Source organism: Streptomyces sp. NPDC017056 (assembly GCF_044332485.1).
In the GTDB taxonomy this organism is placed as follows: Bacteria; Actinomycetota; Actinomycetes; order Streptomycetales; family Streptomycetaceae; genus Streptomyces.
Genome location: NZ_JBIRPD010000027.1, coordinates 1 through 56,212, shown reverse-complemented (window position 1 = coordinate 56,212; position 56,212 = coordinate 1). Strand labels below are relative to the sequence as shown.

Genomic DNA, 56,212 nt, shown 5'->3' with positions numbered 1-56,212 from the left:
CTTCTCCGGGTCCTTCGCGTTGTTCTGCGGTATCCCGGTACGCAGCGCCTCGGTGAGCGACTGCCAGGCCGGATACCACTCGTCGTTCGCGAACTCGAAGAAGTGGCCCATATAGCTCTCCGGCCGCGCCCGGTCCAAGTGCCGGGCGCTCACCGGGGTGTTGCGGTAGACGCCGTTCTCCCGCTCCAGCAGCCCCAGGGCCACCAGCGCGTCGAGGAAGTCCGCGCTGCCCCGCCCGTGCAGCCCCAACCGGGCGACGAGCCGGTCCCGGGGAGCCGGGCCGTGCGCCGCCAGCTCGGTGAACAGCCCGAGCTCGACCGCGGAGAAGAGCGCCTTCGACGCCCAGAAGCCCATGCCCAGCCTGATCAGCCGCTCCAACGCGGCCTCGTCGGGGACGGCCGGGCCCGTACCCGCGCCCGCTGGTTCCTTGCCGTCACCGTATGGGGTGAAATCCTGCACCGATCCCATCGCGCGCCCTCCTGTGGCGAATCCCCGGGCCGGCCGGGCGGCCGGGCCCGCTCATGCGGTCGTGGCGGTGAACAGCGCCATACAACCGCGCACTTCCAGGTCGAAGTCGGCGAAGGTCCGGCCGAGCACCTTCGCCAGGTCGCCGAGGCTGTCGGCGGAGTTGTGGAAGATCCCGCGCTCGTTGAGCCGGCGCATCCGCCGCCGCGCGTACGGAGTGCGCGGCACTCCGGCCCCCAGCACGGTCGAGCCCACGACCGTCCCGCCGGGCCGTGCGGCGGCCGCCGCGTTCTCCAGCACGGCCCGCTTGGCGGTCAGGTCGCCGGGCACACAGTGCAGTACGAGATTGACCGCCACCGAGTCGAACGCACCGGCCGGCACCCCGGCCCGGTCCAGCGGTTCGAGCGCGTCGGCCCGCACGGTGCGCGGCGCGTACCTGGCCAGCCGCTCCGAGGCGAACTCCAGGGTGTACGGGTTGAGGTCCAGGAGCGTGAGGTCCGGCCGTTCGACCGGGAACCGCGCGCGGTCCGGGCACTCGCCGGAACCCACGCCGATCTCCAGGTGCGCCGCGCCGAGCGCGGCCTCGTACCGGCGCAGGATCTCGTCGTGGTGGCAGCGCCACACCCACCGGGTATTGAGGTGCAGGATCGTGTCGTACTTCCTGAGCGCCTTCCGCGTGTACATGGCCGCGCCGTCGGCGACCTCGGACGGCGTGGCGCCGGAAGCGGACACGGGCGCTCTCGGCGCCGCGGCGGGCTCGGATGCCTGGGTGGTCATGGATTTCCCTTCGACGGACGGAACGGGCCATGCGGGCGCAACGGCGGGCGGCCGGGGCCGGCGGGCCGGATGTCTGGATCAACAGGGAACGGCGTGTCCGGATCAATGGGGAACGGCGTGTCTGGGTCAACAGGGAACGGCGTGTCCGGATCAGCGGGGAACGGCGTGCACCGCGGAGAAGCCGCCGGACCCGGGAATCGCGTCGACCGCGATCACCTCGAATCCGCCCTCGGCCAGGAGCGCCCGGTACTCCGCGCCCGTCCGCTCCCGCCCGCCCAGGTTCACCAGCATCGTCAGGTCGTTGAGATGGGAGGGCACGCCCTGCCCCCCGGCCGCCGTGTCGGGCAGGACCTGCGCCACGATCAACAGGCGCCCGCGCGCGGCGATGGCCTCCCGGCAGCGGGCCAGGATGCGCACGCACCGTGGCGCGTCCCAGTCGTGCAGGATGTTCTTCAATACATACAGGTCGCCGCCTTCCGGGACACCGGCGAAAAAGTCGCCGGTCCGCACCGTGGCCCGGTCCGCGACCCCGGCCGCGCGCAGCGTCGCCCCGGCCGCGGCCACACCGTCCGCCGTGTCGAACACCACGCCCCGCAGGCCCGGATAGGCCCGCAGGACACCGGCCAGCAGCGTGCCGTCGCCGCCACCGACGTCCACCACCGTGCGGTACGGCGCGAAGTCGACGTGTCCGACGAGCGCGGGCACGACGGTCCGGCTGGCCTGCCCCATCGCGTCGTTGAACTCCGCGTGGGCGGCGCCGTCCCCGCGCAGATGGTCGAAGAGGTCCGCGCCCATGAAGTGCCCGAACGCGGTCTGCCCGGTGCGCACGCTGTGCACCATGCCCCGTGCCCCCTGCCACAGGGTCTCGTCACCGAACACCTTCGCCGCCGACCGGAAGGACCCCGGCACATCCGAGCGCAGCAGCTCGCCGACCTCGGTCAGCGCGAAACGGTCCGCGCTCTCCTCGGCCACCAGCCCCAGCGCGCCCAGGGCCCGCAGCAGCCGCCGCGTGGCGTCCGGGTGCGTGCCGGCCTGCTCCGCCACGTCCGTACTGTCCAGGGCGCCGGCCGCCAGGCAGTCGGCGATACCGAGGGTGGCGGCCGCGGTCACCGCGGCGGAGACCGTGCACCCCCACACCATGCCCATCAGGACCTCAGCGGGCGAGGCGCCCGCGCCGCCGACCGCCGGTCCACCGGTTCGTTCGCCCGCGTCCACCACTGCCGCTCCCCTCGACGTGACCTCGACCCGAAGCTACTGGCCGGGGTGTGGCGCCCGTACCCCCTACCGGCGTGCGCACCCCCTGAGTTGGCCCTGCCGCCCCCTACGCCCGGCAGCACGGCCCGGACGTCAGAACTCGGTGGGCAACTCGTCCCGCGTGCGGATCGACAGCTTGCGGTACACCTTCGTCAGGTGCTGCTCGACCGTGCTGCCGGTGATGTAGAGCCGCTGCGCGATCTCCCGGTTGGTGTAGCCGTCGGCGGCCAGGGACGCCACCCGCCGCTCGCCGGGGGTCAGCGCCCCGACGCCCGGGTGGTCGGCCACCGGCACCGCGTCCTTCGGCCGTACGCCGGGCAGCAGCGCCTCGGCCAGCGGCCCGGCCCCGCACGCCCTGGCCGACTGCAGCGCCTTGCGCGCCAGCACCCACGCCCGGCGGTGCTCGCGCAGTTCGGATTCCGCGCGGCTCAGATCGGCCAGCGCGTACGCGGCCTCCAGCCGGTCGCCGCACGCCTGGAGGACCTCCGCCGCCTCCTGGAGCATCGTCCTGCGCTGCCGTACGGGACTGGTCGCGGCGAGCAGCCGCAACGCCGCACCCCTGGCCCGCGAACCGTCCGTGCCCAGCCGCGTCATCTGGTCGTTGACCAGCCGCCGAGCGCGCTCGGGACGGCCCTTGTCGAGCCAGGCCCGCGCGGCACCGAGCCGCCACGGGAACAGGCCCGGCGCGTCGATGCCCCACTCGCGCATCAGATCGCCGCAGAACCGGAAGTCCGTCAGCGCCGCGTCCGGGCGGCCGGTGGCCAGGGCGTGCCCACCCCGCGCGTACAGGTAGTGCAGGCCGTACCGGGACCGGAACATCGCGTCCGGCACCGGCCGGGCGAGGTGCTCCGCAGCGGCGGGGAAGTCGCCCATGCCGGTGTACGCCGTCACCAGGCAGCTCAGCGGCAGGCCCACGGCCACACCCCAGCCGGCCTGCGGGATCAGCTTCAGCGCCTCCTGGGCCCGTTCGGCGGCGGCCGGCAGATCGCCCTGGCGCAGTGCCGCCTCGGCCGCCGCCCAGCTCAGCAGCGCCAGCCACGTACGTCCCTGACTGTCACCGCTGGAGTCCAGCAACCGTTCGCTCCACCGGCCCGCGCGCTCCGCCCGGTCCGCGTAGAGCAGGGCCTCCAGCGCCAGGACTGCGACCCGGAAGACCTCCTGGTTGCGCCGGGCGGGATACACCGTCTCCAGCAGCTGGTCCGCGGCGGCCACGGCCGCGTCATGGCGCCCCGGTTTCAGTACGTCGTGCAGGGCCCCCATCGCCCGCAACGGCCGGTCCATCCGGCCGAGCAGCGGCGCGCCGTCCCGCCCGCCGCCCGCCGGCGGCTGCTGCACCGTACGCAGCAGCGCCGGATAGACGGAGGCGGCCCACAGGTGCGTGAACCGGTGCTCCGCGGCCTCGGCCGGAGTACGCGCCCCGTCCTCCGGACCGCTCCGCAACCGGCTGATCAGCCGCTCCGCCGTGTCCGGCGAACCGTGCCACACCAGTTGTTTGACCAGCATGAGCAGCGCCTCGTCGGAAACAGCGGCGCGATCCGCCCGGTCGACCCGGTCGACCAGATCGCGGAGCTGGCGCTGCGACTGCTCCGGATCCCGGCACCACTCCACCTGCACCTTCTTGATGCGCACCAGCGTCTGCCGGGCGCCGTCGCCGTCCGGCAGCGACTGCGCACGGCACAGGCACCTGACCGCCAGCTCGATGTCGTCGTCGGCCATGGCCGCCTCGGCGGCGGCTTCCAGCACCGGGGCTGCCCACGCCGCGCCGGACGGCTGCCCGCAGCGCAGCAGGTGCTGTGCCACCTCGGCCGGCCGGGCGCCCTGATGATGCAACAGTTCCGCGATGCGCAGACGCAGGTCGCGGTGCCGGTCGTAGGGGAGCGAGGCCAGGACGGCGGAGCGGGCGGCCGGATGACGGAAGCGCAGCCCCTCCACCAGGCCGCTCGCGCGCAGGGCGGCGACGGCTTGCCCGACGGACTCCGCGGTCATACGGGTGACCTCGCCGACCAGCTCCGCCGCGGCCGGCTCGTCGAACAGTGCCAGAACCCGCGCGACCTCCGCGGCGCCCGGACCACACCGGTCCACGCAGGTCAGCACCGCGTCACCGAAGCGGGTACCGGCCTCGCCACCCGAGACGGCCTCCGCGACCGTGCCGCCCGCACCCCCGAAGTCCGGGTGGCACACGACATCGTCGAGCAGCGCGTGGACCAGCAGCGGACTGCCGCCGGTCACCGCCGATAATCGCGGGGCCAGCCGCTGCGCCTCGGCAGCGCCGACCCGGCGGGCGGCCAGGGCCCGTACGCCGTCCTCGGACAACGGGGCCGTGCGCAGCCGGGTGAAGCGCCGGTGCGGGAGCAGGACGGAGTGTACGGACGGCACGCCCGGTACGGACTGCTCCGGCTCGGCGACCACCAGCATGACCGGCGCCCGTTCCAGCCTGCGCACGGCATACCGCAGGCAGTCGAGCGAGGCCCGGTCCCCGTGGTGCACGTCGTCGATCACCAGGACCACCGGTTCGGTCCGGGCGAGCCGCGCCACCGTACGGTGCACCTCGCGGGCGGCGTCGACAGCGGCGCCGTCGGCCCCCCGCGGCCGCGGCCCGGCGGTGCCGCCCATGAGCCGCAGCCCCGGCAGCAACTGGTGCACCAGCCCGTACGGCAGGCGGCACTCGGCGGGGGAACCCGCCGCGGCGAGTACCAGCGCACCGGCCGCTGCGGCCTCTTCGGCGAAGGCCCGCAGCAAGGCGGACCGGCCGGTCGCGGTGGGCCCGCTCACGAGCACGGCGTGGCCGTGCCGCGGGGACAGCGTGCCGAACAGGTTCCGCAATGCGGTGAGCGCGGAATCCCGCTCCACCAGTTCCCGGGCCGTACCCTCCGCGTTCCCCCGTACACACACAGCTTCTCCGGTCAGCACGTTCCCCATCCTCCCCCGCCGCGCAAGCGGTCGGCGTGTCACGGCTGTCGGACCGAAGGGAGTGCCGCACCCATGCGGCTGCGCCCCCTGAGGTGCCGGGCCTTCCCCGGTCACCCGCCCGGACAACCGAAGAAATCTCCGGTTTCTTCCACTACCACGTTGTGTGACTTATCGAGCCAAGGCGTCACAGTCGTTGCGGATGGTGAAGCGATGGATCTCCGCCGGTGCGAGCGAGGTGGCCCGCCGGAGTGCTGGACGAACGAAGGCACGCCCGAGGCTCCATGGCGCGTGTGCCGACCACGCTCTTCTCAGTGGCATGCCGTCTCCCCGTGTCCTGCGTCGTCGGGCGCCGCGCCGTGGAGTACGTGGCTCACGTACGAACGGTTCACCGCTTGCCCTCGTACTGACGGGGCCGACGATGAACTGGTAGCCCCCGGTGGGGCGTGGCACACGGCGCACCGGGCCGGCGGCGATCCGGTCGATCGGGGGCAGTCGAGCCGGTCGCCGACTGCGGAGTCAGTCCTCGGCGCGTTGGGTCACCGGTGCGTCGGTGCGGTCGCCGGGGAACTCGTACCACCGGCGCCGCAGGCAGACGAAGCGTACGTCGGCGCAGACCAGTCGCATGAACCCGGTGATGGTCTCGGTCAGCCGCTCCTGAGCACCGGGCTGGGCGAGCCGGCCGTCCTCGGTGAAGCTCTCGTGTGCGCGGGACAGGCTGAACATGTCGGGGTAGACCCGTGTGCCCAGGTGCTCCAGCGGGACGCGCAGTGCCCACAGGCCGCGGTTGCCGCCGACCAGCGAGGGCGAGGACGACAGGAGCAGTGCGTGTTTGGTCTTGAACGGCTGCGGGCGTACGCGGGACACCCAGTCGATGGCGTTCTTCAACGGCCCGGGGACCGAGGCGTTGTATTCGGGGGAGGAGATGACGAAGGCGTCGCACCGCCCGATCCGCTCGGCCAGGGCCAGCGCCCCCGCCGGCAGTCCTTCGGCCTCCTCCAGGTCACCGTCGTACAGCGGCATGTCGAACTCCCGCATCCTGGCCAGGTCGACCTGGGCACCGCCGACGGCGATCACGTCCGCCGCCAAGGAGGCCAACCGCGCGTTGGTGGAGCCGGCGCGCAGCGCCGCGCCGAACACCAGAACCCGGATGGCAGTGGGATCAGCGTCTGTATCCATGGCGCGGCCCCTTCCGCCGGACGGCTGTTCCAGCAGCCAGTGTTTCCCAGCGCGCTCCGGCAGGCCAGACCTCGCACCGCGCGTCGAAGCGGGCCGGAGTACTCACGGGGTCATCGCGGGCCGGTCGTGGTGCCGTGGATCTTGTCGAGGAGGGGTACGGCGTCGGGGTGGCCCATGGCGGCGAGGATGTCCAGGGCCTGCCGCCACCTGGCGTCGGCCGCTCGCCGGTCGCCCAGGGCGTGGTGGGTGTCGCCGATGTGGTCGAGGGTGTCGGCTTCGAGGTAGCGGTCCTTGATGTCCTGGTAGATCGCCAGGGCGTTGTGGTAGCAGGCGAGGGCGTCCTCGTACTGGGCGAGGTGGTGGTGGGCGTAGCCGAGGCTGTCCCAGGCCGCGGCCTCGCCGTTGGGGTCGCCGGCCCGCTGGTGGACGGCGAGTGCCTGGCGGCACTGGATCAGGGCTTCTCCGAACTGGCCGAGGAGGATGTGGGTCCAGCCGGTCTCGTTGAGCACGTTGGCCCGCCCGCTGTCGTTGCCGGTCGACTCGTACAGGCCCAGTGCCTGGCCGTAGTGGTCGAGGGCCTGGTGGTGGCGGGCTTGGCTGTTGGCCATGAAGGCGAGGCTGCGGTGGGTGCGGGCCTGCCCGTCCCGGCGGCCCAGGGCGGTGAAGATCTCCAAGGCGCGAAGGAGGTGGGCCTGGGCGTCGTCGTCCTGGTGAAGCCGGTGATGGGCGAATCCGAGGGCCCGGTGGGCATGGGCCTGCCCGAGCCGGTCGGGTAGGCGCTCTGCCGCGTCCAGAGCGGTGCGCTGGATGGTGAGTTGCTCCTGGCGGAGCCCTCGCCGGTCGAGTAAGAGATCCAAGGCGAGCGCCAGTTGCCAGGCGTAAGCGGGGAAGCCGGTGGCCGCGGCCTGTTCGACGGCGCAGAGGAGCACGGGAAGCCGGGTGGTGAGCCAGGAAGCAGCGTGTTCTTGGGTGGTGAGGTGTTCGGGAGCAGTGTGTGGCGGAGACGGAGGTGGCGGTACGTGTTCGGTGCGGTGGGGGAGGAGCAGTTGAACCGCGGCCCGGGTGGTGCGCAAGTAGTGGTCGAGCACCCGGTGGCGTGCCGCACGGCGGATGTCGTCGGGGTCGTCGGCCCGGGCGCGCTCGGTGGCGTAGGTGCGCAGAAGGTCGTGGAAGGTGAAGCGGCCGGGGGCCTCCTCGGTCAGGAGGTGGAGGCGTGTGAGCGCGGCGAGCAGCGGACGCGTCTCCACGGCCGGGAGGCCGGCCAGGCTCGCCGCTGCGGGCAGTGAGAGGTCGGGGCCGGGGTGCAGTGCCAGGAGCCGGAACAGGCGGGCCGCCGGGGGATCGAGGGCCTGGTAGGACCAGGAGAAGACGGTACGTACATCGGCGCCGGGGTCGCTGCCGGCGAAGGCGTCGAGGCTCCCCGCACTGTCCCGGAGTTCCGTGGCGATGGCGGCGAGCGGGAAGCCGGGGCGGGTGGCGGCGCGGGCGGCCACGACCGCCAGAGCCAGTGGCAGGCGGCCGCACAGTTCGATGATGGTGTCGACGGCCGACGGCTCGGCGGCCATGCGGTCGGCTCCGAGCCGGCGGACGAGGGCTTCGCGAGCATCGGCCTTGCTCATCAGGCCGAGGGGGAGCGGCCGGGCGCCGTCGGCGACGATGAGGCCGTCCAGCCGGCTGCGACTGGTGACGATCACCAGGCAGCCGGGGGTACCGGGCAGCAGGGGGCGGGCGTGCGCGGAATCGCGTACGTTGTCGAGCAGGACCAGCATCCGCCTGCCCGACAACAGGCTGCGGTACAACGCCGCTTGCGCATCAACACCGGCAGGGATGCCTGTCGGAGGGACGCCGAGAGCGTGCAGGAAGGCGCGCAGCGCCTCCCCGGGGCTCGTCACCGACCCGGCGGGGTCGAAGCCCCGTAGGTTGGCGTACAGCTGTCCGTCGGGGAAGTGGTGGGCGACCTGATGGGCCCAGTGGACAGCCAAGGTGGTTTTGCCGATCCCGGCCATTCCGCCGATTGCGCTGATCACCAGAGCGGGCGGGGACTCGTGCATGCCTGGTTCGCCTGCCGGCACTGCGAGCAGCTCGCGGGTACGGGTCAGCTCGGCCCGCCGGCCCGTGAAAAACGGTAGGTCGGAAGGTAGTTGAGCGGGACGTACGCCGGAGCGGAGGCCCGGCGTCCGGGGCACCGGGGGTGGAGTGGCGGGGGAGACGGGGAGGATGGGGGAGGCGGGTGAGCCTTGCCGCAGCATCTGCTCATGGACGGCACGCACTTCCCGCCCGGGATCGATACCCAGCTCCTCCTTCAACCGGGACCGTAAAGCCCGATGCGCCTCCAGAGCCTCCGCCTGGCGGCCGGTGGCGGCGAGCGCGCGCATCAGCCGGGCCTGCAACGCCTCGTCCAGGGGATACCGGTCCGCCGCCTGCCGCAGCACGGGCACGGCCTGCTCCGGATCACCGCACTCCCAGGTGGCCTCGGCGGCTTCTTTCACGGCCGCCGGATACTCCTGGTCCACCCCGAGGAAGGCGGGGTGCGCCCGGATGCCCTCCGGGACACCGGCGGCAACCGGACCCTGCCACAGTTCCAGCGCCTGGAGAAACAGCTCCACGGACCTGCCCGGCGAACCGGCCGCGGCAGCCCGCCGGGCCTGGCCCGCCAGCTGTCGGAACCGCAGCAGATCCAGTGCTCCCGCATCGACATCCACCCGGTACCCGCCGGCACCGCGCACCAGGATGCCGCCCGCAACTCCGGCCGGGCCACCTTCCCCGAGCAAGCGGCGTATCGAGCCGACATGGCGATGCACCACATTCGCCGCGCTCTTCGGCGGGGCAGGCCCCCACAGCACGTCCACCATTTCGCTCAGGCTCACCGGCTGCCCCGCCCGTACCAGTAAGAGCGCCAGCAACGCCCGCTGTTTGGGCGGACCCAGCGTCAACTCGATGCCGTCCCGCCACACACGCACCGGACCCAGGACCGTCAACCGCACAGCTCCCTATTTTAGGTCGGCGGCATGCGCGCATGCCGCCGAGGGCGCTGTCGATCGTGCGTCACTCTTTCGTCACCGATCCGGCATCACCGTCGGCCTACGCTGGCGCCACCTGGAACAAGCGACCGCAGCTTGAGGAAACGGACCATGATGACGTGCGCACCAGCCGTGCCGGGCGACGCTGCACCGGTCAGCGACCGACGATTACCGATGGACGAGGACGAGGGCTTTCTCCGCGCCGTCTACGAACAGCACGGCGCGGTCCTCCTGCGCTTCGGCGCGCGGCTGCTGGCGGGCGACTTGCACCGCGCAGAGGACGTCGTACAAGAGGCGGTCATCCGTGCCTGGAAACACGCCGCCGAACTCGACCCCACCACCGGGGCGATCCGCTCGTGGCTCTTCGCCGTCATCCGCAACCTGGTGATCGACGGTGACCGGGCCCGGCGGACGCGCCCACCGGAGGTCCCCGACCTGGACGTCGCATTGCCGCCCACGCCCGACGGGGTCGACCAGGTGCTCACGGCCCAAGTCGTGGTGGAAGCCATGGCGAGCCTCAGCCGAGTGCACCGCGAGGTACTGCTGCACCTGCACTTCATGGGCCGCAGCGTGCCGCAGACGGCAAAGGCGGTGGGCATACCAGGCGGCACCGTCAAGTCCCGGGCGCACTACGCGATGCGGGCGCTGCGCCGGGCCCTGGAAGAGCGGGGCGTCCTGGCGGCCTGAAGCTCCGGCTCAGACCGCCGCGCAGTGGCGATGCGGCGGTGCTGCGAGGGCGGGGACATGTGGGCACCGGCCTGCGGGACCATCACCCGCGTACCCGCGCACCCGCGCACCCGCGGCACCGCACGCCTCGCGAGCACCGTACGCCTCGCGAGCGCCGCTCCGGACACGGAGGACGACGAGGCGGTCCGCGCACATCTGCGCCGGACACTGGCCTCCTACTGCCACCCGGTGGGAACCTGCCGGATGGGCGAGGGCCCGCTCTCGGCCGTCGGCCCCGACCTTCGCGTCCACGGGATCGAGGGGCTGCGGATCACGGACGCGTCGGTCTTCCCGTCCATTCCGTCGCTGTACACCATCGCCACCGTGTACGCCGCGGCCGAGCGCGCCGCTGACCCGCTGCGCACCCGCCACTAGAGGCAGAGCTCAGGGAGGAAGCCGACATGAGTGTGCTCTCCACCAGACTCACCGAGAGGTTCGCCGTCCCGTACCCGTTCGTCTGTGCCGGGATGGCCTTCGCGGGCGGTACGTCCGAGCTGGCGGTGGCCGTCTCCGACGCGGGCGGCATCGGCGCGGTGGGCGCCGGACTCATGCCTCCGGACACGCTCCGGCAGGTCATCCACCAGATCCGGAAGGGCGTGGGCAGCGCCCCGTTCCACATCAACCTCATCACGTACTTCGACAACACCGAGCACGTCCGCGTCTGTGCCGAGGAGCGGGTGCCGATCGTCTCCTTCCACTGGGGCCACCCGCCGGCCGACCAGCTCAAGCAATTGCGCGAGGCGGGAGTGTCGGTATGGGAGCAGGTCGGCTCTGCCGACGCGGCCAGGCAGGCGGTCGACGAGGGTGTGGAGGTCGTCGTCGCCCAGGGCTGGGAGGCCGGCGGGCACAACTACGGAGGGCTCCCCACCATGGTCGGCGTGCCTGCCGTCGTGGACGCCGTGGCCGACCGCGCCCTCGTCCTCGCCGCAGGCGGGATCACCGACGGACGCCAGGTCGCCGCGGCGCTGTGCCTGGGCGCCGACGGCGTGTGGGTGGGGACGCGTCTGGTCGCTTCACGCGAGGCGCAGGTCCACCCCGAACACCACCGCCGACTGATCGCCTCACGGGGTGAGGACACGGTACGCAGCGGGATCTTCGGCCCCGAGTGGCCGGATTTCAACCCGATGCGGGTGCAGCGTGACCGCGTGGTGGCCGAGTGGAACCACCGGCTGGACGAGGTGCCGGCCGACCGCGACTCGCTGGAACAGGTCGGCACCACGGTCTTCCAGGGCGAACGGACCGTGCTGCGCAAGTTCAACGTGTTGCCGCCGGTGCCGGGGACGGAGGCCGACTGGGAGGAGATGCCCTGGCTGATGGGGCAGGGCGTCGGGCTTGTCCACGACATCAGGCCCGCCGGAGACATCGTCCGGGAGGTCATGAGCGAGGCCGAACGCGTCCTGACGACCCGACGACAGCGGCAGCCCTGAGCGGCTCACGGGACGAACGCGCCAGGACGACTCCGCCTCCCCGGTTCCCCGCTCGCTCCCCGGCATCTCACAAGAACGGCCGGTCGCCCGCCCAGGACCGGTCGGAACATTACCCGTTCCGGAAGGTCATCATGAGTTCCCAGGGCAAGAAGGTCGCCGTCATCACGGGCGCGTCGCAAGGCATCGGCGCCGAACTGGTGGCTGCCTACCGCAAGCTCGGCCGCCTCGTCGTGGCCACCTCGCGCACCGTCGCCGCCTCCGCTGACCCGGAACTCGTCACCGTTCAGGGTGACATCTCCGACCCCGCGACAGCCGAGCGGGTCATCGGTACGGCAGCGGAGCGGTTCGGCCGCATCGACACCCTGGTCAACAACGCGGGAACCTTCCTCGCCAAGCCCTTCACCGACTACACCCGGGACGAGTTCGCTACGGTGCTCGGCGTGAACGTGACCGGCTTCTTCCACCTCACCCAACTGGCCGTCGAGCGCATGCTCACCCAGGGCACCGGCCACATCGTCACCATCACCTCCAGCCTGGTCGACCACGCCGACTCCCACGTCCCCTCCGTACTGACCTCGTTGACCAAGGGCGGCCTGCAATCCGCCACCAAGTCGCTGGCCGTCGAGTACGCCGGGCGCGGTATCCGGGCCAACGCCGTGTCGCCGGGCATCATCAAGACCCCTATGAACCCCGAGGAGACGCACGAGGCCCTCAGCGCCCTGATTCCGGCCGGCCGCCTGGGCGAGGTGAGCGACATCGTGGGCGCGGTGCTCTACCTGGAGAACGCCCCGTACGTCACCGGCGAGATCCTCCACGTCGACGGCGGCCAGAGCGCCGGCCACTGACCTCGTTTCCTGCCCCCGCTGCGCATCGCTCATGTCGCGGACGCAACGGGGGCAGCGCTCCGATAAACGGCCGGTCTGCTGGTTCCGTATGATCGATGCCCTGCACAAGGACAGGTGCGCTCGTCGTCATCGAGGTGGCTGCATGGCGTGTCCGACCGTCTCGCGGACTGCCGGCGCCTGCCGGGTCGTCTCCGAACTCGCGTTCTGTGGTGCGCCGGTGGGGGCCACTCGCTTCAGTAGCAGGAGTACGAACACGATCAACGCGGCGGACAGGGCGCTGCTGACGATCGCGGCGGCGTGCAGCCCGGAGGTGAATGCAGTGCGCACGGCAGCGGCCATCGACTGGCCCAGTTCTCCGGGAAGGCGCTCAGTGACGGAGAGGCCGCCGCCGAGGTTGCCGGCCGCCTGCGATACGGCGTCCGCGGGCGCGTCCGCCGGGGCGCCGGCATGCACCTGGCGTCGGTACACCGACGCCATCAGACTGCCGGTGGCAGCGATGCCGAAGGCGAGGCCGAGTTCGTAGGCGGTCTGCCCGACCGAGCTGGCCTGGCCGTTCTTGCCAGGCGGGGCGGCTGCGGAGGCTATGCCGGTGCCGAGAACGGTGATCGGGGCCAGCCCGACCACCATGGCGGTTGCCGCGCCGATCGCCGGCACTGCCCCGGAGCCGTCGGCCGGGAGTATAGCCATCACGGCAAACGCCGTACCCGCCAGGGCCGCACCCGCGGCGATCACGAGTGCGGGGCGGATACGTCGCGTCAGTACGGGGGTGAGTTGTGAGCCCACGGCCAGCCCGGCGGCGGGGACAACCATGAGCAGACCGGCCTTGAGGGGCGAGGCACCGGTGACGATCTGGAGGTATTGCGGCAGCAGGTACTCCACACCGTTCATCGCGGCCAGCCCGAGGAACATCAGCACCAGGGCGGCGGTGAACGTGCGGTCGCCGAAGAGCCGTACGTCCAACAGCGGCGCTGCGACGCGACGCTGGCGTCGGAGGAAAGTCACGCCGAAGGCCAGCCCTGCGGCCAACGCCGCGAACACCCGCGGCACGGGGCCGTGCTCGCCCAGGCTCTTGATCGCGTAGACCAGTGGCAGCACGGTGAGCAGGAGCAAGGGGGCACCGATCCAGTCGAGCCGCCGGGTCTCGGCGTTCACCTGCCGGGGCACCAGCACCGGAGCGACGACCAGGACGAGTGCCATGACCGGAACGGCAGCCAGAAACACCGAGCCCCACCAGAAGTGCTCCAGCAAGACGCCGCTGGCGACCGGCCCGACAGCAATACCGCTCGACAGGGCCGTCACCCACAGGGCGATGGCCCGCGCCCGCGCGGCCGGATCGGTGAACATGTGGCTGATCAGCGACAGCGTCGCCGGGAGGATGGCTGCTCCGGCCGCTCCGAGTACCGCCCTGGCGGCGATCAGCACTCCGGGCCCGGGGGCGTAGGCGGCTGTCACCGAGGCGAGTACGAAGGCGCAGATGCCGGACAGCAGGAGCCTGCGCTGTCCGTAGCGGTCGCCGAGATTTCCGGACAGGACCAGCAGGGACGCGACAGCGAAGCCGTACACGTCGTTGATCCACAGCAGTTGGGTGCTGGACGGTCCGAGATCGGCCGCCAGTTCGGGCGTCGCCAGCCACAGGACACCCAGGTCAACAGTCATCAGCAGGGTCGGCACGAGGAGAACGGCCAGACCGGCCCACGACCGGCGGCCAGGGCCGGACATCGGCGGCCGGCGGGCAGGGCTAGGCATCGGCGGCCTCCGCCAGGCGCCGGGCGTACGAGGCGAAGCCGGCGGGCTCACGGCCGAGTACGCGCCGTACGCCGTCGGACAGCGCGGCACCGCGGCCGTGCCGGATATGGGCGAACAGCGTCGAAGTGATCTCGATGTGGTCATCGGGCAACCCGGCCGCCGCCATCTCGACGCGGTACCGCTCGTCACTGATCGGAGTGAAGCGGATAGTCCGGCCGCTCGCCCGTGCGATCTCGGCGGTGGCCTCGCCCCATGTCAACGCCTTCGGGCCGGACAACTCGTAGATCCTTCCGGCATGGCCGTCACCGGTCAGCGCGGCGACGGCCACCTCCGCGATGTCCTCGACATCGATGAACGGCTCGCGCCCCGTTCCGGTGGGCAGGCGCAGTTCTCCTTCGGCGATCGCGGCGCCGATGACCTCGTCCTCGCTGAAGTTCTGGTCGAACCACGACGGCCGCAGGATCGTCCACGCCGCTGCGGCGTGCCGCACCGCGTCCTCGACGGCGAGTCCGGCCCGGCCGTCCATCTCGGCCCAAGCCCTTGCCGACAGCAGGACCAGCCGTTCGACGCCGTACCGGGTGGCGAGTTCGGTGAAGGCGCGAACCTCGGCAGGGGCGTCGGCCGTCTGGGAGTCGACCAGGTAGGCGGCACGAACCCCGGCCAGGGCCGGCTCCCAGGTCGTCTGGTCCGCCCAGTCGAACCGCACCGGTCCCAAGCGGGAAGCGACCCGCACCGACGCGCCGTTCCGTTCGAGCCGGGCGGCCACGCGCCGGCCTGTCTTGCCTGTCCCGCCCGTGACCAGGATCGGAGATGGGGTGGTTAGTGAAGTAGACACGTTGCTCAGCCAACCGGTGAATGGCTGGACGGGCGATAATCGTCTGTCTGCAATCGATGCGTGTACGTCTACGATGTCCGGCATGGGAGATGCCCTGTCGAGCCTGCTGCGCGACGTCCGCCCCGCCGGAGCGTTGTTCGGCCCGTCGCTGCTCAGCCCGCCGTGGTCGTTGCGGTTCGCCGAGGAGACACAGCTGACGCTGCTGACCATGCTCAGCGGCCAGGCATGGGCGACCCCCGACGGCGGCGCCGCCGCACCGCTGCACACCGGGGACGTCGTACTTGTACGCGGCCCCGCGCCCTTCACCGTCGCCGACGCCCCGACCACAGCGCCCCGGGCCGTGGTGAGATCGCCGGGCGCCTGCACCGCGCCCGACGGGCGCGCACTCGCCGCCGGGCTGCCGATGTGCCGGCCCGGCAATTCCCCGGGTGAGTCCGCCGTACTCCTCAAGGTCTCTTACGAGGTGGCCGGTCAGAGTGGGCGCCGCCTGCTCGACGCACTGCCCGGCCTTGCCCGCATCCCCGCGCTCCCCGGCGGCTGCCCCACCCTGGAGATGATCTCCGCCGAGGTCCGCGGAGACGTCCCCGGGCGGGACGTCATCCTCGACCGGTTGCTCGATCTGCTCCTCGTCTCCAGTCTGCGCGAATGGTTCAAGCTGCCCACCACCGATGCTCCCGCGTGGTACCTGGCGCAGGCCGACCCGGTGGTCGGGCAGGCTCTGCGGTCTCTTCACGACGATCCCGCGTACCCCTGGACCGTCGCCCGGTTGGCAGAGCAGAGCGGGGTCTCGCGGGCCGCTTTCGCCCAACGCTTCAACCACCTCGTCGGCAGCCCGCCGATGGCCTACCTCACCGAGTGGCGCATCTGCAGGGCCGCCGACCTGCTGACGAACAGCGATGCCACGGTGGCCGCCGTGGCCCGCCAAGTCGGGTACTCCAGTTCCTACGCTCTCAGCGCCGCCTTCAAGCGCACGCTCGGCATCCGCCCGACCGAACACCGCGACCGATCTCGCGAACAAGCCACCGCCTGAATTCTCCGCAGAGCCCCAGAACCTGTACGCCCTCCCTCCGGTCTCGTCGGCATGGCGAGCCGGAAAGACCCAGGGGGGCTTCGGTGTGCTGGTCAGGCCGGCGCGCAGCCGCCAGGTGCCGATGCCCTCCTGACCTGCGGCCAGTCCCGGGCTTTTGGGTGGTCTAGGGCAGAGCTGTTTTCACAGGTCAGGTCGTTCCGGTCCGAGTGCGTCGACGCTGTTGGTGAGTTGCGTGTGAGTTGCGTGTGAGTTGCGTGTGAGAGCAGTGAGAGGCGAGGGGCTCCCGTCGGCTGGTTCCAGTGGGGGTTCCTGCGTTCGGGGTGCGCCTGATTCGAGGGGTTCGGCACGACCTTGCTGCGCTTCGGTACACCGTGAGGCCAACCGCCTCATCCAGGGCTGGCGCGGTGAAGGTGCGAATCAGGCAGTTTCCGGTGGTGCAGGCAGAGCCGCGCGGTGTGTCGGCGAGGGTGAGGACGACGGTGACGTGCTGGCCGTCGGCGGGGTGGGGGCCGTGGGGCCATGGACATCACCCCGCGGACGCATTGGTTATCACTGTAGAGCCACGTCGACGTTGCGGGCCCGCCGTCGTCCACGTAACCGCCGAACTCGTTGCCCGCGACCGTGGTGATGACGCCCTTGGTGTCCACCTTGCGGACCCGATGATTGGTCTGCTCAGCGATGTAACCGAGAGGCATGCAAACAGCGCAGCACCGTCGAGCGGTGCATCAACCGCTTGAAGCCGTGGCGCGGGATCGCCACCCGCTACGAGAAGACCGCGACCACCTACCTGGCCGGGCCCCACACCGTGGTCATCTTCCTCCGGTCAGCCCGATGTTCCGAACACAAACTGCCTAGTCACCGTGCTTCACCGTGCTCCTCGTGCAGCACTCTGCGACGTTCCTGTTCGCGCTTGGAGTAGGCGGCTGCCCGGACCACCTCGTCGCTCTCCAAGCCTGATCCAAGGGCGCCGCCCACGGTGGCGAGCGAAGCGACGAACCAGGTCAACGTCCAGTACTCCGTGGCGTGCAGCGAGGTTCGTGTCATGGAAGCGAACACTTGGCCGTTGAGGATGAACAGCGCCCACACCAAGTTGATGGCCATCAGACCCGCGTAGCAGACGAGCACCCCGATTCCCACGGTCACGACGGTCGAGGCGTTGTAGAGAGCCGCCCGCTGCCTCGCCTCCGGCGAGCTCTCCGGTGATCGGTGCCACAGGTTCGCGTCCACGATCAGCCAGCCGATCATGATTGCGACAGACCCGACCGTGGCGATCACGAGGCGTGGCGTGCTCAGGTACGCGGCCAGGCTCCAGACCGTGGAGTTCACAGTGGCGACTGCTCCCGTGGCGAGTGTGGCCGCCAGGGCTTTCGACAAGCCCGGCACCAACCGCCAAGGCCGGTTGGCGCGGACCATACCGGCGAGCACCCGCACGTAACCGCGCGGCCCGCTGACGACGTACCGAACATCGCCGGTCTCCTCCTCACCGGATTGGTCCGGATGAACAGGCGCGAGACGATTGCCGAAGGGCCCCCGAAGCGGGTGACTTCGCGGAGGTCCTTCCGCCCCAGTGGTGTGCGGCTCCGCCAAGCCGAGCACGGCCTCTTCAACGGCCCGCCGGGCCCTCGCCTGCAGCCGCAGGCCCCCCAGCGAAGGAAGAGAGAGCAGCGCCAAGCCGTGTTCAAGATTCAGGTTCACAGCGAGCTTGCGCCTGTGTGAGTGCACCGGAAGGTCGGTGAGGGCCACGACGATGTCCCAGTTCTCCGCACTCCCACGGTCCATGATCCGGCGCATCAAGGTGGGCAGGTCCTCGGTCCCGGAGGTGAAGGGCTCACTGACCACCTCGACGTCGAACCGTCGTCCCTGGCCTGACTTGTCGGCGAGCCGGTCAGGAAGTGTCCGTGCCATGCGCTGAGCGATCTCCGTCGGCGCGTCCGGGTCCGCGAGGAGCGCCACGACCGTAACGCCCAGCGACGGTACCGGCATTGCTGGACCCTTCTCGTCGGCTGTTCCTATGATCGCGAGTGCCCACAGGATGCCCCGCGTGGCGGCGTCGGCGCCATGTGACACGCTGGCCGCCCCCGCCGACCGGTGCAGGCGGTACGGCCAGATCTCCTCGTTCTGCCAGTACAGGGCCTGCTCTCACCACCAAGGTCACGATCACGTGTGTCATCGCGAACCCCCGCTCCGGTAACGCTCCCGCCTGCACCGCATGCCGCGTCACCGACCACCCGTCCGGTGTCCGCGATCGGGTGGAGTTGGCGCTCCGTGGCGACGATCCCTTGACCGGAGTGAGCACTCACTCCGATACTTGCCTCCATGACGACCACACCCCGTCGGCGAAGAGCACCGGCGATGGACCCCGACAGCCGTCGGCAAATGATCGTTCGTGCTGCGCTTCCCCTCGTGATCGAGCACGGCAGCGCGGTGACGACACGCCAGGTCGCTCGGGCCGCGGGCATCGGGGAGGGCACGATCTTCCGCGCCTTCGCGGACAAGGAGGAACTCCTGGACGCGTGCGTGGCCGAGGCGTTCAGTCCGGCCCACGCCCTCGACGAACTCGCCCTGGTGTCTATGGACGAGCCGCTTGCCGACCGGCTGACCGAGGCTGCCTCGGCACTCCATGCCCACCTGGACCGGGTCGGCGCGGTTGTCGGGGCGCTTCATGCGACGGGCGGGCGGGGACGAAGTGGCCGCCCCGGCAGCGCAGGGGCCCCACCTGATCGTGCGGCCGGTTTCCTGCCCGTTCGGGAGGCGCTGGCCGAACTCTTCGAGCCTGAGCGGGAGTCGCTGCGGTTGCCTCCCGAGCAGGCAGCATTGATCTTCCTGGGTCTCCTGTTCGTCGGGGCCGGCAGGCCGCCAACTGGAGGCGAGCCGGCGGATCCAGCGCCGCAAGTGGAAGTGCGCGACCTCGTCGACGTCTTCCTGCACGGCGTCGTGTCCCAGCCAGTTGAGATCTGAGAGGCAGAGTATGTCCATCACGCTGAACCACACCATCGTTCCAGCCATCGACAACGAGGCAGCAGCGCGCTTCTTCACCTCCGTCATGGGACTGGACTATCGAGGTGCAGACCGGCATTTCGCGCCGGTGCAAGTCAACGATTCCCTGACGCTGGACTTCATGTCCGTCGATAATCCGGTCGGCCACCACCTGGCCTTCGACGTGGACCCCTCGTCCTTCGATGAGATCCTCGCGCGGCTGAACTCCACCGGGGTGCCCTATGGCAACGATCCCAGCGAGCCCGACAACGGCCGGATCGACCACCCGTTGTGCGCTCGCGGCCTGTACTTCACCGATGACGCCGGAAACCTCTACGAGGTCATGTCCCCCAGGTAGCCGCCATCCGGCTTTGCCGGCAGTAATGGCCGGCGCGGGCTCGGGCTTGATGGCGGCGCCGCCAGGCGGACCAGCGGAGCCGGTGGGCCGGCCCGTGACCGGGTCGGACAGCGGCACTGATGAACAGGTGCTGGATCTCGTTGCAGGTCAGCGGGCTCATGTCGTCCGGTGCGGGGCGGTGTGCGTATTCGTAGGCGCGGACGACGGCAAGGAAGGCGTGGGCCAGCATGGCGAGGGTGACCCAGCGGGCCCAGGAGGAACAGCGGCGGACCTGGTGCTCGTCCAGCCCGGCCAGCCCCTTCTCGCTTTGGAGGGCCCTCTTCTTGAAAGATCTCCTCTACCCGCCATCTAAGACGTTGTCCTACGTGGTGAGGTGGAGTAGTCGTTTGTAGCAGCACAGGGCGGCTGCCAGCCCGAGGAGGGCCAGGTAGTTGGAGGGCTGGCGTTCGTAGCGGGGGCTGAGGCGGCGGTAGCTGGTCAGCCATGACAAGGTGCGCTCGATCACCCACCTGCGACGTCCCAGTCGTTCGCTGGGTTCGATGCCCTTGTGTGCGACACACGGACGCCGATGTGTTTGCCCCAGAGCCATCGCCGCAGGGTGGGAGCGTCGTATGCCTTGTCCGCGTGGAGGCGTTGGGGCTTGAAGTAGCGGCCGCGGTGCGGGTCGTGTTGCGTTTGGGGTCCCGCCACCATCGGTTTCAGTCCGTCGCTGTCGTGGATGTTCGCCGCGGAGATCCCGACGACCAGGGGCAGTGCGTTCGCCCCCCTTTTTGGCGCGGACGTGGGCGGTGTCGAGCACGACACGGGTGACGTCGACGAGGTCGGCGTCATCGGTGCGGTGCAGTACGGCCTCGTGCAGACGGCCCAGACACCGGCTCTGGACCAGGTCAGGAAACGGCGGTGAGCGGTCGGCTTCGAGATCCCGAAACACGGCGGGAACTGCCGCCAGGCACATCCGCTGACCAGCACATAGGTGATCGCGGCGAACAGCGTCTCATCAGGCGTGTCCGGCGTCCCGCCGCCCTGCGGCCGCACCCTCGACGGCGGGAGCAACGGCTTCGCGATCTCCCACAGCCCGCCCGGAACGATCCAACTCCACGCCCCTGCCTCATGCTGACGTCCTACTTCGCCTCACCACATAGGACAACGTCTAAGTAGGTGTGTTGAGGTTTTCCCGTCTCTACCGTGGCGGTGGGGGAGGCGACTTTGATGGGCTCATTGCCCGGGGAGTTGGAGGCCCGGGAGGCGTCTGCCCGGGTGCGGGTGGAGGAGCTTGAGTCGCAGATGGCGGAGTTGACTGCGCGGTGGCGGCCGAGCTGGAGACGTAGTTGTGGCTGTGGCTGCGGGTGATGTGGGAGACGGTGGCCGAGGTGGGCGTGGAGATGTCCGGTTCGGGTGGGGGCGGTCGCCGAGTGGCCGGTGGAGCCGTCGTCCGGTGCCCAGCCGGTGCGGGTGGTCAGGGTCACGGGCTGCAGCATGAGCGAAGACTTGCTCGACGACATGCTCCGCATCGTGATGGGTCCGCACCGGACAGCCACTTGCCCCGGGCGATGGGGCCTGGCCCGGCCGCAGGGGGCCTACGGGCGCTGGACCGTCGGTGGTCGGTGGTCGGTGGTCGGTGGTCGGTGTCGGTGGTCGGTGGCGGTGGCCCACAGGGGTTTCGGCCGGCGTGAGTCGGCCGTGGTCAGCCCGCTGTGGCCGGCTCGGTGCTCTCCTCCCGGCTGCCGGGTGTGACCTTGCATTCCAGTTGGCCGTCCCGCACGTCGCAGGTAACGGTGTCGCCGGGGCCCACCTGGCCGTCCAGCAGCATGTTGGACAGCCGGTTGTCGAGCTCCGTCTGAATGGTGCGGCGCAACGGCCTGGCACCGAACTCCGGCTGGTAGCCCTGCTCCGCGAGCCATTCCTTGGCGCCCTCGGTCACCTGGAGACCGACCTGCTGCGCGTGCAGCCTGCGGCGACTGCGCTCCAGCAGCAGGTCGACGATCCGCACGAGGTTTTCCCGGGTGAGCGCGTGGAAGACGACCACCTCATCGATGCGGTTGAGGAATTCGGGGCGGAAATGGCTGCGCAGCTCGGCCATCAGGTCGTCGCGGATCTCGTCCACGGCGCCGTGGTGGTTCAGGATGAGCTGCGAGGCGAGGTTGCTGGTCATGATGACGACCGTGTGGCGGAAGTCGACCGTACGGCCCTGCGCGTCGGTCAGCCGACCGTCGTCGAGGACCTGGAGCAGCAGGTTGAAGACGTCCGGGTGCGCCTTCTCCACCTCGTCGAACAGCAGCACGCTGTACGGCTTGCGACGGACCGCCTCGGTGAGCTGCCCGGCTTCGTCGTAGCCAACGTACCCGGGAGGCGAGCCGACGAGGCGGGAGACGGTGTGGCGCTCCTGGAACTCGCTCATGTCGAAGCGGATCAGCCGGTCCTCCTGGCCGAAGAGGATCTCGGCGATGGCCTTGGCGAGTTCGGTCTTGCCAACACCGGTGGGCCCGAGGAAGAGGAAGCTGCCGGTGGGACGGTCGGGGTCGCCCATCCCCGCGCGGCCCCGCCGCACGGCCTGCGCCACCGCGGTGACCGCCTCGTCCTGGCCGACCACCCGCGCGTGCAGGGTCTCCTCCAACCGGATCAGGCGCTCGCGCTCGGTGGCCGTCAGCTGGGCGACCGGGATGCCGGTGCGCCGGGAGACGACTTCGGCGATGTCCTCCTCGGTGACCTCCGCCACGGGTGTCCGCTCGCCGTCCAGGCCCGAAAGTCTCTCCTGAGTCTCGTCGATCTGTCTCTTGAGCCCGGCGGCCCGGTCGTAGTCCTCGTTGTGGACGGCCTCGTCCTTCTCCCGGTTCAGCCGGGTCAGTTCGTCCTGGGCCTCGTCCGCTTCGGGGCTGTCGTTGCCGCCGCGGAGCGCCACCCGGGCCCCGGCCTGGTCCAGCAGGTCGATGGCCTTGTCGGGCAGGAACCGGTCGGTGATGTAGCGGTCGGAGAGGACCGCCGCGCTCTCCAACGCCGCGTCGGTGAAGCGCACCCCGTGATGGGCCTCGTAGGAGTCGCGCAGGCCCTGAAGAATCTCTACGGTCTCCTCGACCGTGGGCTCCGGCACGATCACCGGCTGGAAACGGCGTTCCAGCGCGGCGTCCTTCTCGATGTTCTTGCGGTACTCCTCCAGCGTCGTGGCGCCGACCAGACTGAGATCGCCGCGCGCCAGGGCGGGTTTGAGGATGTTCCCCGCGTCCATGGCCCCCTCGCCGCCGCCTCCGGCGCCGACGACCGTGTGGATCTCGTCGATGAACAGGATGATGCTCTCCTGCGCCTCGGTGACCTCGTCGATGACCTTCTTCAGGCGCTCCTCGAACTCTCCCCGGTACTTCGAACCGGCCACCAGCCCCGGCAGGTCCAAGGCGACCACCCGCCGGTCCCGCAGGGTCTTGGGCACCTCGCCGGACACCACGCGCTGCGCGAGGCCCTCCACGATGGCGGTCTTGCCGACCCCCGGGTCGCCCAGCAGCACCGGGTTGTTCTTCGAACGCCGGGAGAGGATCTCCACCGTCTGTTCGATCTCCTGGGCCCGCCCCACCACCGGGTCCAACCGTCCCGCGCGGGCCTCTTCCGTAAGGTCGCGGCCGTACTCGTCCAGCGTGGGCGTCGCACTGGACCCGCCCCCCGCCGAACCGCCGCCGGCCCCGCCCGGGCCCCCGCGGTCGCGGCGGGCTCCGGCACCCTCCGAGCCCAGCATTCCGGCCGCACCGGACGAGGGGTCCTCCACGACCGCGGCCAGGATGTGCTCAGGCCCGATGTAGGACGCACCCGCCTCCTGGGACTTGGCGTGGGCCCTGAGCAGGGCCCGCTTCGCCGCCGGAGTCAGCCGCGGTTCCTCCACCCCGTCACCGGCCGGCAGCGACTGCTCCACCTGCGCCACCAGCGCGTCGGGATCGGCACCTGCCTGCGCCAGCAGACGGCGGCCCGGGTCGGCCTGGGCGGCGGCCCACAGAAGGTGCACGGTGTCCAGATCGGCCCCGTCCTCGGCGGCACGCCCGCTGGCCGTCGCCAGAAGCTCCTGCGCGGCGTCGCTGAGCAGGCGCCCGATGGGCACCCGCTGGACCGCCGGCGGTGAGGCCGCCGGACTGGTGCCGAAGAAGCGGTTGAACAGGTCCGAGAACGGGTCACCGGACCCGAAGGGCGAAGTCGTCACAGCGGTCATCCGATCCGGCGGGCACCCGGCCCGCGTTCGTTGCCGATGGGGAAAGGACCCGTGGACAGGGAACACACGCTGCTCGGCGGCATCAGGGGCCGCCGGGGTACGGGCCTTACCCCACCTTGGAAGCCGACCGGTGCACCCGCACGTCAGCCGCCCTCCCGTTCGCCCACTCGGGTGACCTCGCCCCCCGGGTGCCGCCGGACACCGGGAAGCCGGCTCGGGTGCCACTCCCTTCCAGGGACTTTCAGGGATTATCAGGGACTTCCCGGATCGCAGTGACGTTGAGGCGGGCTGTGATCGCAGATAGCTGTGCCCTGCGGTTGCGGCAGGATCTTGGGGGCGGTGATGGGCTCGTGGATCGAAGAGCTGGAACAGCGGGGGCCGGCGGCCCGTGCCTGGGTTGAAGAACTCCGCCGACACCTTGAGGAACCGTCCTGGTCGACGGCGTCCGCCATCAACTCGACCTGAACCAGTCCGAGGCCGCCTGCGGGCGCGTCGCCATGGACACCGTCATCGACTTCGTCCATGTTCTCGAATATTTGTAGGGCTCGGCATGGTGTTTCCACGCGGGCGACGATCCCACCGCCGAGGACTGGGGCGCCGTCCACGCGCTGACCGTACTCACGGCCAGCGCCCGCAAGGCGGCCGAAGCCATCGACCAGGAGGCCACCGAGGCGAAACTGACACGCGTCAGCGTCATGGCGCCGGTGTCTGCATCCGCTACCTCACCGGCAAGGCGCCCTTCCCGCGCTACGACCGCGCCCTTTCGGCGGGGAACCGCCGCACCGCACTCGGGACGTCCCGCTCCGGGCGGAGCGGGGCGCCGTCGGCTCCGGCGCAGTCATTGGCCGTGCCGCACAGCCCGGCGCCCGTCCGTCAGTCCTGCGCCGGGTGCCCGATCTCGGTCACCTTCCCGCCTCCGGCCAGGCATGCGCTGACCTGGGTCCGCGCGCCTGCAGGTGCCCGTACCGCCAGGGTCCGCCCTGTGGCCGAAGCCTGCGCCGCCCCCGTCACCTCAATGTCTGTGACCGCCGCGCTGCCCGCCGCCAGCAGATACCCGTGCCCGGACTGGGCCCGCCACCGGGTGCTCGCGACCACCTGCCGGCCGTACCGGCTGCATGCTGCAGTGGACCGGGAGCGGGCCACCACCCGCGCCGCCGCTCCGGGTGTCGTGAATCGTACGCTCATACAACTTCCGCGAGAACTCAGCCGGTGGCCTGCGGAGAGCGCGTCGTGTGCTGATCAACTGGGAGAGGAGTGGGAAACGGTGGCCCTCTTCCAAGCACTCCTTCATTCAGTGCCGCAGCCGGTAGATCGGCCACCCGCCCACCGAGAATTCCTCCACCGCAGGGACGGCAGCCGCGGCAGGCCCCGGAGCCCCTCGCAGGAGGGGGCTACGTCCAGGATCGGCCACCAGTAATCCCGGCTGAAGGCGGCCCCGAGCAGCGCCCCACCGTTGATCGAGGGAAACGACCAGGGCGAGGTGTGCGACGCCGCGAGCGCGGTGTGCATGGCCGTCAGGAACGGTGCCTGGGCGAGGCAACGGTGAGAGTCGTACTTGGGGGTGGCGAGCGTCTTCTTCCCGTCCACCCATTGGTGTTGGAACTACACCCGGAGGCCGGCCAGGCCGGTGCCGTGTAGATCTTCAGCAGCCTGTACGTCTCGCCGGGCCGCATCCCCTGGAAGGCGGCGTCCCAGAGGTGCGCCCAGCCGGTGACACCGTGTAGGCGTTCACGGCCAACTGATACGCCGGGCCCGTGGCCAGCGGTCGCTTCGTCTTACGGGCTTTCTTCACGTACCGGCCGCGGCGGGGGGCCGGCGGCATGGGGGTGCCGGTACGGAGCTTGTACCGCTGCACCACATCGATCATCAGCATGCCGAAGACCATCAAAAAGTCATCGACGTAGGTGCACGCCAGTTCCTGGCGCTCCACTTTGGCGTTCAGCTGGTTCATCCAGGAGATGTACTCCGGCATTTCGATCTCGCCGACGCGTCGTCCGCCTCATTGCGTATTAATCTGAGATGAGCATCGAGCGATACGGCGCGACGGACCACAGCCGCAAGTCCTGATCGGGGAGCCACAGCTCCAGGCTGTACTTCGTCATCAGCATGTCACCGCGGCTCTTGGCCCTTTGGCCTTCGTCGTCACCGCCGGGCAAGCCGGTGACGCGCCCGCCTTCTGCGACGTCATGGCTCGCCTGAGTATTCCCCGCCAACGCGGGCGGCCCCGGACCAGGCCGGACGTGATCCTGGCCGACAAGGTGTACTCCTCCCGCACCATCCGTGAACAGCTGCGCAGGCGCGGCATCGCCACCCGCTACGAGAAGACCGCCGCCATCTACCTCGCCGCACTCCACATCGCGGGCATCTTCCTCTGGACCGCCCGCTGATCCAAACGAGAACCCTTAGACGTTGTCCTATGTGGTGAGGCGGAGTAGTTGTTTGTAGCAGCACAGGGTGGCTGCCAGTCCGAGGAAGGCCAGGCAGTTGGAGGGTTGGCATTCGTAGCGAAGGCTGAGTCTGCGGTAGCCGGCCAGCCAGGACAAGGTTCGCTCGATCACCCATCTGCGGCGCCTCAAGCGTTCGCTGGATTCGATGCCCTTGCGTGCGATCCGGACGCCGATGTGCTTGCCCCAGAGCCATCGCCGCAGAGACCCCGACGACCAGGGGCAATCCGTTCGCGTCCGACAGGAGGTGCATATCGGAACCCGGCTTGCCCCGGTCCGCAGGCTCGGGCCTGTGTGTTCACCCCCCCTTTTGCGAGGACCTGGGCGGTGTCGAGCACAACGCGGGTGAAGTCGATAGGGCCGGCGTCATCAAGTTGGTGGAGTACGGCCTCGTGCAGCCGGCCCCAGACGCCGGCTCTGGACCAGATCAGGAACCGCCGATGAGCAGTCGACTTCGAGATCTCGAAGCAGGGCGGCAGATGCCGCCAGGCGCATCCGCTGACCAGCACGTAAACGATGGCCGCAAACAGCGTCTCATCAGGTGTGTCCGGCGTCCCGCCGCTCTGCGGCCGCGCTCTCGGCGGCGGGAGCAACGGCTTCGCGATCTCCCACAGCCCGTCCGGAACGATCCAACTCCACGTCCCCTGCCCCATGCGGTAGTACTACTCCGCCTCACCACATAGGACGATGTCTTAGTCGCCGCAGATGCCGCTGACCTGGTGGACTGAACTGGCTGAGACGGCCGTCACGGCCTGGGATGCTCCGCTCGCCGGGGACGCCCGGCGGCGACGGCGAACAATTTCGCCGTGCCAGCCGAAAGCCCCCGGACGGAGTCAACCCGCTCGTCGGCCATCCAGTGTTTCGGTGCCAGGCGGACCACGGCCATGCAGACATCGGTGTGGCCCGCTGTGCCGGCCGTGTACTTCGGGCTTGGCCTCCGGGCTGGATTCTCAGCTGTTGGCCAGGGTGCGGTCGAGGAGGGGAAGCAGGTGGTCCCAGTGGCGCTGCAGTGCGGCGGAGTTGAAGGCGTCGGTGTCGGACATGGTGAAGCCGTGGATGGTGCCGGGGTAGATTTCGGAGGTGTAGTCGACACCGGCGGTGTCCAGGGCCTGGTTGAGCTCGCCGAGGGCTTCGGGCGTCAAGTCGGCCTCGGCGTGGCCGAAGTGGACCTCGGCGGTGAGCTTGGCGAGGTTGTCGGGCCCGTCGACTCCCACCGGACCGTGGAATGCGGCGAGGGCGGCCACCTGGCCGGGGTGGGCCGCAGCGGTGCGCGTCGCGAGGAGGCCACCGATGCAGTAGCCGGTCACCGCGACCGGCCCGGCGCTGACCTCGGGCTGGGCGGTGAGAAATCTGAGGTAGGCATCGGCGTCGCTCAGGACACGTTCGGCGGTGTGCTCCTCGATAAAGGGCATCAGCTGAGCGAAGACCTGGGGCCGGACCTCTTCTCCGATGTGCTCGGGAAGTTCGACCACCGGCGCCGGGCCGTGCCGGTAGAAGAGGTTGGGGACGAGCACGTAGTAGCCGTGCCCGGCCAATTCACGGGCCATCTCCCGCAGCACGGGCCGGATTCCGAAGCCGTCCGCGTACATCAGCACCCCTGGGTGCCGTTCGCCCTGATCGGGAAAGGCAGCGAACGCGTCGGCCTGGCCGTCCGCGGTGGGAATCTGCAGCGTCTTGGTGGGCACGAATTCTCCTGTCGTGGTTGATGTGCTGAGCCTGTGATCAACACGACGGAGGAGGGGCCCGCACAGCAGCGCAGGATCCTCGGTCAAACAGCGGGCCCGCACCGGCCCGTATGGCGCTCAGAAGAGCACCGGGTCACCAATCCGTGTGTGGCGCAAGGCCGCCCCGGTATTCATGGCCACATAGCGTAGCCCACCGGATAAGAGCCGACGCCAGCACCCCAGCCCGAGCAGACGCCTCGATCGGGTGATGACGGGCTCCGCATCCCAGGGTGAGTTGGGGCCCGGGGTGGCCGGTGCGGACTGGGCTGGGGTGCACAGGCCGGGTTCGGGCACAGCGAGGATGTTGCGGTCGACCAGGCGTTTGAGCTTGGCGCGGACGCTCCCGGTGTGCCGTGGCTCGGTGCCGAGGCCCAGGATTTCGCAGATCTCTTTGGCGCGGAGTCCATGCCCGGCCCGCTCGAAGGCGGCCAGGACTTCGCGGTAGCCGGGCGGCAGCAGTTCGGGCGGCTCGATGCCGTCTTCGGCGGCCAGTTCCAGGTCAGGCTGGAAGCATGGGTCGTGGGGATCTGACGAGCGCGAAGTGGGATCGCCTGGAGTCGTTTCTGCCCCGGGGGCGGGATACGTGGAGGCCGGTTGAGTGACCACCGGCGGGTGATCAACGGGGTACTCTACCGGGTGCGGACCGGCGTGCAGTGGCGGGACCTGCCCGAGCGGTTCGGGTCCTGGGAGACCGTCTACCAGCGTCATCGCCGCTGGTCAGCGGGTGGCACCTGGAAGATGTTGCTGGCGCAGATCCAGGCCGCCGAGGATGCGGCGGGCCGGGTCGGCTGGGATGTGTCGGTGGACTCCACCGCGGTGCGAGCCCACCAGCATTCCACGTCACAGGTGGAGAAGCGGGGGCCCGGCAGCCTGTGGCACGTCACTCGCGTTATCAAGAGTGTTGCCCCGGGCGCCCGGCCGCCCGGCCGTCCCGCCGCCCTGGTTGATCAGCCGATGGGCTCGGCCACGATGAGCTGGAACCGCTCGAAGGATAGCTTCACGGTGTTGTGCTGAGCAGTGGCGGTTCCGAGTGACTTGCCGGTGAACGGGTCGGTCAGGCGGCACCGCGTACGGCCCAGACCGCGCAGCTCGACCGTCCCGTCCCACCGGTCGGCGTAGAAGGCGTAGTGGAGGGTCCGCTTCTTGGCCACGACATGTGCCTCGGGCTTGTCGAAGCCGATGTCGTACAGCTCACCGCGGTACTCGCCGGTGGACAGCATGTTCTTCTCGTACAGGGACACCCACTTGCGCCAGAGGACCTCCTTCTCCGGGGTGAGGTCGGTCGCCTTGTCCGGGGCTCCGGTTCCGGGGAGGGTGAACTTGGTCGACAGGACGGCTCCGACCCCGTAAGAGGAGGCGAAGTCGTTCCCGCCGTCGCTCAGTTCGACGTGGTCGCCGGCGTAGCTGCTGCCGGCGCCCATCAGCGCCTTCATCGACTTGCCCTTGCTCCGGACCTGGTAGGAGGACTCGGGGTCCGAGCTGGGGTACTGGTCGACGTAGGGCAGGTTGTGGAAGGCGAAGGCGGTGCCGCAGGGGCAGAGCTCGACGAGGGCGCCGGGGTTCGCCTCGTGCGCGGCTTCGTGGATCGCCTTCCAGAACAGGGCCACGCCCTCGGTGGATTCCTCGGGGCGGGCGTGCCGGTGCTTCGGGTTGTAGCAGGGCGCGACGCTGTTGAGGTGCTGGCCGTCGATCTTGAGTCCCTCGTAACCCCAGTCGCCGATGAACCTCTTCGCCTGCTCGACGAAGTAGTCCACCGTCGGCTGGTAGGCCGGACAGAGGGTGTAGGCGTCCCACCAGGTGACGTCCTGCTTGTTGCCGTCGCGGTCCAGCAGCAGCATGTCGGGCCGGTCCCGGAACAGGTTGCTGCCGGGGTCCGCCGCCAGCGGGGCCCACCACAGGCGCGGCCGCAGACCGGCGTCCCGTATCTCCTTGGTGAAGGCCCGCATGTCCGCTTCACCGCGCGGGAACTTCGCCGTATTGATGTCCCAGTCGCCTTCGTTGGTCTGCCAGCCGTCGTCGAGCGCGGCCCAGCGCAGGCCGACCTCGCGTGCCTTCGGCAGCGCTGCGGTGACCTGCTCGGTGGCGAAGGCGCGCTCGTAGCCCCAGGCACACCAGATGGGCTCGAAGGCCGAGGCGGGGACCTTGGGGGCGCGCTGGCCGATGTCGCTCATGTAGTCGCGGTACCGCTGGAGCGGCACGAAGTGGTCGCCCGGGAGGGCGGTCAGGAATGTGGTGTCGGTGCTGAGCCGACGGCCCGGCTTCAGGGTGCGGGCGGTGTCGTCCTGGATGGCGATGCTCGCTCCGGCGTCCGTCTTGCGGACCGGCATGCGCAGGACCGTCGCCACGGGCTCGACATGTCCGACGGAGAGGCCCGCGCCCCGGCGCCAGACGGTCGCCAGCGGGGTGCCGCCGCCGTAGTCGGAGGAGTCCATCCCCAACGAGTTCTCCTGGACATAGCCGTCTTTCACCGGCATCACCCAGTCGCGGCGGTCCGTGTACGTGGTACCGGAGAAGGTGTAGAAGCCGCCGGGAGTCTCCAGGAGTTCGTGGGCTCCGTTGCGCCACCCGGTCACCTTCAGCGCGGTGGAGGACCTGTTGGTGTAGGTCACCTTCATCACGATCATGCCGGTAAGGCGTTCGAAGGAGGTCAGCACGACCGTCTTCTGTACGCCTTCTTTGGACGTGCCCTCGATCGTCACCAGGACGCCCGCACCGTGCCGGGGGTGCCGGGTGTGGCGGGTCCGGTGCCCGCGGTAGGCGAACGCCTCGATGGCCTTACCGCCCACCAGCAGGGCTTCGCCGGCGTCGAAGCGGGTGAGGTCGACGCCCTTGAGCGCCACCCGGCTGCGCAGTTGGTCGTCGAACTCCAGGGTGATGGAGGTGTCGCCGACTCCGACGAGGTCAGGATCCGAGTTCGGTGCGGCGGCCGCGGGTGAGGCGCCCATGGCCACGGCGGGGAAGGCGGCCAGGCCGGCACCCCCAAGTGCCACCTTCAGTACGCTTCGCCGGTTCATGTCCGTCATGTCGAACTCTCTTTCGGTCGTGCGTGCCCGACTGGGGCAGCCGCCTTTTGTCCGTCGTTGTGGATCGTCAGAGTCGAGCCGAATGCTCGCGACGAAGCGACCGTCCGTAAGGCTGGTCGGTGCCTGGTCTTCTACCGGTCTTTGCAGTGGGTCGGCTGGGGTCGGGGGACGGCGTATCGTCCGAACGGGTACCCCAGGACGAGGTCGCCTCCGGCGGTAGCGGGCGGGCCTCCTCGGTGAGCTGTGACAACGCCGTCTCGATCGCCGGCGGATGCCCGGGGCACGGCGAAACGGAAGGTCGCTCACGGGCGACCTCTCCATCGTCGGGTGGCCTGCTTCGAGAACGTAAGTGGTATTCGAGTGGCATGTCAACGGGTGGGCCTCCTGCGCGAGGGTTCGCGGCATCGATCGGATTGGTATGGTTCTGGTATGGCAGATGCAAGAACGTCGATGCCCAGAGGTCTGTTCGGTGACGACGCCCTCCCGTTGTACGAGCGCACAGCCGCGCGGTTGCTCGACGACCTGCGCGCCGCTGCCGCCCGCCCCGGCGACCGGCTGCCCTCCGAGCGGGCTCTGGTCGACCGGTACGCCGTGTCGCGCGTGACGCTGCGGTCGGCCCTCGCGCAATTGGAGTCGCGGGGCATCGTGCGGCCGTCGTCGTCGCGCGGGTGGTTCGTCGCCGAGCTCGGCCTGCTCCCCGAGGCGACGACGACGACGTCCGCCTCGGCGGCCCCGCAGGTCCAGGGGTTCGCCGACTATGCGCAGGCCAACGGCTTGACGGCGGCCGGCAAGGTGCTCTCCGCCACCGTTCGCCCGGCCATGGTGCCCGAGGCCGAGCAGCTCCGGATCGCTCCGGGCGCCGACCTCTTCGACCTCCACCGACTGCGCTTCCTCGACGGTCTGCTCGTCGTGCTCGAACACAACCGGCTTCCGTTGGCGGCCTGCCCTGCCCTGGCCGAGACCGACTTCAACACGGCCTCGCTCTACGCCACCCTGCGCGCCGCCGACCCGCCGCAGCTGCCCCGCAGCGCCGACTATTCGGTCGAGGCCCGTCACCCGACGCCACGGGAGATCGAGCTGTTCGAGATCGGGGAGACCATGCCGATGCTCGTCGCGACCCAGCTGACGTCGAACCAGGAATCACGCCCGATAGAACTGACCGTTCAGGTCTACCGGGGGGACCGCTACCGGTTCCGGGCCTCCATCACCAACCAGACTTAAACGATCACTAAGCGGACGTGGGTGATCGCCAACCGGACTTGGACGATCGCCGCGGAGTTGCCGGTTCGGCTGCGCAATACCAGATGCATACCAGAACAAGACTATTGACGACCCCAAATAAGACCAGTACTTTTCAGCGTGAGCCGCAGGCCATGACGGCAGATTGGCTTGAGATGCACGTTGAGTAAGGGGTTGGCAATGCAGAGCCCGTTGAGCGAGGTGGTCCGGCGTCAGAAGGCCGGGCAGCCGCAGGGCATCACCTCGGTGTGTTCGGCTCATCCGCTGGTCATCGAGGCAGCCGTGGTGCAAGCACGGGAGACCGGCGGTCATGTGCTGGTGGAGGCGACCTCGAACCAGGTCGACCAGTACGGCGGTTACACGGGCATGCGGCCCGCGGACTTCCGCGACCTCGTGTACGGCATCGCCGCCGAAAGTGGTCTGCCACTGGACCGCGTGATCCTCGGTGGCGACCACCTCGGACCGAACCGGTGGCAGTCCCTGCCGCCCGACGAGGCGATGGAGCGGGCCGACGCCCTGGTCGCCGCCTACGTGGCGGCGGACTTCACCAAGGTCCACCTGGACTGCAGCTTCGCCTGCGCCGGTGACCCCGTACCGCTGACCGACGACGTGGTCGCCGAACGCGCCGCGCGGCTGATCCGGGTGGCCGAGGAGACGGCCGGCCCCGAGCGGGCCGAGCGAATCCGGTATGTGATCGGTACCGAGGTGCCCACACCCGGCGGCGCGCACGAGACGCTCGACGCGCTCGTCCCGACCACGCCCGAGGCGGCGCGCACCACTCTGGAGCAGCACCGCAAGGCGTTCGCCCAGCACGGCATCGACGAGGTCTGGCAGCGCGTCATGGCCCTCGTGGTCCAGCCGGCCGTCGAGTTCGACCATGTGCAGGTCGTCGACTACCGGCGCGAGCTGACCGAGGAGCTGCGCAAGGTCCTCGACGACGAGCCCACCATGGTTTACGAGGCCCACTCGACCGATTACCAGACCGCCGAGGCGCTCACCGCGCTGGTCGAGGACCACTGGGCGGTCCTCAAGGTGGGCCCCGGGCTGACCTTCGCCCTGCGCGAGGCGCTGTTCGCCCTCGCCGCGATCGAGGACGAGCTGGTCCCGGCCGCCGAGCGGTCACGCCTTCCCGAGGTCGTCGAGGAGCGGATGCTCGCCGAGCCCGCCAAGTGGGAGGGCTACTACCCGGGCAGCGCCGCCGAGCAGTGCCTCGCACGCCGCTACAGCTACAGCGACCGGATGCGTTACTACTGGCCCGACCCTGAGATCGAAAAGGCCCAGGCCCGGCTGATGGACAACCTCTCGGCCGTGGACATCCCCCTGCCGCTGCTCAGCGCCCACCTCCCACTCCAGTACGCCCGCGTCCGCCACGGCGAGCTCGCCGCCCGGCCGCGCGACCTGGCCGTGGACCACGTCCGCGACGTTCTGCGCGCCTACGACCGCGCCTCCCACCCCCACCTGATGGAGCACGTGTGACCACGCCCTCCGGTACCCCGTCCCTGGACGACGGTGCCGCCCACACCGTCCGCGAGATCGCCCAACAGCCCGCCCTGTGGCGGGAGGTCGACCGGATCGTCGCGGCCTCCCGGGAGTCGCTGGACGCCTTCCTGCGTCCGCTCGTCGCCCGCGGTGACCTGCGCGTCGTACTCACCGGTGCCGGCACCTCCGCGTTCGCCGGCCAGGTGCTCCAGCCCGCCCTGGCCCGGCGCCTGGGATGCCGCGTCGACGCGGTCCCCACCACGGACCTCGTCGCCGACCCGCGCGGCTGTCTCGCCGAGGACGTTCCCACGCTGCTGGTCTCCTTCGCGCGCTCGGGTGACAGCCCGGAGTCCGTGGCCGCCACCGCCCTGGCCGACCAGGTCCTCTCCGAGGTGCACCACCTCGTGATCACCTGCAACGAGCAGGGCCGCCTGGCCCGCGAGCACGCGGAGCTGCCGAAGTCCCACGTGCTGCTGATGCCGGCCGCGTCCAACGACCGCGGTTTCGCCATGACGTCGAGCTTCACGTGCATGACGCTCGCGGCACTGCTCGCACTCGGCGGCAGCGCCTACGACGGGGTCGCCGAGCGCCTGGCCGGGGCGGTCGAGTCGATCTGCGAGAGCGACGCCGTGGACCGCACCGTCGGCGCCCTCGTGGCCCGCGCGCCCGAGCGCATCGTCTTCCTGGGCAGCGGCCCGCTGAAGGGCCTCGCCGAGGAGTCGGCGCTGAAGGTGCTCGAACTCACCGGTGGGAGGCTCATGGCCGTCTCGGAGACCTCGCTGGGATTCCGGCACGGTCCCAAGGCGGTGCTCAACGACCGTTCGGCCGCCGTGGTGTACATGTCGAACGACCCCTACACCCGCAAGTACGACCAGGACATCTCCACGGAGCTGCGCGGAAATCTTCCCGCCGGCAGTGTCGTCACGGTCTCCGCGGGCCCCGACACGGAAGCGGACGGCAACGACGCCTGGCCGCTGCCGGGCCTCGATGACGTCGAGGACGTCGCCCTGGCGCTGTCCGCTGTGGTGTACGCCCAGCTCATCGCCCTGCGCGCCTCCCAGGCCCGCGGCCTGCGGGCCGACAACCCGTTCCCCTCGGGTGAGGTCAACCGCGTCGTGCAGGGCGTGACCCTGCACTCCTTGCACAACTGATCAAAGGCATCAACGGCGCGGATCCAGGGCGCCCGACGGAGGTACAACGATGTTCCTAGGTGTCGACGGTGGCGGTACGAAAACCGCCTTCTGCCTGGTCGACCGCGGCGGACAAGTCGTGGCGCGAGCGCAGGCGGCAAGTTCGTACTACTTCTCCCACGGCGTCGGGCTCGTCGAGCGTGTGCTGGGGGAAGGCGTCGACGCTGTCTGTGCGGCGGCCGAGCTGACCCCCGCCGACATCGAGTACGCCTTTTTCGGCTTGCCCGGTTACGGGGAGGCGGCCCGCGATCTGCCCGTCCTGAACGCGACCCCGCGAGCCGTGCTCGGACACGACCGCTACGCCTGCGACAACGACATGGTCTGCGGTTGGGCCGGTTCACTGGGCGCGGTCGACGGCATCAACGTCATCAGCGGCACCGGCTCCATGACCTACGGCGAGCGGCTGGGCCGGGGCGTGCGCGTCGGTGGCTGGAGCGAGATGTTCGGCGACGAGGGATCGGCGCACTGGATCGCGGTCCGCGGCCTCAACGCCTTCTCGCGGATGGGCGACGGACGGCTCCCCGAGGGCCCCCTGGCCGAGGTGTTCCGGCGGCACCTGGATCTCGCGTCCGACCTCGACGTGATCGACGTCGTCCACAACCGGTGGCAGGGCGACCGCAGCCGGATCGCCGCGCTCAGCCGCTCGGTGGCCGAGGCGGCCGGTCTGGGCGACGAGGCCGCCTCGACGATCCTCGCCGAGGCCGGCCGGGAACTCGCCCTGCTCGTCGACGTCACCCGCGAGCGGCTGGAGTTCGGCCCGGACGAGACCGTACCGGTCTCCTACTCGGGCGGCACCTTCGGCGCGGACGCGGTTCTGGAGGCGTTCGCCACCGGATTGAAGAATCGTTTCACCAACTACGAACTGCGACGCCCGCTGTACGAGCCCGTCGTAGGTGCCGCCCTGTACGCGGCGAAAATCGCCGGAACCCCGCTCGACCAGCCCGCGCTCGACGCGCTGCGCACGGCCTCCGGGATCTCTGCCTCAGAAGGGGAAGACCGATGAACAGAGGCACGAAGAGCTGGATCCCGTACGCGTCGCTGCTGGTCCTGTTCTGGGGTGTGTGGGGCGCCTTCTCCAGCGAGCCGAACAGCAGGTACGGCTACCCCAACGAGATGATCTACATCATCTGGGCCTTCACGATGCTCATACCCGCGTACTTCGCGATGCGCGGCAACACGTTCGACCGCCGGCCGATCGCCGCCGTGTACGGGCTGCTCGCGGGACTGACCGGCGCCGGCGGCCAACTCCTGCTGTTCCACGCGCTCGCCAACGGCCCGGCGTACCTGATCTTCCCCCTGGTGTCGCTCTCCCCAGTGGTCACCGTCCTCATGGCGATGGCGCTGCTCCGGGAACGGATCAATCGGCTCGCCCTAGCGGGTGTCATCGCGGCGCTGGCGGCGATCGTGCTGCTCAGCATTCCCAGCGGCACGGACGACTCGAACTCGCACGGCCCGTGGCTGCTGATGGCCGTCCTGGTCTGTGTTGCCTGGGGCGTGCAGGCGTTCTGCATGCGCAAGGCCGCGGTGGTCGGGGTCAACGACGCGACGACCTTCGGCTGGATGACCATCAGCGGACTGCTGCTGGTTCCGGTGGCGTTCGTGACGATGGGCGATTTCCCGTCCGACGCTCCGTGGCAGGCGCCGGCCCTCACCGCGGTGACGCAGGTCCTCAACGCGGTCGGCGCGTTGTTCCTGGTCATGGCGTTCAGCCGGGGCAAGGCCACAGTCGTCGCCCCCATCACCAACGCGCTGGCCCCGGTGCTGACCATCGTGCTGTCCCTGGCGGTCTACCGGACGCTCCCGAACGTGTGGGGCACCCTCGGTATCGTGCTGGCCCTCGCGGGCTCGACCCTGATGGTCTACAGCGACGAGAAGAGCGGCGAGAACTCCGTGGCCCCGGGCGCGGCGGACGACGGCGCGGACGTGATTCCGGCTCCGCAGAAGTCCTGATCGCCCACATATCCGTACCGGCCGGACCACGTAGCGGTACGGGCCGACACCGGCCCGTACGCACCGAACCGACAGGAAAGCGAGGGGACACCTTCATGCCCCTGGTTCCCACACGCGAACTCGTCTCGAAGGCCGCCGCCGCAGGCCGGGCCGTCGCGGCGTTCAACGTGATCACGCTGGAGCACGCCGAGGCGATCACCGCCGGCGCGGCCGCCGCGGGCGCCCCGGGGGTGATCCTGCAGATCAGCGAGAACGCCGTACGGTTCCACGGCGGCCGGGTCGAGCCGATCGCGCGGGCCGCGGCCGAGGTCGGCAAGGCCTGTGACGTCGACGTCGCACTGCACATGGACCACGTGACGGACATGCGGCTGCTGCGCACGGCGGCCGACGCGGGGTTCTCCTCCGCGATGTTCGACGCCGGGGCGCAGCCGTACGCCGAGAACCTCGCCGCCACCCGCGCCGCGGCCCGGTGGGCCCACGGCGCGGGTCTGTGGCTGGAGGCCGAACTCGGCTATGTGGGCGGCAAGCCCGACGCCCCCGCGAGCGCCCACGCGGCCGGGGTGCGCACCGACCCGCAGGAGGCGGCGCGCTATGTCGCGGACACCGGCGTGGACGCCCTGGCCGTCGCCGTCGGCAGCAGCCACGCGATGACCGAACGCTCCGCGACCCTGGACCACGCGCTCATCGAACGCCTGCGGGAGGCCGTGCCCGTACCTCTGGTGCTGCACGGTTCGTCGGGCGTCGGCGACGACGATCTGCGACAAGCCGTTCAGGCGGGCATCGTGAAGATCAACATCGGTACCGCTCTCAACGTCGCGTTCACCGGCGCGGTCCGCGAGACGCTGGCGGAGCGCCCCGACCTGACCGACCCCCGCCCCTACGTCGCCCGGGGCAGGGAGAAGATGGCGGAGACGGTCCGGGTCCTGCTCGGTGTGGTGAGCGGCTGAGCGGGGCCGAAGCTTTCCCCGCACCTGATGCCGCTTAGATGTACTGACCGGGCACGTTGATTGAGAACAGGGGGCCTGATCGGCGCTCACGTTGCGGGGGTTGAGTGTCTGTCAGCCAGGTCCCTGGCGAGCTGACTGATGCGTGCGCGGGCCGTCTCAGGGGCGAGGACCTCGATGTGGTCGCCGAACTGAAGAAGCTGACGCACCGACTCGATGTCGGGGTAGCGCACGACGACGACACACGAGCCTCCCTCGTACGACAGAGATCGGGCTCATGGTGCCGGGGCCATCGCAGGCGATTGACGAGATCTTCACGAGGTGGGCCTCGAAGGGGGCGTCGATCGCTACCTCGTAGGCGAGTCCATGCAGGACCGATCCTCACGACCGCGGAGCTCTCCGGCCAAGACCCCCAAGACCGTGACGAAGAGGTGCGTCAGCCTGCGACTCCGTCTGCGGAAGGGCCGGTCCAGCTCGCTGCGAGACTCGATACTGCCCCGTCGACAGTGCATCGGATCCTGCGATCGGCCCGCCTGAACGGACTCGCCTAGGTCGGCCGCCACCAAGGCGAGAAGCACCGCGCCGCGACGCAGAGCAAGTCACGCAACGCCTACGGCGGCCCGAGGGTCGGATACGCATTCGTGCACGCTGCCGCTGGTTGCTCCTGCGGTGGCTGACCCGCCGACACGTCGAAGAATGCAGCCGCTCGCCGTTGAAGCCCCGCCGGCCAGACCGCCGGGGCCTGGTCAGGTAGGGCGTCCGCCGTAGCGAAACTCATTGCGCCCGGGTCCAAGACCGTACCCAGGAATCTGGTCAGGCGTCTGATGCGTCGGGATGCTCGGAGCAAACGGGATGCTCAGCGCAACCCGGGTCGTCCGGTGCCGGGGACCACAGAGGGGAGCTACGGCCATGAAGGCGATCGTCCAGGATGCGTACGGGGCGGAGGACGTCCTGGTCCTGCGTGACATCGACCGTCCCGTACCGCGCGACGACGAGGTGCTCGTCGAGGTACGTGCTGCCGGTGTGGGACCCGAGGTGTGGCACCTGATGACAGGCAGGCCGTACGTGGCCCGGGCCGCCCTCGGACTGCGCAGGCCCAAAAACCCTGTCCGGGGCTGGGACGGGGCGGGGCGGGTCGTGGCGGTCGGGGCGAAGGTGACCGGCTTCGGGCCGGGGGACGAGGTGTTCGGAAACTGCCCGGGGTCCTTCGCCGAGTATGCGCGGGCCGAGACCGACAGGGTGGCGCTCAAGCCCGCCAACCTCACGTTCGAGCAGGCCGCCGCCCTCCCCGTCTCCGGCATGACCGCCCTCCAGGCGCTCAGTGGCAAGTCCCGGCCCCAGCCCGGTCAGCGGGTCCTCGTCATCGGTGCGTCCGGGGGCGTGGGAACGTACGCCGTCCAGCTCGCCACGGTGTACGGCGCCGAGGTTACTGGCGTCTGCGGTCCCGCCGGTGCGGATCTCGTCCGGTCCCTGGGCGCCACCCACGTCATCGACTACACGCGCGAGGAGATCACCGGCAGCCCGTGCCGCTATGACGTCATCGTCGACAACGCGGGGCTCCGGCCGCTGTCCGTACTCCGGCGGGCCCTCACGCCACGCGGCTCTCTCGTCATCGTCGGCGGCGAAGGCGGAAGCGGCTTCCTCGGCGGTATGAGCCGTGGCCTCCGGGCCGTCCTGCTCTCCCCCTTCATCACCCAGAACCTTCGCAACCTCATCTCCCTCACCCGCCGCGAGGACCTCCTGACGCTGAAGGATCTCGCCGAGAAGAAGCAGATCACCCCGGTCATCGACCGCACCTACCCGCTCGCCGAGGCACCCGCAGCCATCCGCCACCTGAGGCAGGGCCACCCCCGGGGCAAGCTCGTCGTCACCGCCTGACGGCTGTCCGCCATCGCGCGATCGGGCCGCGGCGATGGCGGACGGGCACCCCGGCACGACCTGCGCTTCGTCCGGGGCCCAGCCGGGTCAGCCCCGATAGCGGGAACGGCCCACCGCGGCGGCCACGGTCAGCGGGACGGTGAGGATCGCGGCTGTCAGGAACATGCCCCGGTACGCGTGGTCTTCCGCGGGGCCGGCGGCGAAGGCGCTGGCCAGGGCGCTGCCGACGTAGAGGGCCACACCGAACATCGCGACGCCGGTGGCGCGGGCCGCCGGCGACAGCGCGGTAGCCCAGGACTGGATCGTGGAGTGCATGAACGACCAGCCGCCACCGAGCAGCAAAGAGCACCCGACCAGCGCGGGCACCGACTGGCTGGCCGCGGCGAGGCCGAAGGCCACCGCTATCTGCACCCCGCCGACCACGATCAGCCGCACCGGCGTCCAGCGCCCGACCAGCCGCTTGACCACCTGGGCCGCGGCCATCGAGCCCACGCCGTACAGCGCGGACACCGCGCCGGCCAGCGTCGCCGAGGCGCCCTGGGCCTCCAGCGCCGGCGCGATGTACGTCAAGAAACCGAGCAGGGTGGCGCCTTCGAGCATCGCGACGGCCATGACGTACCACTGCCAGCGGGAACTCAATACGATCTTGAACGGGGCGAACAGCGCACCGGATGCCGCCCGCGGCGGTTCGGGCAGCCGGCGCAGCGCGACGACCAGGTAGGCGGCCACCAGGCCGGGCAGGGCGAACACCAGCCGCCAGCTGACGTAGTGCGCCAGCGCCCCGGCGACGACGGTGGCCACGGCGGTGCCGAGCGCGAAGGCGGTCATCAGCTCGCTGAGCGGGCGCTGGCGCACCGCGGCGGGCACCGTGTCCCCGACGTACGTGATGGACGCGGCGATGGACGCGGCGAAGAACGCGCCGGCCGCGACGCGGGCCAGGATCAGCATCGTCGCGCCGGGCGCGATCACCGAGCAGAGCGCGGCGAGGGCGGCCCCGGCCAGAGAGATCCGCATGACCCGCACCCGGCCCAGCCGGTCGCTGGCCAGGCCCCAGACCGGCTGCATCAGACCGTAGGCGAGGAAGTAGCCGCTGGCGGCGAGCATCACCGTGGTCAGCGGGACACCGAGTTGGACGCCGATGAGCAGCAGCATCGGGGTGATGCAGAAACGGTCGAAGTTGCTCACGAAGCCGGCCGTGCGCAGCAGGCGCAGGGACGCGGCGGGCAGCGGCGGGGCGGTGGGGCCGGTCGGTCCGGTGGGGCCGGTCGGACTCGTGGGGGCGGCGGATCTGCCGGACCGGGTAGCGGTGGCCGGCGGAGGAGTGGCAGCGGTGTGCTGTGAGCCGGTGGTGTCGGTGGTATCGGTGGTGTCCATGGGGCTCCTATGTCGTGCTTGCCGGCTCTTTCGAACCGGTGGTTCCAGCCCATCACCCCTGCAGGCCGACGGAGCCCCGTAGCCGATTACCCTTGCTCACACCCTGGGGCGCGGCGCGCCGCCCCAGGACCGGATCGGTGGTCTCGGGAAGGAGTGGCACGTGAACGGGGGCGGACCTGGCGGCCCACGCCGCGAACTGGGCGCGTTCCTGCGGTCCCGCCGCGAGCGGCTGGCACCCGCCGACGTGGGGCTGCCGGGCTCACCGCGGCGCCGCACCCCAGGGCTGCGGCGCGAGGAGGCCGCCGAGCTGGCCGGGGTCAGCAGCTCCTGGTACGCGTGGCTGGAGCAGGGCCGGGTGCGGACGTCGGAGCAGGTGCTGCGGTCCGTGGCGCGGGCACTGCGGCTGAACGCGGACGAGACCGCGCACGTGCTGTCGTTCGTGGAGCGCCCGGGCACCACCGAGCAGCCGCCGGGGTGGGTGTCGCGGAACCTGCTGTCGCTGGTGGAGTCACTGACGCCGAATCCGGCCGTGGTGCTCGACCCGCACTGGGACCTGCTGGCCTGGAACCCGGGCTACACCGCGCTGCTCACCGACCTGGCGCGGCTGACGCCCAAGCAGCGCAACCTGCTGTGGCTGGTGTTCCGCTGGCCGCCGGCCCGTACGCTGCTGGCCAGTTGGGAGCCGGAGGCACGGAGCCTGCTCGGCCAGTTCCGCGCGAAGGCGGCCCGGCACCCGGAGGACCCCCGGTACGCCGAGATCACCGAGGAACTGCTGGCCGACCCGGACGCGGCCCGCTGGTACGACCGCCGGGAGACCTCGGCGTTCCACCCCGCCGTACGGCATTTCCGGCATCCGGTGGCCGGCGATCTGCAGCTGCGGTACGTCAAGCTCGCCGCCGTCGACGAGCCCGGCCACCACCTGCTGGCCTACCTTCCCGACAACGACGCGACCAAAGAAGCACTGGGAACGCTCATCGGGTGAGCCGGAGCCGGCCCGCGCGGGCCGGCGCCCGGACGAACGGGAGGGTGGGGCGGGACGCAGGCAGCGGTGACGGCCCGACCGCGCTCGAAGCTGCTGTCGGGCCGCCACCTTCACCTCCACCCGCGCACCGCGCAACGGGTGTGCGGGGAGTCGGCCACCGGCTCCCGAAGTATCAGGAAGTCAGCACCGCCTTCATCACCGAGCCGTCACCGACCGCCGTCAGCGCCTCAGCGTGCTGCTCCAGCGGGAACGGCGTCACCAGGCTCGCCAGGTCGAACCGGCTGGTGAGGGCCGGCAGTAGCCGTACGTACTCGACGAGGTGGGCGCCGGTGAAGGCCCAGGAGCCGACCACGTCGAGCTGCCGGTGGACGATTTGGTGCGGATTGATCAGAGTGTCCCCGGCGTCCGTGTACTGGCCGATGACGAGGTAGCTGCCACCCCGGCGGGCCAGGGTGAGGCCCTGCCCGACGGCGGCCGGCACTCCGGCGCACTCGATCACCAGGTCGGCGCCGTCCCCGCCGGCGGCGGCCCGGGCCTCGCGCAGGATCTCCGCGGTGTCGGCGGTGTCGGCGATGTTCAGGTGGACATCGCCGATGCCGGCCGCGGCGGCCCGGTCCAGCCGGCCGGCCGGACCGCCGATGACGACGACCTTGGCGGCCCCGGCCAGCTGCGCGAACGCGGCCGCCGCCAGCCCGACCGGCCCGCTGCCCTGCACCACCACGGTCTCGCCCAGCCGCACCGGCCGCCTCTCGTACAGTGCGTGCGCCACGGTGGGCCCGGCGCAGGCCAGCGACATGGCGGCGAGCGGGTCGGTGCCGTCGGGCACCTTGACCACGGCGGTGCCGGGCTGCAGCACGATGTGGTCGGCCCAGGCCCCGGAGAGTTCCGGGCCGTCGGTCAGGGCACGGTTGACGCCGTACGTGCGGCGCCGCTCGCACAGGGTCGGTTCGCGGTGCAGCCGGCAGGGCGGGCAGACGCCGCAGGCGATGGAGGAGGCCCACATCACCGTGTCGCCGGCCGCGAGCGGCGCCCCGGTGGCGTCCTGGTGGGTGCCGGCGCCCAGCTCCCGTACGACCCCCAGCCCTTCGTGGCCGAGGACGAGCGGGAGCGGGATGTCCAGGTGGCCCTGCTGCAGATGCAGATCGGTGCCGCAGACACCGCCGTATCCACAGGCGACGATCATGCCGCCGTCGGGGGCCGCGGGCAGCGGGAACTCCCGCAGCCGCAGCGGCTGGGCGAACTCCTCCAGGACGACGGCGCGTCCGGTGCGCTGTGTCATGCCATCACCGTGCCCAGGGCCTGGGAGAACGGGGCCGCCAGCGGGCGCAGCGGCTCGGAGTCGCGGCACACGACGTAGTCCGGGCGGGGCCGGCCCGTGGGCCGCGGCAGGTTGGCGGTGTCGTTGTACGTGGCGATCAGCAGCCGTCGGGCGAAGGGTGACATGTTGGGGGACGAGCCGTGCACGATCTCCGGGGAGAACAGGACGACGGACCCGGCCGGGCCCTTGGGGCTGGTCATACCGTGCCGGTCGACGTGTTCGGCGAGCTGCTGCGGCGACAGGGAGATGTCGTCCGGGTCGAGGTGCTGCTCGGACTTGGCGGCGGCCGAGCGGCCCTCGTGGACCAGGCCGTTGCGGTGCGAGCCGGGCAGGAAGATGACCGGACCGTTGAACTCGGTGACGTCGTCGAGGAAGACGCCGATGTTGACCTGGCGCGGAGCGGGCAGGTTGTCGGCGAGCCGCCAGGCGAGGAAGTCCTGGTGCCAGGCCCACTTCTCACCGCCGAACGCCGGCTTGGCGTTGATCTTGAACTGGTAGATGTAGACGTCCTCGGTGAGCAGCTGCCGGACCGGCTCCAGGATGCGCGGGTCACGGATCAGACCGGCGTACTCGGGCTGCCGCTGGTGCGAGGAGTAGACCGCGCGCACCTCGGTGCCGCCGTCCTCGGTCACCACCTGCGGGCCGGGTACCTGCACGTCGCGCTCCAGCGCCGCGCGAAGCGTCTCCACCTCCTGGGGGTCGAGGAGGGATTCGAGCAGGAGGAAGCCCTGCTCGTGATACTGGTCGGCCTGTTGCTGGGTCAGTCGCATGTGCTTCTTCTCCTGAGAGGTGGGGAAATCCGTCGGGGCGGGCCGGGGCGCGAGGAGACCGCTGGTGGGGGATCACCCCATGAAGTGACCGCCGTCGACGATGAGTTGCTGTCCGGTGACATAGCCGCTGCGCGCGGTGACCAGGAATTCGAGGGCGTCGGCCATGTCCTCGGCCGAGCCGAGCCGGCCGCCGGGGATGGTGTCCAGGACGGCGGCCAGCCGCTCCGGGTCGTCGAGGCGGTAGCGCTCGGTGACCTCTTCGGTGTCGGTGAATCCGGGGAGCAGGGCGTTCACCCTGATGTGCGGGGCGAGTTCGAGGGCCAGGCACTTGGTGAGCTGGAGCAGGCCCGCCTTGCTCGCGCAGTAGTTGGCGCCGTTCGCACGGGGCCGGATCGCCGTGGTGGAGGCGACGTTGACGATGCTGCCGCCCCCGGCCTCCACCATGGCGGGCGCCAGCGCCCGCGTGAGGTGGAAGGGGCCGGAGAGGTTGGTGGCCAGCACCGTGTCCCAGTCCTCGGCGGCCATCGACATGAACGGCCGGTCGCGGTTCACCCCGGCGTTGTTGACCAGGACGGACGGGGCGCCGTACGCGTCGGTGATCCCGTCGCAGACCGACCGGATCTCCTCGGGCCGGGTGAGATCGCAGCGCAGCGTCTCGATCCGGCCGTCGCCGGCCTTCGTGGTCTCCCGGGCGGCGAGGTCGTCACCCCGGTAGAGGGCGATCACCTGATGGCCGAGGGCGGCGAGCCGCAGGCTCAGCGCCCTTCCGATGCCGCGGGTGCCGCCGCTCACCACGGAGATCGTCATGACAACTCCCTGAGATGTGCCGGGCGGACGGTCAGTTGGCGACGAGGTCGCCGCGCTTGAGCCCCGAGCCCTCGGGGACCTCGGCCGGGTCGCCGCCCACGCCCGCGATGGTGTTGTGCTCGTCGACGAAGACGACGTTCGGGACGAAGGAAGCGGCTTCGGCGTCCGTCATGGCGGCGTAGGCGATGAGGATGACGAGGTCACCGGGGCTGATGAGCCGGGCCGCGGCGCCGTTGATGCCGATGACGCCGGAACCGGCCGGGCCCTCGATGACGTACGTGGACAGCCGGGCGCCGTTGTTGATGTCGACGATGTCGACCTTCTCGCCGGCCATCAGGTCGGCGGCCTTCATCAGGTCGCTGTCGACCGTCACCGAGCCGACGTAGTGCAGGTCGGCCTGGGTGACGGTGGCGCGGTGGATCTTCGACTTCATCAGGGTGCGGTACATGCGGAATCCTCACAATCGGTGGGGTGAGTGGTGGTACGGCGCGGCCCCGGGCGGGGCCGGCCGGCGCGGCCCGGTCAGGCCGGCCAGGTGGCGTACCGGCGCATGCCGTAAAGCAGCGGCGCTTCTTCGGCGGCCGGCGCGTGGGTCTGGGTGGCCAGCACCTCGCCGATCACCATCGTGTGGTCACCGGCCGGGATGAGCCGGGTGACGCGGCACTCGGCGGTGGTGTGCGCGTCCTGGGTCAGCACCGGCAGGCCGGTGGCGGGCGCGGGCTGCCAGGGGACGGAGCTGAACCGTTCGGCGGCGGGTCCGGCGAACGCCTCGGCCGCGCGCCGCCCGGCGCTGTGCAGGAGGTTGACGGTGAAGGCCCCGCGGGCGGCGAGGACCGGAAGGGTGCTCCCGTTGTTGCCCGCGCATACCAGCAGCTGCGGCGGGTCCAGGGAGACCGAGCACAGGGCGGTGCAGGTGAAGCCGTACGGCGTGCCCTGCACATCGGCGGTGGTGATGACGGCGACGCCGCTGGGGTGGGAACCCATCAGGGTCCGGAAGGCGTCGCGGGTCACCGTGGGCGCGTCCTGGACGGGCGTCACCATGCGAACGCCTGGGCGTTGTAGAGGTTGACGCCGACCGCGGCCTTGCCCAGGTACTCCAGGCACTCCATCGGCTTGGCGGGCATCACGTGGGCGAACTGGGCTTCACGGACCAGCCGCTCCAACGGGTGATTGCGGTTGACGGCGGCCGAGCCGCACAGCCGCAGCGCGTCCTGGGCGAGCTGCGGGCCGACCTCGCCGACGACGTACTTGGCGGCGTGCACCATGGCGTTGGCCTCCAGGCTGCCGCGCTGCGCGGTGACCAGGTCGCCGGCCTCGTGCACCAGGGCACGGGCGGCCCGCAGCCGGGCGGACATCCGGCCCAGCTCCTGCTGCACGACGGGCGAGTCGGCGCGGGCGGGGGAGGCGGTGACATGCTCGACCGTGTGCCGGAAGAGGGCCTCGGCGATGCCGAGGTAGGCGCCGGTGTAGCCGGCGACCATCCAGTGTGGTTCGCGTACGACCTTGAACAGGGACATGCCCTCGACGCCGAGGTAGAGACGGGAGCGGGGCACCACGACCTCGTCCAGCGTCATCGGGGCGGTGCTGGTGCCGTACATCGCCGACATGTGCTGCACGGTCTCGAAGCTCACGCCGGGATCGTCGGCGGCGACGACGAAGTGCGAGACCTCGCCGGTGTCCTCCTCGCCGGTCTCGGCGGCCGCCGCGACGACGTAGTAATCGGCGGCGCCCGCCAAGGAGACGAAGGACTTCTTGCCGCTCAGGATGTAGTGCGCGCCGTCCTCGGAGAGACGGTAACGGGTGCGCATGCCCCGCAGCTTGGCGCCGCGGCCGGCTTCGGAGGTGGCGGAGGCGAACAGCTTGCGGCCGTTGACGACCTCGTCCAGCATCCAGGCGCGGAACGCGTCGGCGGCCGGCGGCAGCCGGGTGCCGGCGGCATCGGCGAGCGCGCCGATGACGACGTGGTGCATGTTGAAACCGAGGGCGGCGGCGCCGTGGTGCGAGCCGAGTTCGGCCAGCACCCGCCAGTAGTCACCGAAGCTTAGGCCGGCGCCGCCCGCCTCCTGGGGGACGAGCAGGGCGAGCAGGCCGGACTCGCGCAGGATGCGGTAGGCCTCGTGGCCGGTGTCGTGTCCGGCGTCGGTGCCGGCGGCGAGCGGGGCGATCCGTTCGCCCGTCTCCGCGGCGAGTTTGAGGAGGTCGTCGAGGGGGGTCAGCAACGCCATCGAAATCCTTCGGGTCGGTGTGCGGCCGGTCGGGTCACGGCCGGTCAGTTCTCGACAGGCAAGCCGAGTTGCCGTGCGACACCCACCCGCAGCAGGTCGTTCGGACCGGCGTAGGTGAGGGCCGCCATGGGGCCGGCCAGGTCGGCGGCGAGGTCGAAGCCGGGGAGGAAGGCCCGGACGCCGGACAGCGCGGTGGCGTGCTCGGTCATCCGTACGTAGTCCTCGGACACGGAGATCTTGGTCAGCGCCGCCTCGGCGGCCAGTTGCCGGGCCGGTGTACCGGCGTCGAGCCGGGCGGCCATCGCGTAGAGCTGGACGCGGGACCGGTGCAGCGCCAGGGCCATGTCGCTGACCCGGCCCGCGACCTGGTGACTCGCTCCCATCCGGCGGCCGAAGTGGTCCCGGTCCCTGGCCCAGTCGACGGTACGGGCCAAGAGGAGCTGCATCGGGCCGAGGGCGTAGCCGAGGATGACGGAGCGTTCCCAGGCGGTGGTGGAAGCCATCACCGCCAGTCCGGACCCCTCCTCGCCGAGCAGTGCGCTCTCCGGCAGCCGGGCGCCCTCGAAGAGGAGTTCTCCCATCGGCACGGTGGGCAGCGCGGTCTTGGTGAACGTCTCGCCGCGGCGGACCCCCGGCAGGTCGAGCGGGAAGAGGAAGGCGGACAGCGCGAACGGCGAACGCCCCTCGGAGGTACGCGCGAAGACGATCGCCCGGTCGGCCACGGGGGCGGCGGTGATGAACGTCTTGGCGCCGTCGAGCACGAAGCCGTCCCCGCCGCGCCGGGCGCGGGTCTGCATGGAGAACGGGTCACTTCCGCCGCCGCGTTCGGTCAGCGCGTGGCACAGCAGCTCCCGGCCCTGCTGGACATCGGCGACCGCGCGCCAGACGTCCGCGCCGAGGGCGTCCCGCAGCGGGAACTGCATGCCGAAGATCTGCGAGGCCAGCGCGTAACACAGCCCGGGGTCGATGCCGGCCAGCCCGATGCCCTCGATCATGGCGAGCGACCGGGTGACCGGGCCGGGCGCCGTGGCGTCCGGCGAAGCGAGCCGGAGCACCCCGAGGTCGGCCATGGCCCGCCACCGAGTGGTGAAGTCCGCGTCCGCGATCCGCTCGACCACCGGTGCGGCCAGGTCACGGTAGGTGTCGACGAGTTGCTCGGTCTCCGGTGCGCCGGTGCGCAGCGCCGCGGTGGCCAGCGCGCTCACTTGCGGCCCTCGCCGGAGAGATCCTCGATGGCGGCCCAGAGCGCCTTCGGGGTACGGAAGTTGGCGGCGACGATCTCGGTGTCGGGCAGGGTGATACCGGCTTCCTTGTGCAGCGCCGCGACGATCTCCATGATCGCCAGCGAGTCGACCAGGCCCATTTCGAGCAGCGGGGTGTCCGCGTCCAGGGAGCTGGCGTCCTCGCCGCGGCCCCAGCTGATGCGGCTGCCGATCAGGGTGCACAGTTCTTCGACGCTGTTCATACGGTGATCTCCTCAGGGAGTACGGGACCGGCGGTGTGATCGACGGCGGCGCTCAGCGCACGGCGGTCGACCTTGCCGCTGGTGGTGGTGGGCAGGTTGGCGAGCGAAACGATCCGGTCGGGCAGCATCCGCTTGGGCAGCACGTCGCGCAGCGCGGCCAGGACCTCGCGTTCGGTGGCCTCGGTCTGGGCGTAGGCCCAGATCTGACCGGAGTACGGACCGTCCTTGGCGACGACCGCGGCGGTGGCCACCTGCGGCAGCTCCAGGACGGCGTTCTCCACGTCCATCAGGTCGATACGGTGACCCCGCCTCTTGACCTGATGGTCACGCCGGCCGCGCAGGAAGACCCGGCCGTCGGACGTGATCCGGCCGAGGTCGCCGCTGGCGTAGGCGCGGCGGGCCGCACCGTCGCGGAAGGTGACGGTGACGGTGGGGTCCTCGGGCGCGCCGCCGCGCAGATAGCCCTGGAAGACGACGGGGCCGGCGATGTGGATCTCGCCTTCGCCGTCGGTGGGCCGGCCGTCCTCGTCGAGCACCTCGATGTGGACGCCGCCGATGCCGCGCCCGATGGGCAGCTCCTGGTCGGCGGTCCAGTCGGCCGGTACCCGGTAGTACGTGCAGGCGTTCGTCTCGGTGGGCCCGTACAGGTTGTAGAAGGGCACCCCGTCCAGCAGCCGCAGATAGCGCTCCAGCAGTTCGGGGGCGAACGCCTCGCCGCCGAAGGCCGCGATGCGCAGGGAGGGCGGCGGGGCGTCGGCGATACCGCCCTGCTGGAGCATGTTGTGGTAGAGGGAGGGCACCGCCATGAAGGCGGTGATGCGCTGCGCGGTCAGCCATCCGACGACATCGCGCGGGAAGGCCCGCAGCACGTCCGGCATCAGGACCGTGCAGGCCCCCGCGGCGGCGGCGCTGAACAGGTCGAAGGTGGTCAGGTCGAAGGTGAGGGCGGCCTGCGAGCCGATCCGGTCCTCCGGGGTGAGCCCGAACTCGCCGGCGGCCCACAGGGCGTAGTGCGCGACGTTCTCGTGCGAGAGCAGAACGCCCTTGGGCCAGCCGGTACTGCCCGAGGTGAAGAGTATGTAGCCGCCGGAGTCGGTGGGCGCGGGCAGCGGCTCGGGCCGCTCCTCGGGAGCCAGGATCCGCAGCCGGTGCAGGCCGTGCTCCAGGGGGGCTTCGCCGGCCGGCGCACCGGAGCGGGCGCGGGTGGCGGCGCGCCGGGCCCCGGCCAGGGCGCGGTCGGTGGTCAGCAGCAGGGACAGCCCTGCGTTATGGATCATGCGGGCCGTACGTTCCGGCGGATCGGCCACGTCGAGAGGCGCGGCCACCGCGCCGGCCCGCAGCGCCGCGTACAGAGCGATGACGGTGGCGGGGGTCTTGGGAGCGTAGACACCGACCCGGTCGCCCGGCGCGACACCGTCGGCGGTCAGCCTGGCCGCCAACGCGTCGACCGCGCTGTCGAGTTGCGCGTACGTCCAGCTCTCGCCGCCCCCTTCCAGGGCGGGGCGGCCGGGGTGGACCCGGGCGGAGCGGGCCAGCAGGGCGTCCAGGCGCACGGGTGTCCGGGCGGTCATCGGGCGGCCTCCACGGACCGGCTCTTCCCGGTGTGCTCGGCGAGGAAGCCGCAGACGGTCTCGGTGACGAGCTCCGGGCAGACCAGGTGCGGGTAGTGGTCGCAGCCTTCGGGGACCAGACGCCGGAACGGGCCGCTGACCGCGCGCTCGACTGCGTCGACCTGGCCCATCGAGCCGTACTCGTCCGCGTCGCCCTGGATCGTCAGCACCGGCGCGGTGACGTCGAGGTCGTTTTCGATGGACCAAGTGCGGAAGGCGGGGGAGAGCCAGACTCCGCTCCAGCGGTCGAAGACGCCCCGGGGGTCGTCGTGCACCATGGCCATCTTCCTGGCGAGCGGGCCGGCCTCGTAGGAGGCGCGGGCGTTCTCGATGCCGACGCGGTTCTCGTCCTCGAAGTACATGTGCGGGCCCATACCGACGACCGCTTCGACGGGGTGCGCCGAGGCGTACAGCAGGGCCATGGAGGCGCCGTCGCTGTGGCCGACCAGGACGGGGCGGTGCATGCCGAGCGCGTCCAGCAGTTCTGGCAGTACGTGCTGGGCGTGCTCGTGCATGTAGCGGGGGGTGCGGGGCTCCGGGTCGGGACCGCTGCCGCCGTTGCCGTGGCGGGAGTACACCAGCGCGCGGCGCCCGGTCGCGGCGGCCAGCCGGGCGGGGAAGCGTCCCCAGGCGGCGAGGCAGCCCAGCCCGCCGTGCAGGAAGACCAGGGGCGCCAGACCGGGGTCACCGTCGATGACGACATGTTCAAGAGGACCGTTGCGCAGCTCGATTACCGGCACAGCAAAACCCTTCTCGGTGGTACGACAGAAAACGGGCATTCCGGAGAGCCCAGCCGGCATTGACCCGCGACGACCTGTCGTGACGCGGACGGAACGCAGGACGGGCCGGAATGACGGCAACAAAAGTTGAGAAAGCAACTATGAGCGGGTGGCAGTCACTGGCGTATTGGCGTTGCGGTAGGCGCGCGATGACGCTTCGCACCGCATCACAACGAATCGCCCATACTTCGTACCGCACCCTGAATCATCAATGAGTGGCGGTCGGCAACTGATTTACGAAGCCTTGTCGGCGACTGCGAAGAAAGGGCGTCCAGGCGCGGACCCCCGGCGAGCGGCCCGCTCGGCCGCGGAACTCTTTGCTTCTTCTTTGAGCAATTTTTGCGCTATGCCGATTGACGGCGCACGCCAGTGTTCCCGCACGTTAACCCCCGTTAAGTACATGGCTGCTCGCCGACACTACCGGCCTGCGCCCGGGCTTCCCGGGGCGTGCCGTCCGCTCGGCGACACCGAGAAGACTAGGCATTTTGCCGAGAGTGGAGAAATGCCATTGCTGAATCACTTATACACTCGGCGAATGAGCATCGACCTGCGCCATTTGCGGTGTTTTCTAGCCGTAGCCGAAGAAAGAGGGTTTACGGCCGCCAGCCATCGCCTGCACCTCTCCCAGCCGACCCTGACCCGCAACATCAGGGCCCTTGAGGAGTCCCTGGGGGTGCGGCTTTTCGAACGCAGCACACGCAGAACGGAGCTGACCGACAAAGGGATGACCTTGCAGGAGGCCGTCGCCCCGCTGCTGCGCCGGCTCGACTCGGTGCTGCAGGAATTACAGAATGGGGAGAAACTGCGCATCGGGTTCAACTGGGGTCTACCCGAGGGTTTCTCGCGACTCGCCACCCGGTTCACGGAGGAGACCGGGGTCGAAGTCGCCTTCGTCCGCTGCGACACCCCCCATGCCGGACTCGACACCGGCCAGACACATCTGGGCCTGCTGCGCAGCACGCCGCAGCAGAAGGGGCTGCGCAGCGTCCTCCTCTACGAGGAGCCACGCATCGCGGCCGTCCCCGTGAGCTGGCAGCTGGCCGAACGCACCGCACTCGACTGGGCGGAGCTCGCCGACCTGCCGCTGATCATCAACACCGTCAGCGGCACCACCTTCCCCGACATGTGGCCCGCCGGCCGCCGGCCGGTGGTCGGCGCCGAGTGCCGCAACTTCGACGAGTGGCTGGAGCAGGTGGCCGCCGGCCTCGGCGTCGGCACGGCACCGGTCTCCGCCGCCCGCCGCTACACCCACCCCTCCGTCCGCCTCGTCCCACTGACCGGCGCACCCACCGTCCCCGCCTACCTGGCCCACCCCTCGCACGGCGCCCACCCGCAGGCCGCACGCTTCGCCGACCAGGCCTGGCGGGCGGCCGACGAACTGCAGACGTGACGGCGAAGCCGGCTGACGGGTGTGCTCTCGCCACGAGGCAGCACGCGTCGGCCGGCCTCGGCGCGGGCGTCCGGGGCGGATGGCAGCGATAGCGCGGGCACCGACAGCCCGGGTGGATACTTCCGTACGAACGGGGGAGGAAGCGGCAGCGTGCGCATCGTCGAGGGGGGACCGCATGGTGACGCTGGTGCTGTTGCTCGTGGCCGGCGCGGCGGTGGCCGTGGTCGTCGCAGGCCTGGTGCGTGCCGGGCGGCGGGAGGCACGCGCCGAGCGGGCGCGGCAGCAGGAAGAAGAGCGCCGCGAGGCGCGGCGGTCGCTGGCCGCGGTGTGGAAGATGAGCGGCCGGCAGTTCGAGGAGTACGTGGCCGGGCTGTGCCGCCGCGACGGCTGCACCCGGGTGCGGCGGGTCGGCGGCTCCGGCGACCTCGGCGCGGACGTCACCGGCTTCCTGCCCGACGGCAGAAAACTGGTCATCCAGTGCAAGCGCTACGCCAAGCACCGCTCGGTCGGCAGCCGCGACCTGCAGACCTTCAACGGCACCGCCCGCGACGAACACGGCGCCGACGTCCCCGTCTTCGTCGCCTCCTGCGTCTTCACGCAACAGGCACGCGCCTTCGCCGCCAAACACCACCTGGTACTCGTCGACGTCAACCTGCTCGGGTTCTGGAACGGCGGAACCCCGCTGACGGCCTTCTTGGACCTCGACATCGGCCGGTCCGGCAACCACCGCAAGATCGACCCGGACGACTGAGGTCCCCGGATCACCGCTGAGGGGCCTGGTGCGCACGCGGCGGGGCGAGGAGACTGTCCGTAACCACATCCAGCGGGGAGAACAGCCATGCAACACCGCCAGGAGGGCGACGGCCAGGTCGGCGGCCCGTACTCCAGCCCCGGCGATCCGGGCAACCCCGCACCGCAAGGCGACGATGAGAAGACCGCGCTCACTTGACAGTCATGCTTGTCAGCGCTCCGACCTGGGGACACCAGGCCGCCGACTGATCAACTGGGAGAGGAGTGGGAAACGGCGGCGTCCACAGGCCCCCGGCTGCCCGGTAAAAAACCCTCCCAGCGCTCTTGCTGGGCCTCGGCGATGTTCTGTTCCATCGTGAGGGTCAGGTTGCCGTACAGGCCCCGGACCCCGGCGATCTCGTGGCCCATGCGGGTCTCGACGGCGGTATCGCTGTGCCCCTCTTCTTCGAGGCACTCCTTCATCCAATGCCGCAGCCGGTAGATCGGCCACTCGCCCACCGAGAACTCCTCCACGGGCGGGATGGCGGGCCGCGGGAGGCCCCGGAGGCCCGCGCGGGCGGGGGCGCCGTCCCGGATCGGCCACCAGTAATCCCGGCCGAAGGACGCCCCGAGCAGCGTCCCGCCGTTGATCGAGGGGAACGACCACGGGGAGTTGTGCGATGCCACGAGCGCGGTGTGCATGGCCGTCAGGAAGGGCGCCTGCACGAGGGTCCGGTGGGAGTCGTACTTCAGGTCGGTGAGTGTCTTCTTGCCGTCCACCCACTGGTGCTGGAACTGCACCCGGGTCGCGGGCATCGTCGCGTACCGTTCCCGGAACTCTTCGCGCTGCTCCCGGTCGGGGCCGGAGGCCGGCCAGGCCGGCGCCGTGTAAATCTTCTGCAGCCCGTACATCCCGCCGGGCCGCATCCCCTGGAAGGCCGCGTCCCAGATGTAGGTCCAGCCGGTGAAGCCCCACACCGTGTACGCGTTCACGGCCAGCTGGTACACCGGGCCCATGGCCAGGGGGCGCTTCTTCTTGCGCGCCTTCTTCACGTACCGGCCGCGGCGAGGCGTGGCCGGCGGGATGGGGGTGTCGGCCCGCAGCTGGTACCGCTGCACAGCGTCGATCGTCAGCATGCCGAAGAGCATGAGGATGGTATTGGTATTGGCGTAGGTGCGGGCCAGCTCCTTGCGCTCCACCTTCTGGTTGAGCGCGTTCTTCCAAGCGATGTACTCCGGGGTTTGGATGTGGTTGACGCGGCACCTGCCCCACTGTTTGTTGATCTGGGCCCTGAGGATGGACCGGTACATCCTGACCGACTCGGTACGGAGGTCCTGGTCCGGCAGCCAGATCTCCAAAGTGTGTTTGCTCATCAGGAGGTCGCCGCGGCTCTTGACCACGCGCTGGCCGTGGCGGACCTCGTACTCGCGATCCAAGCCGTAGTCGTAGGCGGTCTCCCCGTCGTCGAAGCCGCCCTTGCTTTCGTACTTCTTCTTGCCGTTCTCCAGGTACTCGCCAGACCACCATTTGACCCGGCACGTGGTCCCGCGCCATTCGACGTACGGCATGCCGTCCCCGACCTGTTGGGTGGTCCGCGCGATGCTCCCGCCGCCGTGGTGGGTCACCTGGCGCAACTGCTGGTCGCACAGGCTGTCGAGGTGCTCCTGCTGTGGTCGCCGCCTACGCCTCCTGTACACCGGAACCGGTTGGCGGGAAACTCGGTGCTGCTCACGGTATTGCGCAGGGAGGCGGGCGCACCACCGGTGCTCTTGCCCCCGGTGGGCGCGGAGCGGCTCGGTGGGGCCAACGTGTCTATTCTCTCGCCAGGTTGTGTATCGACTGAACGAGGAACCGAATGCGGCCGGTGCGGCTGAACCGTGGGGCTGTGGCGTCGTGGTGCTGCCAGGCAGGGTCAGGTGAGGGCGCCGATGCGCCGGGCGAAGGTCTGCACACCGGTGAGGGTGCGGTCGTGCCGCATCAAGGCGGTGGCCATGGTGCGTACGGAGGCCCGGCGGACTTCTTGGGGCGCGGCCTGTTCGGCTGCCCGCAGGGCCCGGTAGCAGGGTTCGGGTTTGTTCCACTGGGCGAAGGCCCGGGCGACGTCGATCCAGTAGCGGGCCTGGCGTTCACGGGTGGGCAGGCGCGTGGTGTCGATGTGGCGGGCGTGGTCGATGGCCTGTCCCGCGTCCCCGAGCAGGTGACTGATGGAGATCTGGTGCAGCAGCACCTGGGTTGGTCCGAAGAAGGAGCCGTGGGGCGCGTGGTCGTGCCCCAGGCGGGTGGCGGTGGCGCGGGCTTCGGTGATCAGGAGGTGGGCGGTGTGCCGGTCGCCCTGTTTGGCCGCGGAGTAGGCGGCGGTCGCGTACAGGTTGCCCTGGACCGATAGGCGAGCCGCCCGAGGAGCGGTGCGGTCGGCGGCCAGGGCCTGGGCCGCGGCGATGGCCACATCGGTGGCACGGGCGTAGCGGCCCTGGCGGCGCCAGGCACTGGAGACCATACGGTGGGCTTCGGCGGCGGTCAGCGCGTCGGCTCCGCCGAGGGCGGCCGTCAGGGCCCGGTCGGCGGTGACGGCAGCCAGGCCGTCTTCGCCGAGCTTGACGCACAGGCGAGTGGCGGTGCAGTACAGCTCGGCGACCGCGGTGGCGGACCACGCCGGGTGTTCGGCGTCGCCGAGGGCCTGAGCGGCGGCGATGCGCTGGGGCAGCGCGTCGGCGAGCGCGGTGTAGCGGCACGCGCCGAACTCCTGGCGGGAGGCGGTCACGGCGTGGGCGATGGCGCGCGGGGTGAGGGCGGCCCCGCCGAGAGGGCTGCCGCGGTGCAGCAGCAGATCCTCCAGGGCGGTCAGGTCCGGGCGGCCGACCGCCTGCACGGAAGGGCGCCCAGGACCACCTGGGTGGTGGCTCCGGCCACGCCGGCCAAGAGCGTGCGTCGGTGCACGGGGTCCTCCTCTCGCTCACCGGGTCGCAACCGCCAGGCCACCCTAAAGATTGTCCCGTAACCAATGGTGCGGTTGGCGCGTTGGTTGGGCATAGGTGGGGTGATCTCGGCAGGTGATCCGAAGTGGGTCGAGCCGTTTGCTGGTCTGACCGAGGTGCAGTTCGCCAGGCTGGTGGCACTGGTGCGGCGTCGCGGTGGTGAGGTTCAGCGTGGCCGCCCGTGG

Annotated in this window: 47 protein-coding genes and 8 pseudogenes (1 of these 55 cut by a window edge); 23 read left to right on the top strand and 32 right to left on the bottom strand. The window is 70.6% G+C overall.

All coding sequences use genetic code 11. From position 1 onward, the window contains the following. The 6 genes from ACH4OW_RS35070 to ACH4OW_RS35045 all read right to left on the bottom strand — a co-directional run. Positions 1-468, bottom strand: partial view of a methyltransferase gene (locus ACH4OW_RS35070; protein WP_398032233.1) — the 5' end (the start) only. The gene continues 624 nt to the left of window position 1, outside the view; only the first 468 of its 1,092 coding nucleotides appear in the window; it begins with the start codon at positions 466-468; its stop codon lies beyond the left edge, outside the window. Between the two features lie 51 nt (positions 469-519). Continuing rightward, a complete protein-coding gene (locus ACH4OW_RS35065; RefSeq protein ID WP_398032231.1) occupies positions 520-1,242 on the bottom strand; it encodes a class I SAM-dependent methyltransferase in 723 nt (240 codons plus the stop codon). Positions 1,243-1,392: 150 nt separating this feature from the next. Further along, a complete protein-coding gene (locus ACH4OW_RS35060; RefSeq protein WP_398032229.1) occupies positions 1,393-2,460 on the bottom strand; it encodes a methyltransferase in 1,068 nt (355 codons plus the stop codon). Positions 2,461-2,589: 129 nt separating this feature from the next. Continuing rightward, positions 2,590-5,406, bottom strand: a complete 2,817-nt coding sequence (locus ACH4OW_RS35055) for an AAA family ATPase (protein ID WP_398032226.1) — start codon at positions 5,404-5,406, stop codon at positions 2,590-2,592. 516 nt (positions 5,407-5,922) lie between these two features. Beyond that, positions 5,923-6,582, bottom strand: coding sequence for an NADPH-dependent FMN reductase (locus ACH4OW_RS35050; RefSeq protein WP_398032224.1), 660 nt, complete (start codon positions 6,580-6,582; stop codon positions 5,923-5,925). A 110-nt stretch (positions 6,583-6,692) separates the two neighbouring features. Continuing rightward, the gene (locus ACH4OW_RS35045; RefSeq protein WP_398032222.1) at positions 6,693-9,566 is read right to left on the bottom strand and encodes an AfsR/SARP family transcriptional regulator; all 2,874 of its coding nucleotides are present in this window, start codon (positions 9,564-9,566) and stop codon (positions 6,693-6,695) included. A 210-nt stretch (positions 9,567-9,776) separates the two neighbouring features. Here ACH4OW_RS35045 and ACH4OW_RS35040 point away from each other — a divergent pair, with 210 nt between their 5' ends. The 4 genes from ACH4OW_RS35040 (at position 9,777) to ACH4OW_RS35025 (ending at position 12,600) form a co-directional block, all read left to right on the top strand. Continuing rightward, on the top strand, positions 9,777-10,289 hold the full coding sequence (locus ACH4OW_RS35040) for a sigma-70 family RNA polymerase sigma factor (protein ID WP_398032220.1): 513 nt from the start codon (positions 9,777-9,779) through the stop codon (positions 10,287-10,289). Between the two features lie 57 nt (positions 10,290-10,346). Continuing rightward, positions 10,347-10,703 (top strand): GMC oxidoreductase, encoded by a 357-nt coding sequence (locus tag ACH4OW_RS35035; RefSeq protein ID WP_398032217.1) that lies wholly within the window; start codon positions 10,347-10,349, stop codon positions 10,701-10,703. A gap of 26 nt (positions 10,704-10,729) precedes the next feature. Continuing rightward, positions 10,730-11,755, top strand: coding sequence for an NAD(P)H-dependent flavin oxidoreductase (locus ACH4OW_RS35030; RefSeq protein ID WP_398032215.1), 1,026 nt, complete (start codon positions 10,730-10,732; stop codon positions 11,753-11,755). 131 nt (positions 11,756-11,886) lie between these two features. Next, the gene (locus ACH4OW_RS35025; protein WP_398032212.1) at positions 11,887-12,600 is read left to right on the top strand and encodes an SDR family NAD(P)-dependent oxidoreductase; all 714 of its coding nucleotides are present in this window, start codon (positions 11,887-11,889) and stop codon (positions 12,598-12,600) included. A 126-nt stretch (positions 12,601-12,726) separates the two neighbouring features. On the opposite strand, the gene ACH4OW_RS35020 is transcribed toward ACH4OW_RS35025, so the two are convergent. Both ACH4OW_RS35020 and ACH4OW_RS35015 read right to left on the bottom strand, forming a co-directional pair. Continuing rightward, on the bottom strand, positions 12,727-14,256 hold the full coding sequence (locus ACH4OW_RS35020) for an MFS transporter (protein WP_398032210.1): 1,530 nt from the start codon (positions 14,254-14,256) through the stop codon (positions 12,727-12,729). Between the two features lie 82 nt (positions 14,257-14,338). Next, positions 14,339-15,181, bottom strand: a complete 843-nt coding sequence (locus ACH4OW_RS35015; protein WP_398032207.1) for an NAD(P)H-binding protein — start codon at positions 15,179-15,181, stop codon at positions 14,339-14,341. Between the two features lie 82 nt (positions 15,182-15,263). On the opposite strand from ACH4OW_RS35015, the gene ACH4OW_RS35010 reads away from it, so the two are divergent. Together ACH4OW_RS35010 and ACH4OW_RS35005 are read left to right on the top strand one after the other, a co-directional pair. Next, a complete protein-coding gene (locus ACH4OW_RS35010; protein ID WP_398032205.1) occupies positions 15,264-16,211 on the top strand; it encodes an AraC family transcriptional regulator in 948 nt (315 codons plus the stop codon). A gap of 697 nt (positions 16,212-16,908) precedes the next feature. Beyond that, positions 16,909-17,130 (top strand): annotated as a pseudogene (locus ACH4OW_RS35005) (hypothetical protein); the annotation flags it as partial. Here ACH4OW_RS35005 and ACH4OW_RS35000 read toward each other — a convergent pair. Further along, positions 17,067-18,194, bottom strand: a complete 1,128-nt coding sequence (locus ACH4OW_RS35000) for a hypothetical protein (protein ID WP_398032202.1) — start codon at positions 18,192-18,194, stop codon at positions 17,067-17,069. The pseudogene ACH4OW_RS35005 and the gene ACH4OW_RS35000 sit on opposite strands and share 64 nt — an antisense overlap. A 369-nt stretch (positions 18,195-18,563) precedes the next feature. Here ACH4OW_RS35000 and ACH4OW_RS34995 point away from each other — a divergent pair, with 369 nt between their 5' ends. Continuing rightward, positions 18,564-19,169 (top strand): TetR/AcrR family transcriptional regulator, encoded by a 606-nt coding sequence (locus ACH4OW_RS34995; RefSeq protein ID WP_398032201.1) that lies wholly within the window; start codon positions 18,564-18,566, stop codon positions 19,167-19,169. Between the two features lie 10 nt (positions 19,170-19,179). Next, positions 19,180-19,545 carry a VOC family protein gene (locus tag ACH4OW_RS34990; RefSeq protein ID WP_398032198.1) on the top strand — a complete coding sequence of 122 codons (366 nt, stop codon included), beginning with the start codon at positions 19,180-19,182 and terminating at the stop codon, positions 19,543-19,545. Here ACH4OW_RS34990 and ACH4OW_RS34985 read toward each other — a convergent pair. The 6 genes and pseudogenes from ACH4OW_RS34985 to ACH4OW_RS34960 all read right to left on the bottom strand — a co-directional run. Then, positions 19,529-19,895: pseudogene (locus tag ACH4OW_RS34985) on the bottom strand (IS701 family transposase); the annotation flags it as partial. The gene ACH4OW_RS34990 and the pseudogene ACH4OW_RS34985 sit on opposite strands and share 17 nt — an antisense overlap. An 11-nt stretch (positions 19,896-19,906) precedes the next feature. Next, a pseudogene (locus tag ACH4OW_RS34980) lies at positions 19,907-20,634 on the bottom strand (transposase). Between the two features lie 595 nt (positions 20,635-21,229). Then, entirely contained in the window at positions 21,230-23,731 is a 2,502-nt protein-coding gene (locus ACH4OW_RS34975; RefSeq protein ID WP_398032197.1) for an ATP-dependent Clp protease ATP-binding subunit, read from the bottom strand. Positions 23,732-24,182: 451 nt separating this feature from the next. Beyond that, the gene (locus ACH4OW_RS34970) at positions 24,183-24,428 is read right to left on the bottom strand and encodes a hypothetical protein (RefSeq protein WP_398032194.1); all 246 of its coding nucleotides are present in this window, start codon (positions 24,426-24,428) and stop codon (positions 24,183-24,185) included. 176 nt (positions 24,429-24,604) lie between these two features. After that, positions 24,605-24,916 (bottom strand): hypothetical protein, encoded by a 312-nt coding sequence (locus ACH4OW_RS34965; RefSeq protein ID WP_398032192.1) that lies wholly within the window; start codon positions 24,914-24,916, stop codon positions 24,605-24,607. A gap of 457 nt (positions 24,917-25,373) precedes the next feature. After that, complete coding sequence (locus ACH4OW_RS34960; RefSeq protein WP_398032189.1) at positions 25,374-25,682, bottom strand: hypothetical protein; 309 nt, start codon at positions 25,680-25,682, stop codon at positions 25,374-25,376. 175 nt (positions 25,683-25,857) lie between these two features. On the opposite strand from ACH4OW_RS34960, the pseudogene ACH4OW_RS34955 reads away from it, so the two are divergent. Further along, a pseudogene (locus tag ACH4OW_RS34955) lies at positions 25,858-26,037 on the top strand (transposase); the annotation flags it as partial. A gap of 108 nt (positions 26,038-26,145) precedes the next feature. Here the strand turns inward: ACH4OW_RS34955 and ACH4OW_RS34950 are convergent. Together ACH4OW_RS34950 and ACH4OW_RS34945 are read right to left on the bottom strand one after the other, a co-directional pair. Next, positions 26,146-26,828 (bottom strand): annotated as a pseudogene (locus ACH4OW_RS34950) (transposase). Between the two features lie 297 nt (positions 26,829-27,125). Further along, positions 27,126-27,860, bottom strand: coding sequence for a dienelactone hydrolase family protein (locus ACH4OW_RS34945; RefSeq protein WP_398032188.1), 735 nt, complete (start codon positions 27,858-27,860; stop codon positions 27,126-27,128). A 387-nt stretch (positions 27,861-28,247) separates the two neighbouring features. Between ACH4OW_RS34945 and ACH4OW_RS34940 the strand changes: the two genes are divergently transcribed. Next, the gene (locus ACH4OW_RS34940; RefSeq protein WP_360135670.1) at positions 28,248-28,430 is read left to right on the top strand and encodes a hypothetical protein; all 183 of its coding nucleotides are present in this window, start codon (positions 28,248-28,250) and stop codon (positions 28,428-28,430) included. Beyond that, a pseudogene (locus ACH4OW_RS34935) lies at positions 28,412-28,736 on the top strand (IS5 family transposase); the annotation flags it as partial. The gene ACH4OW_RS34940 and the pseudogene ACH4OW_RS34935, both read left to right, overlap by 19 nt. 110 nt (positions 28,737-28,846) lie before the next feature. Here the strand turns inward: ACH4OW_RS34935 and ACH4OW_RS34930 are convergent. Beyond that, complete coding sequence (locus tag ACH4OW_RS34930) at positions 28,847-30,922, bottom strand: glycoside hydrolase family 36 protein (protein ID WP_398032185.1); 2,076 nt, start codon at positions 30,920-30,922, stop codon at positions 28,847-28,849. Between the two features lie 429 nt (positions 30,923-31,351). On the opposite strand from ACH4OW_RS34930, the gene ACH4OW_RS34925 reads away from it, so the two are divergent. The 6 genes from ACH4OW_RS34925 (at position 31,352) to ACH4OW_RS34900 (ending at position 37,727) form a co-directional block, all read left to right on the top strand. Beyond that, on the top strand, positions 31,352-32,143 hold the full coding sequence (locus ACH4OW_RS34925) for a GntR family transcriptional regulator (protein WP_398032183.1): 792 nt from the start codon (positions 31,352-31,354) through the stop codon (positions 32,141-32,143). 198 nt (positions 32,144-32,341) lie between these two features. Continuing rightward, positions 32,342-33,637, top strand: a complete 1,296-nt coding sequence (locus ACH4OW_RS34920) for a D-tagatose-bisphosphate aldolase, class II, non-catalytic subunit (RefSeq protein ID WP_398032181.1) — start codon at positions 32,342-32,344, stop codon at positions 33,635-33,637. Continuing rightward, positions 33,634-34,791 carry an SIS domain-containing protein gene (locus ACH4OW_RS34915; protein ID WP_398032178.1) on the top strand — a complete coding sequence of 386 codons (1,158 nt, stop codon included), beginning with the start codon at positions 33,634-33,636 and terminating at the stop codon, positions 34,789-34,791. Before ACH4OW_RS34920 ends, ACH4OW_RS34915 begins: the two co-directional genes overlap by 4 nt. Before the next feature lie 49 nt (positions 34,792-34,840). Next, positions 34,841-35,833, top strand: coding sequence for a BadF/BadG/BcrA/BcrD ATPase family protein (locus ACH4OW_RS34910; protein ID WP_398032176.1), 993 nt, complete (start codon positions 34,841-34,843; stop codon positions 35,831-35,833). Continuing rightward, a complete protein-coding gene (locus tag ACH4OW_RS34905) occupies positions 35,830-36,780 on the top strand; it encodes a DMT family transporter (RefSeq protein ID WP_360135682.1) in 951 nt (316 codons plus the stop codon). The genes ACH4OW_RS34910 and ACH4OW_RS34905 overlap by 4 nt, the downstream gene beginning before the upstream one ends. A gap of 95 nt (positions 36,781-36,875) precedes the next feature. Then, positions 36,876-37,727, top strand: coding sequence for a ketose-bisphosphate aldolase (locus ACH4OW_RS34900; protein WP_398032173.1), 852 nt, complete (start codon positions 36,876-36,878; stop codon positions 37,725-37,727). An 86-nt stretch (positions 37,728-37,813) separates the two neighbouring features. Here ACH4OW_RS34900 and ACH4OW_RS34895 read toward each other — a convergent pair whose 3' ends face one another. Beyond that, a complete protein-coding gene (locus tag ACH4OW_RS34895; protein ID WP_398032337.1) occupies positions 37,814-37,933 on the bottom strand; it encodes a hypothetical protein in 120 nt (39 codons plus the stop codon). 130 nt (positions 37,934-38,063) lie between these two features. Here ACH4OW_RS34895 and ACH4OW_RS34890 point away from each other — a divergent pair. Continuing rightward, positions 38,064-38,371: pseudogene (locus tag ACH4OW_RS34890) on the top strand (IS481 family transposase); the annotation flags it as partial. A 262-nt stretch (positions 38,372-38,633) separates the two neighbouring features. Further along, positions 38,634-39,602 carry an NAD(P)-dependent alcohol dehydrogenase gene (locus ACH4OW_RS34885; protein ID WP_398032171.1) on the top strand — a complete coding sequence of 323 codons (969 nt, stop codon included), beginning with the start codon at positions 38,634-38,636 and terminating at the stop codon, positions 39,600-39,602. A gap of 87 nt (positions 39,603-39,689) precedes the next feature. Here the strand turns inward: ACH4OW_RS34885 and ACH4OW_RS34880 are convergent, their stop codons facing one another. Next, positions 39,690-40,976, bottom strand: coding sequence for an MFS transporter (locus tag ACH4OW_RS34880; protein ID WP_398032168.1), 1,287 nt, complete (start codon positions 40,974-40,976; stop codon positions 39,690-39,692). Positions 40,977-41,136: 160 nt separating this feature from the next. Here ACH4OW_RS34880 and ACH4OW_RS34875 point away from each other — a divergent pair, with 160 nt between their 5' ends. After that, a complete protein-coding gene (locus ACH4OW_RS34875; RefSeq protein WP_360135692.1) occupies positions 41,137-41,958 on the top strand; it encodes a helix-turn-helix transcriptional regulator in 822 nt (273 codons plus the stop codon). A gap of 172 nt (positions 41,959-42,130) precedes the next feature. Here ACH4OW_RS34875 and ACH4OW_RS34870 read toward each other — a convergent pair whose 3' ends face one another. The 10 genes from ACH4OW_RS34870 to ACH4OW_RS34825 all read right to left on the bottom strand — a co-directional run bounded on the left by ACH4OW_RS34870 (position 42,131) and on the right by ACH4OW_RS34825 (position 50,893). Further along, entirely contained in the window at positions 42,131-43,237 is a 1,107-nt protein-coding gene (locus ACH4OW_RS34870) for a zinc-binding dehydrogenase (RefSeq protein ID WP_398032166.1), read from the bottom strand. After that, a complete protein-coding gene (locus ACH4OW_RS34865) occupies positions 43,234-44,046 on the bottom strand; it encodes a phytanoyl-CoA dioxygenase family protein (RefSeq protein WP_360135696.1) in 813 nt (270 codons plus the stop codon). Before ACH4OW_RS34865 ends, ACH4OW_RS34870 begins: the two co-directional genes overlap by 4 nt. Before the next feature lie 72 nt (positions 44,047-44,118). Beyond that, positions 44,119-44,853, bottom strand: a complete 735-nt coding sequence (locus ACH4OW_RS34860) for an SDR family NAD(P)-dependent oxidoreductase (RefSeq protein ID WP_398032164.1) — start codon at positions 44,851-44,853, stop codon at positions 44,119-44,121. A gap of 31 nt (positions 44,854-44,884) precedes the next feature. After that, the gene (panD, locus tag ACH4OW_RS34855; RefSeq protein WP_360135700.1) at positions 44,885-45,301 is read right to left on the bottom strand and encodes an aspartate 1-decarboxylase; all 417 of its coding nucleotides are present in this window, start codon (positions 45,299-45,301) and stop codon (positions 44,885-44,887) included. Between the two features lie 74 nt (positions 45,302-45,375). Next, complete coding sequence (locus ACH4OW_RS34850) at positions 45,376-45,894, bottom strand: flavin reductase family protein (protein WP_360135702.1); 519 nt, start codon at positions 45,892-45,894, stop codon at positions 45,376-45,378. After that, positions 45,888-47,078, bottom strand: a complete 1,191-nt coding sequence (locus ACH4OW_RS34845; RefSeq protein ID WP_398032160.1) for an acyl-CoA dehydrogenase family protein — start codon at positions 47,076-47,078, stop codon at positions 45,888-45,890. The genes ACH4OW_RS34850 and ACH4OW_RS34845 overlap by 7 nt, the downstream gene beginning before the upstream one ends. Before the next feature lie 44 nt (positions 47,079-47,122). Continuing rightward, positions 47,123-48,283, bottom strand: a complete 1,161-nt coding sequence (locus tag ACH4OW_RS34840; RefSeq protein WP_398032159.1) for an acyl-CoA dehydrogenase family protein — start codon at positions 48,281-48,283, stop codon at positions 47,123-47,125. Continuing rightward, entirely contained in the window at positions 48,280-48,543 is a 264-nt protein-coding gene (locus ACH4OW_RS34835) for an acyl carrier protein (protein WP_398032156.1), read from the bottom strand. Before ACH4OW_RS34835 ends, ACH4OW_RS34840 begins: the two co-directional genes overlap by 4 nt. Then, complete coding sequence (locus ACH4OW_RS34830) at positions 48,540-50,114, bottom strand: amino acid adenylation domain-containing protein (protein ID WP_398032154.1); 1,575 nt, start codon at positions 50,112-50,114, stop codon at positions 48,540-48,542. Before ACH4OW_RS34830 ends, ACH4OW_RS34835 begins: the two co-directional genes overlap by 4 nt. After that, the gene (locus ACH4OW_RS34825) at positions 50,111-50,893 is read right to left on the bottom strand and encodes an alpha/beta hydrolase (protein ID WP_360135712.1); all 783 of its coding nucleotides are present in this window, start codon (positions 50,891-50,893) and stop codon (positions 50,111-50,113) included. The genes ACH4OW_RS34830 and ACH4OW_RS34825 overlap by 4 nt, the downstream gene beginning before the upstream one ends. A 574-nt stretch (positions 50,894-51,467) precedes the next feature. On the opposite strand from ACH4OW_RS34825, the gene ACH4OW_RS34820 reads away from it, so the two are divergent. Together ACH4OW_RS34820 and ACH4OW_RS34815 are read left to right on the top strand one after the other, a co-directional pair. Beyond that, positions 51,468-52,322, top strand: coding sequence for a LysR family transcriptional regulator (locus ACH4OW_RS34820; RefSeq protein WP_398032153.1), 855 nt, complete (start codon positions 51,468-51,470; stop codon positions 52,320-52,322). Between the two features lie 175 nt (positions 52,323-52,497). Continuing rightward, the gene (locus ACH4OW_RS34815) at positions 52,498-53,073 is read left to right on the top strand and encodes a restriction endonuclease (protein WP_360135715.1); all 576 of its coding nucleotides are present in this window, start codon (positions 52,498-52,500) and stop codon (positions 53,071-53,073) included. Between the two features lie 248 nt (positions 53,074-53,321). On the opposite strand, the gene ACH4OW_RS34810 is transcribed toward ACH4OW_RS34815, so the two are convergent. Both ACH4OW_RS34810 and ACH4OW_RS34805 read right to left on the bottom strand, forming a co-directional pair. Then, on the bottom strand, positions 53,322-54,749 hold the full coding sequence (locus ACH4OW_RS34810) for an integrase (RefSeq protein ID WP_398032151.1): 1,428 nt from the start codon (positions 54,747-54,749) through the stop codon (positions 53,322-53,324). 215 nt (positions 54,750-54,964) lie between these two features. Next, positions 54,965-55,921, bottom strand: a complete 957-nt coding sequence (locus tag ACH4OW_RS34805) for an XRE family transcriptional regulator (protein ID WP_398032149.1) — start codon at positions 55,919-55,921, stop codon at positions 54,965-54,967. A gap of 159 nt (positions 55,922-56,080) precedes the next feature. Here ACH4OW_RS34805 and ACH4OW_RS34800 point away from each other — a divergent pair. After that, positions 56,081-56,212, top strand: a pseudogene (locus tag ACH4OW_RS34800) (IS5/IS1182 family transposase); the annotation flags it as partial.

Excerpts from the sequence above, each read along its gene's own strand:
- ACH4OW_RS35065 (WP_398032231.1), bottom strand. The coding sequence starts at position 1,242 with ATGACCACCCAGGCATCCGAGCCCGCCGCGGCGCCGAGAGCGCCCGTG.
- ACH4OW_RS35050 (WP_398032224.1), bottom strand. The coding sequence starts at position 6,582 with ATGGATACAGACGCTGATCCCACTGCCATCCGGGTTCTGGTGTTCGGC.
- ACH4OW_RS35040 (WP_398032220.1), top strand. The coding sequence starts at position 9,777 with ATGGACGAGGACGAGGGCTTTCTCCGCGCCGTCTACGAACAGCACGGC.
- ACH4OW_RS35035 (WP_398032217.1), top strand. The coding sequence starts at position 10,347 with ATGTGGGCACCGGCCTGCGGGACCATCACCCGCGTACCCGCGCACCCG.
- ACH4OW_RS35030 (WP_398032215.1), top strand. The coding sequence starts at position 10,730 with ATGAGTGTGCTCTCCACCAGACTCACCGAGAGGTTCGCCGTCCCGTAC.
- ACH4OW_RS35025 (WP_398032212.1), top strand. The coding sequence starts at position 11,887 with ATGAGTTCCCAGGGCAAGAAGGTCGCCGTCATCACGGGCGCGTCGCAA.
- ACH4OW_RS35020 (WP_398032210.1), bottom strand. The coding sequence starts at position 14,256 with ATGACTGTTGACCTGGGTGTCCTGTGGCTGGCGACGCCCGAACTGGCG.
- ACH4OW_RS35010 (WP_398032205.1), top strand. The coding sequence starts at position 15,264 with ATGGGAGATGCCCTGTCGAGCCTGCTGCGCGACGTCCGCCCCGCCGGA.
- ACH4OW_RS35000 (WP_398032202.1), bottom strand. The coding sequence starts at position 18,194 with ATGCCGGTACCGTCGCTGGGCGTTACGGTCGTGGCGCTCCTCGCGGAC.
- ACH4OW_RS34995 (WP_398032201.1), top strand. The coding sequence starts at position 18,564 with ATGGACCCCGACAGCCGTCGGCAAATGATCGTTCGTGCTGCGCTTCCC.
- ACH4OW_RS34990 (WP_398032198.1), top strand. The coding sequence starts at position 19,180 with ATGTCCATCACGCTGAACCACACCATCGTTCCAGCCATCGACAACGAG.
- ACH4OW_RS34975 (WP_398032197.1), bottom strand. The coding sequence starts at position 23,731 with ATGACCGCTGTGACGACTTCGCCCTTCGGGTCCGGTGACCCGTTCTCG.
- ACH4OW_RS34970 (WP_398032194.1), bottom strand. The coding sequence starts at position 24,428 with ATGACGCTGACGCGTGTCAGTTTCGCCTCGGTGGCCTCCTGGTCGATG.
- ACH4OW_RS34965 (WP_398032192.1), bottom strand. The coding sequence starts at position 24,916 with ATGAGCGTACGATTCACGACACCCGGAGCGGCGGCGCGGGTGGTGGCC.
- ACH4OW_RS34960 (WP_398032189.1), bottom strand. The coding sequence starts at position 25,682 with ATGAACCAGCTGAACGCCAAAGTGGAGCGCCAGGAACTGGCGTGCACC.
- ACH4OW_RS34930 (WP_398032185.1), bottom strand. The coding sequence starts at position 30,922 with ATGACGGACATGAACCGGCGAAGCGTACTGAAGGTGGCACTTGGGGGT.
- ACH4OW_RS34925 (WP_398032183.1), top strand. The coding sequence starts at position 31,352 with ATGGCAGATGCAAGAACGTCGATGCCCAGAGGTCTGTTCGGTGACGAC.
- ACH4OW_RS34920 (WP_398032181.1), top strand. The coding sequence starts at position 32,342 with ATGCAGAGCCCGTTGAGCGAGGTGGTCCGGCGTCAGAAGGCCGGGCAG.
- ACH4OW_RS34910 (WP_398032176.1), top strand. The coding sequence starts at position 34,841 with ATGTTCCTAGGTGTCGACGGTGGCGGTACGAAAACCGCCTTCTGCCTG.
- ACH4OW_RS34905 (WP_360135682.1), top strand. The coding sequence starts at position 35,830 with ATGAACAGAGGCACGAAGAGCTGGATCCCGTACGCGTCGCTGCTGGTC.
- ACH4OW_RS34900 (WP_398032173.1), top strand. The coding sequence starts at position 36,876 with ATGCCCCTGGTTCCCACACGCGAACTCGTCTCGAAGGCCGCCGCCGCA.
- ACH4OW_RS34885 (WP_398032171.1), top strand. The coding sequence starts at position 38,634 with ATGAAGGCGATCGTCCAGGATGCGTACGGGGCGGAGGACGTCCTGGTC.
- ACH4OW_RS34880 (WP_398032168.1), bottom strand. The coding sequence starts at position 40,976 with ATGGACACCACCGATACCACCGACACCACCGGCTCACAGCACACCGCT.
- ACH4OW_RS34870 (WP_398032166.1), bottom strand. The coding sequence starts at position 43,237 with ATGACACAGCGCACCGGACGCGCCGTCGTCCTGGAGGAGTTCGCCCAG.
- ACH4OW_RS34865 (WP_360135696.1), bottom strand. The coding sequence starts at position 44,046 with ATGCGACTGACCCAGCAACAGGCCGACCAGTATCACGAGCAGGGCTTC.
- ACH4OW_RS34860 (WP_398032164.1), bottom strand. The coding sequence starts at position 44,853 with ATGACGATCTCCGTGGTGAGCGGCGGCACCCGCGGCATCGGAAGGGCG.
- panD (WP_360135700.1), bottom strand. The coding sequence starts at position 45,301 with ATGTACCGCACCCTGATGAAGTCGAAGATCCACCGCGCCACCGTCACC.
- ACH4OW_RS34850 (WP_360135702.1), bottom strand. The coding sequence starts at position 45,894 with ATGGTGACGCCCGTCCAGGACGCGCCCACGGTGACCCGCGACGCCTTC.
- ACH4OW_RS34845 (WP_398032160.1), bottom strand. The coding sequence starts at position 47,078 with ATGGCGTTGCTGACCCCCCTCGACGACCTCCTCAAACTCGCCGCGGAG.
- ACH4OW_RS34835 (WP_398032156.1), bottom strand. The coding sequence starts at position 48,543 with ATGAACAGCGTCGAAGAACTGTGCACCCTGATCGGCAGCCGCATCAGC.
- ACH4OW_RS34830 (WP_398032154.1), bottom strand. The coding sequence starts at position 50,114 with ATGACCGCCCGGACACCCGTGCGCCTGGACGCCCTGCTGGCCCGCTCC.
- ACH4OW_RS34820 (WP_398032153.1), top strand. The coding sequence starts at position 51,468 with ATGAGCATCGACCTGCGCCATTTGCGGTGTTTTCTAGCCGTAGCCGAA.
- ACH4OW_RS34815 (WP_360135715.1), top strand. The coding sequence starts at position 52,498 with ATGGTGACGCTGGTGCTGTTGCTCGTGGCCGGCGCGGCGGTGGCCGTG.